Source organism: Stenotrophomonas sp. YJH_SMC_135, assembly GCF_059372355.1.
Genome location: NZ_JCAFVN010000002.1, coordinates 1 through 57,671 on the forward strand (window position 1 = coordinate 1; position 57,671 = coordinate 57,671).

The following is a 57,671-nucleotide window of genomic DNA, read 5'->3' on the forward strand; positions in this document are numbered from 1 at the left end:
GCCAACCAAGGTTGGCACCTACCAGGGCGATGCATCGGTTGTTGCAGAGGTAGTGCCGGCCGCTGGCCGGCAACCGGTTTCGGTAGATGCCGACCCTGGTCGGCGCTGTGGATTTCGTGCCAACCAAGGTTGGCACCTACCAGGGCGATGCATCGGTTGTTGCAGGGGGTAGTGCCGGCCGCTGGCCGGTGACTGTGTTTGGTAGATGCCGACCATGGTCGGCGCTGTGGGTTCGTGTTAACCAAGGTTGGCACCTACCAGGGCGATGCATCGGTTGCCGCAGGGGTAGTGCCGGCCGCTGGCCGGTAACCGCCGTTGGTAGATGCCGACCTTGGTCGGCGCTGTGGGCGGGCCAACCAAGGTTGGCACCTACCAGGGCGATGCGGCGGTTGTTGCAGGGGGTAGTGCCGGCCGCTGGCCGGTAACCGGTTTTGGTAGATGCCGACCTTGGTCGGCGCTGTGGATTTCGTGCCAACCAAGGTTGGCACCTACCAAGGCGATGCGGCGGTTGTTGCAGGGGGTAGCGCCGGCCGCTGGCCGGCAACCGGTTTTGGTAGATGCCGACCCTGGTCGGCGCTGTGGATTCCGTGCCAACCAAGGTTGGCACCTACCAGAGCGATCGCGGGTATCAGAGCAGCCCTTCGCGCTTCACCGCCAGATAGCGTTCCACCAGCGCGCCGGGCAGGGCATCGGCGGTCACGTCCAGCACCATCACCTTTTCGCTGCGCAGGGCCTCATGCGCCTTCGCGCGTTGCTGCAGGTACAGCGCGGCGGCACCGGCCTGGGTGGCGTCTTCCAGTGTCTGCACCTCGCCCTCCAGTGCGCCGTCCAGCTCGCGTTCGCGCAGGCTGGCCACGCACACCAGGTGGCGCCGCTGCAGCAGGCGCACTGCCGCCAGCAGGTCTTCGATGTCCTCATCACGCACGTTGCTGACCAGCATCACCAGCGCACGCCGGCGCTGGCGCAGCGACACCTCGGTGGCGGCGGCCAGGTAATCGGTGGCCACCGCGCGTGGCTGCAGGTCGTAGCTGGCGCGCAGCAGGTGCTCGACCGTACCCATGCCGCGCTGCGGTGCCACCCAGCGGCGTTCGCCACCGGCAGCGTACAGGCCGGCAGCGTCGCCCTGGCGCAGCGCCAGGTAAGCCACCACCAGCGAGGCGTTCAAGGCATGGTCGAAGTGCGAGAGCCCGCCTTCGCTGGCCAGCATGCGCCGGCCACTGTCCAGCATCAGCAGCAGCTGCTGGTTCTTCTCGTCCTGGTATTCGCGCGAGATCAGCTTGCGCGCACGGGCGGTGGCCTTCCAGTCGAGCTGGCGCAGGCTGTCGCCGATGCGGTACTCGCGCATCTGGTGGAAATCGGTGCCTTCGCCACGGCGGCGCTTCACGTGCGCACCGACCAGCCGCGAGGCCTGGTCGGCACTGAACAATGCGAAGCGGGTGAGCGGCACGAAGTTCGGATAGACCCGCACCTCCAGCGCCGGCGGCAGCGTGCGTTGCTGCCACCACAGGCGCCACGGCGAACGCATGCGCAGGTGCACCCCCTCGAAGCGGAAGTGCCCACGCTGCAGCGGCTGCAGGTGGTAGTGCAGGGTGGACGCCGTACCGGCCTGCAGGCGCACGCGCTGCGGCAGCGCTTCCAGCGGCCAGCCGCCGGGCACCAGGTCGAACACCTGCACCGTCATCGATTGCTCGGCCTGCAGGCGCAGCGCCGCCTCGCGGCGCACGCCCAGCGCCAGCGCTTCGGGCAGCTCGCGCTGTACCTGCGGCGACGGACGCCGCGACTGCCGCCACAGATCCCACAAGGCGGGCAGCGCGATGACGACGGCTGCCAGCGCCCAGCTCCAGCGCGGCAGCCACCCGCCCAGCACCAGGCCGCCCAGGGCAGCCCAGGCCAGCAACAGCGCCAGCAGCAGCGGGGCCGGTCTCATCGGCGCGGTGCTTCCACCTTGGCCAGCAGCGCGCCCAGCACGTCGTCGGCGTCCTGGCCTTCGATCTGCAGCTCCGGGGCCAGTGCAATGCGGTGGCGCAGCGCCGGGCGCGCAATGTCGCGCACGTCGTCCGGCGTGACGAAGTCACGGCCGGCCAGCACCGCCTGCGCGCGCGAGGCACGCACCAGCGCGATGCTGCCGCGGGGGCCAGCGCCGACCGCGATGCCCGGCCACTGCCTCGTGGCCGCCACAATCCGTACCGCGTAGTCGATCACTTCGTCATCGACGGTGATCGCCGCGGTCGCGCGCTGCAGTTCCAGCAGCTCGCCGGCCCCCAATACACGCGGCACCTGGCTCAGGTCGAAATCGCTGGCGGCACGGCCACTGGTGATCGCGGTCACCATGCGCCTCTCGTCCTCCAGCTGCGGGTAGTCGATCAGCACCTTCAGCAGGAAGCGGTCCAGCTGTGCTTCCGGCAACGGGTAGGTGCCTTCCTGTTCCAGCGGGTTCTGCGTGGCCAGCGCCATGAACGGCGGCGCCAGGGTGAAGGCCTTGCCTTCGATGGTCACCTGGCCTTCCTGCATCACTTCCAGCAGGGCCGACTGGGTCTTGGCCGGGGCACGGTTGATCTCGTCGGCCAGCAGCAGGTTGGTGAACACCGGGCCGCGACGGATCTTGAAGCTCTCGCTCTTCGGGTCGTACACCGCGTGGCCACTGACGTCGCTGGGCATCAGGTCGGGGGTGAACTGCACGCGCCCGTAGTCCAGCTCCAGGGCCTGTGCCAGTGCACGCACCAGCAGGGTCTTGCCCAGACCGGGCACGCCTTCGATCAGCACGTGGCCACCGGCCAGCAGCGCCACCAGGATCTGGTCCAGTACATCGGCCTGGCCGATGAAGGCGTGTCCAACGGCGGTGCGGATGGCATCGACGCGTTCGATCAGGCGGGCGTTGGCGGCCGCCGGCAGCTCGGGGACTTCGGTCATAGCAGGGATCTCATCTGGAGCAGCAAGCGGATGCGCTCGCGCAGGGCGGAGGAATCGTGCGGTGGCGGGGGCGTGAGCGCGCTGGCAACACGGCCTTGCGGCCATTTCAGCAGCTCGGCGATGGCCTGATCGCGCGGCGCACCGTCCAGTGCAGCGGCTACCGGTGCGCGCAGGCGCAGGCGATGCAGGAACAGGGCGAACACGGCGTCGTACAGGCGCGTGCCGTGGCCGAAGCGCAGCAGCAGCTCGCCACTGGCACGCACGTGCTCCAGCAGCGAGCGGCGTTCCAGCACCGGCGACGGCAGCAGGCTGCCGAAGCGCTGCGAGCGGGCCCACAACCAGCCCAGCAGGGCCAGCAGCAGCGGCGCCCACAGCGGCCAGCCCTGGTAGAACAGGCGCGCCCACAGTGACGGCGGGCGGCTGGCATAGACCAGCCAGAACGCTCCCTTGCCGTAATTCGGGTCGAGCAGGTAACGGGTCAGGTCGCGGTGCGAGAGATCGTGCAGGCCATCACTGGCCTTGCCTGCGGCCGACGCCAGGCGTGCCGCCGGCGAATCCACCTCGCCGCGCATGAATTCCATGTCGGCCAGCACGCTCACCTTGCCCTGGCCATGGTGCAGGCGTGCGAACACCAGGCTGTGCTCGTTGCCCCAGCGCCGTTCGGCCCGCGCATTGGCGGCAAAGCCCAGCGTGAAGCGACGGCCACCGCAGAACTCGACGTGGCTGGGATCATCGATGACGTGGAATGGCTGGCAGTCGCTCTGCTGATACAGGCTGTCCACGCCCAGCTGGTCCAGCAGGGGCCCCTGCGTGCTGCTGGCGTCGTCCTCGGCGGGCGGCGGCGTACGCACCAGCAGATGGCCACCACCATCAACCCAGGCCAGCAGGGCCCTGGCCGCCGGTGCCGGCAGTTCGCTGCTGTCCTGCAGCAGCACCACCGTATCGTGCGGGCCCAGCGCCATCTGCTGCAGGTCCAGCCGCGGCCGCGAGTGCACCTCGATGCCATCGGCACGCAGGGCCTGGCCCAGCACGTACAGCGGGTTGTAGCCAGCTTCGCCCTGCGGCGGCAGCTGCACGGTCTCGGTCACGCGTTCGTGCGTGCGCAGGTAAAGGATCGTCAGCGGCACGCCGAACAGCACCAGCGCGCCCAGCAGCAGCGACCAGAACAGGCGCGGACTCATGCCAGCCACCTGTACTGCCGGCGCAGGGTATCGGCCAATGCATCGAAATCGGCGCGGCTGGGCAGGCGGCCACCGTAGGCGGCGTACTGCCACATGCGCACGATGCGCGCGAACAGGTCACGGTCGGTGGCATCGGGCATTCGCCGCGACGCGCGCAGGCATTGCGCTTCGGTAGCACCGGGCGGAAGCGCGATGCCGCTGCGCTCGCCCACCGTGCGCACGCTGGCGCGGTACAGCAGGGCCAGCGCCTGCCGCGGCCGCCCCTGGTCCCACAGCAGGCCGGCCTGGGTGGCCACGTCCGGCGGCAGCACGACCGGCAGTTCCACCGGTTCTTCCACTACCTGCGGTGCGGCCTCGGCCTTGCGCCGGCCACTGCCGCGCAGCCACGGCAGCCACAGCCGTGCGGTCAACAGCAGCACCAGCAGCAGGACGCCCAGCAGGCCCCACAGGCCCCACTCGGCCAGGCGTGCCAGCCAGGCGATGCCGTCCTTGCGCGCTTTGCGTTCACCCTTGCTGTTGGTGTCACGCTGCAGCTGCTTGTCTTCCTTCTTTTTTTCCTCGGCCTGCTCGATCGGCTTCCAGCGCGTGACCTGGCGGGTCGGGCGCTGCAGCGGGTCCTCATAGGCGCGGTTCACCGCCTGGCGGAAGCCGGCGGTGTCCACTGGCGCTGCACCGAAGATCATGGCCGGTGCATTGGCCGGATCGTTCGCCGCAGTGGCCGGTTCCTCCGCGCTGTCCTCGTCCTCTCCGGCATCGTCCGCCTGTTCTGCGGCCGTCTGCGCGTCCTGCGCATGTACTGGCGCGGAGGCCAGCGGCAGGGCAAGGCACAGCAGCAGCGCCAGCGTCGATGCCGCCGGCAGCAGCCGCTCGCGCAGGCGGCGCAGGGCGATCTCCACGTCCCACGCTTCCATCTGCGTGCGCCGGTTCAAGTACAGGCCGAAGCCGGCGCCGACGTAGAACGGACCGATCAGCACCGAGGCCAGCCAGCACGCCAGGTTGAAGCCCGCCCGCGCCCAGGCGGGTGTGTCCTGGCCGATCATGTCCCACGCGGCACGCCATGATTCGGACATCAGCTCCAGCGGCATGAACATGAACACCGCGCCGATCGCACCGGACACCAGCACCGCTTCAAACGCCATGCAGGCCACGGTCAGCACGGCGGCGGCACCCGCCGCACCAGCGGCCACGGCACGGCGGCGTGCACCGCGCTGGGCCGGCGCATTGCCCTCCAGCAGGTTCACCGGCAGGCACAGGCTGCGCAGCACGCTGAAACGGCGCCAGCCCAGGTAGCCCCAGAAACCTGCATTGCCCCAGCTGCGTTGCGCGCGCAGGGCCGCCAGCGTACCGACCGGCTCGCCGAAGATGCCACGCGACAGCACGTACAGCGGCGCCCGTTCGAACAGCGGCTTGCACCACCACATCGCCAGCCACGCCCAGCCGAATGCATCCAGCCACCAGCCCAGCGCGTTGAAGACCACGAACAGCGGCGCACTGGCCAGCAGCCAGCTGCCCCATACCGCGCGTGCGTGGCGGCGCGACAGGGCGCTGCCCAGCTCCATTGCTTCCCAGCCGCTGCGCGCGCGCAGCACCACGTCCAGGTGATCAATGCGCATGGCCGCCTCCGCGTCCGCCGCGCCACAGCCACAGCAGCACGCCGGCCCACAGCATGCCGGCCACGCTGAACTTGCCCCACGCCGGCACGTCGGCAATCGACGACCAGAAGGCTTCGATGAACGCGGCCACCAGTAGCATGAACGCCACGCCCAGGCACAGGCGCGCACCGATGCGGCCGCCCTCGACCAGTGCATCCAGGCGGCTGCGCCGGCCGGGTGCCAGCAGTTTCATGCCCAGCTGCAGGCCGGCACCGCCGGCGATCACGATCGCGGTCAGCTCGAAGGCACCATGGCCTGCGACGAAGCGCCAGAACGGATCACCATGGCCGATGTGCTGCAGGTGGCCCGCCACCGAACCGATGATCACGCCGTTGAACAGCAGCACCAGCAGCGTGCCCAGGCCGGCCAGCAGGCCGCTGGCGAAGGTACGCAGGGCGATGCTGATGTTGTTGAGGATGTAGTGGCCGAACATCATCCAGTCGGTGCCGCTGTCGCGTCCCAGGCGCTCGGCGGCCGGATCGTACATGCGCTCCATCTCGGCGATCTGGCGGTTGTCCATCACCATGTGGATCAGGTCCGGATAGACCTGCACCAGCACGAAGCAGGCCAGCGCCGGCAGCGCGAACATCGCCAGCGCCACCCACATGCTGCGCGCCTGGCTGCGCACCAGCAACGGGAAGTCGGCCACCAGGAATTCCAGCGCACCGCGCCAGCGCGTCGGCGGCGTGCGGTACAGCACGCTGTGGCCCTGCTGCATCAACTGCTGCAGGCGCTGCACCAGCTGCGGGCTGTAGCCACGCTCGCGGGCCAGCGCCAGCTGCTGGCACAGGCGCCGGTAGCGCTGCGGGAAGGCGGTATCGTCCAGCGCGAGCGCGCTGGCCTTGCGCCGCGTGCGGCGCGAAGCACCGGCGCGCAGCAGCAGCCAGTGTTCCAGGTCCTGCCATTCCTGCTGGTAGCGGGCGACGAACTGTTCCTGCTTCATCGCCGCCCCAGCAGCCAGTTGGCCATGGCATACAGGCGCAGCACGCCGACCTGGCCGTGGGTGCCGGTCAGTGGCTCGGCAATGCCGGCCAGTTCCTGCTGGCGTGCCGCCGACAGCCGCGGCGCGCGCTCGGCGAAGGCCATCAGCGCCGCCTGTTCTTCCGGTCGCAGCGGCTGCGGCGGGGCCAGCACGCTGTCGATGGTGGGCGGAGGCGGCAGGTACAGCACCGGTGCATGCACCACCACGGTACCGGCCACCAGGTCGCCGAGGCGGCGGCCGTGGGAATCGAACAGGCTGCTGATCAGGCCCAGTGCATAGCCGAACGGCAGCATGTCCACGGTGCGCAGCAGGTTGCGGGTGATGGCGGCCATCCAGCCCACCGGCGCGCCATCGCGCGCGAGCACGCGCAGGCCCAGTGCGCGCTTGCCCAGGGTGCGGCCCCACCGCGCTTCGCAGACGATCGGGTAGGCCCAGTAGACCAGGAACATCAGCACCAGGCCGAGCCCGGAGCCGAACGAATCCAGCAGTGCCAGCGGAATCGACATCAGCACCAGCACCGCGATGCGCACGCCCAGATCGATCAGCCAGGCCATCGCCCGGGGCACCGGTCCGGCCGCCGGCAACTGCAGCGGCACACCCTCCGGCGTCACCACCTCGCGGTAGGTATCGAGCATCGGTGCGGCCATCAGTGCGATGGCCTTCGTTGTGGGCGGCGGAGTCCTCTCCGGCAGGCAGCCACAGGCATGGGGGTCTCGACAGGTCCTGGTCGGGCCCAGACTTTAGCAGAGCCGCATGGCGGCGTTGGCCGTTCAGCCCAGGTATTCGTCCTTCAGCCGCACGTAGTGGTCGGCCGAATAGTGCAGCGACTCGATCTCCTTGTCGCTCAGCGTGCGCGCCGGGCGGGCCGGGTTGCCCACCCAGAGCTCACCTTCACCGACCACCTTGCCCGGGCCGACCACCGCTCCGGCACCGACGAAGCCATGGCGTTCCACACGGGCGCCATCGAGGATGCAGGCGCCCATGCCGATCAGGCTGTAATCACCGATGGTGCAGGCGTGGATGATGCAGCCATGGCCGACGGTCACGCCTTCGCCGATCAGGGTCGGGTAGCCGGCCTTGTTGTACGGGCTGTGGTGGCTGACGTGGATGATGGTGCCGTCCTGCACATTGGTGCGCGCACCGATGCGGACGTAATTGACGTCGCCGCGGATGATCGTACCCGGCCACACTGATACGTCCTCGGCCAGTTCCACGTCACCGATGAGGGTGCAGGCCGGATCGATGTACACGCGCTCGCCGAGGACGGGCATCTTGTCGCGGAAGGGGCGCAGCGGGTTCATCGGTGTCTCCAGAAATCAGGGCGTTCACCGCGATGATACCTGCGTGGTAGTGCCGGCCGCTGGCCGGCAACCTCAATGGGCGCACCTGGAATTCTGCGGTTGCCGGCCAGCGGCCGGCACTACCCGAGTCAGGTGCAGCCGCTCAGATCGGCGCGTGCTCGGCCAGCATCTGCCGGAACAGCTCATCCAGCCACGCCGCATCACCGTGTCCAGCGGGCAGCTGCGGCGCCTGCGCAGTCCGGATGGCCAGTTCACGATCGATGAAATCGCTGATCGCCGCGATGCGTGGTCCGGCACTGACCTCGGCACTGGCGCGTTTAACGGCCAGCAGGGCATCGATGGCTTCACGCACCGGGCCGTGCGTCAGCAGCCGGTCCAGCAGGTCCTCGAAGGCCATCGGCGGGGGGGTCTGTTCGTGCTCGATCCACTGGCAGGCCAGCAGTGGGCGCAGCACGTACAGGTACTTCTTCGTGCGTACCGTTTCGCCACGCAGGTAACCGCGATGGTTCGAGCGCGCCATGTTGAAGTAGTGCCACCACGTGCCCAGTGGTGAATAGAACGACTCAGCTGCCTTCCAAAGCTGCGACACTGCGGTGTGATCCTGCTGGTAGATGATCGGCGAGCGCAGCCATTCAATCAGTGTCGGATTGGATTTTGAAACCAGGCGCAATGCCTTGCGCAGGTCCCAGCCGCTGACATCGAGCTCATCGTCGATCGGCAATTCGATCACATCCCGCTGCGCATCGCCGGGGCCGGTGCTCTCGTTGACGGTGAGATACCACGGCTGGCGATGCACGTAGATGAAGCGTGCATCGTAATCGCTGTCCGGCGAAGAGAAGCCCCAGCCGCGACTGCCGGACTCGCACGCCAGCAGAACGCGCACGTCGTGTCGCTGTTCGATGTCGGCGAGGCTGGAAAGAATGGCGGCGCGCTTGTCCGGCGCGATCGGGTGGATGTCGTCCATGCAGTCGTGATCCGTTGATGTCGAGCGTGCTCGACTGTAGCGCAGTTGCGCACGGGTAGTGCCGGCCGCTGGCCGGCAACCTCAATGGGCGCACCTGGAATTCTGCGGTTGCCGGCCAGCGGCCGGCACTACCGGCTAGGGTTCGTAGCTGTAGCCCATGCCGTACACCGAACGGATCGGTTCGCCTTCCATGCCGGCGTCGGCCAGCTTGCGGCGCAGGTTGCGCACATGGCTGTCGACGGTGCGGTCGACCACCACGCGGTGGTCCAGGTAGAGGCGGTCGAGCAGCTCATCGCGCGCCCAGATCCGGCCGGGCGTGGCCAGCAGGGTGCGCAGCAGGCGGTATTCCACCGGCGTCAGGTCCAGGCCCTTGCCGTTCCAGGTGGCGCGTGCCGCCGGTTCGTCGATATGCAGCCCGCTGTTGGCGCGTGCAGCGGGGTCCGGGCGGTAACGGCGCAGCACTGCCACCACCCGCGCCACCACCTCGCGCGGACTGAACGGCTTGCAGATGTAGTCGTCGGCACCGATGTCCAGGCCCAGCAGGCGGTCGATCTCTTCCACCCGCGCGGTGACCATGATCACCGGTACATCGCTGCCGGCGCGCAGTTCGCGGCACAGGTCCACGCCATCGCGTTGCGGCAGCATCAGGTCCAGCAGCACCAGGTCGGGCTGGTAGCGGGCGAATGCGTCGATCACCTGGCCGCCATCGTCCACCCATTCGCTGGTCATGCCGGCGGCGGCCAGGTAGTCACGCAGCACCGAGGCCAGGCGTGGCTCATCCTCGACGATCAGGATCTTCGCGGACGCGGCGGGGGACAGGCTCATGCGGACTCCGGCAGGGTGACGACCACGCGCAGCCCGCCCAGCGGCGAGGGCTCGGCGTGGATATGGCCGTGGTGGGCGAGGATGATGTTGTGGCTGATGGCCAGGCCCAGCCCGCTGCCGCCGCTGGCGCGGTTGCGCGAACTCTCCACCCGGTAGAAGCGCTCGAACAGCAGCGCGCACTTGTCGGCCGGTACGCCCGGCGCGGTGTCTTCCACGATCAGCTGCACGCCGGCGGGCACGCGCGCAGCCTGCACGCGCACGCGGCCGCCGCCATGGGTATAGCGCAATGCGTTGTCCAGCAGGTTGGCCAGCACCTGCTGCAGGCGGCGCTCGTCACCGGACACCTGCAGCGGTGTGGCGGGCAGCGCTTCTTCCAGTGCCAGCCCCGCCGTGGAGAAGCGCACGCGCATGCCATTGAGCTCGCTACGCAGCAGCGCCAGCAGGTCCAGCGGGGCGAAGCGGTAGGCCAGACCGCCGGACTGGGTCATCGACAGGTCGTGCAGGTCGTCGATCAACTTGCCCAGCTGGCGGATCTCGCCCTGCAGGGCACCCAGGTTGGCGCGGTCCAGCGGGCGGATGCCGTCCTCGATCGCCTCCAGTTCGGCGCGCACCACCGCCAGCGGCGTGCGCAGTTCGTGCGAGATGTCGGCGATGAAGGCGCGGCGGTTGCGCTCGGTGTCGTCCAGCGCCTGCGCCATCCGGTTGAAGTCGTTGACCAGTGCATCCAGCTCGTCATCGCTGGTGCGCTCGATGCGGGTGGCGTAGTCGCCGGCGGCGAGCCGGTGGGTGGCGGCGGCCAGCTTGGCCAGGCGCTGGCGCAGCGCGCGCGACACCAGCCAGGCCAGCACTACGGTCACCAGCAGCAGCGAGATGCCGATCACCCACCATGCGCGCACCTGGGTGTTGTAGAAATTCAGGTCGTTGGTGGCGATGACGGTCTGGAACGGCACCATGCCCAGCCAGCCGACGGCGTGCCCGTCCAGCTGCACCGGATGCGGCTCGTCGTCGCTGATCGCGTCCGGGTTGCCGGCCACGAACCGATGCTGCGCATCGAACAGGCCCAGCCGCGAGGGAACGCCGGTCTGGTCGGACAGCGGCGGCACGGGCCCCTCGTGCCCATGGCCCAGGTCCGGGCGCAGCAGCCGCGCCCAGCGGTCACTGTCGCCGCGCAGATGCTCCCAGCCGCCGTGCGTGCGGTACTCGCGCTGCAGGTGTGGCATCACGCGCTGCATGCGCAGGTCGCCCTGGTCGTTGAGGTAGTCCAGGAAGCCGGTCTGGAACGCCACGCGGCTGGCAATGCCGTTCACTGCCAGCACCAGCAGGCAGGCGGTGAAGATCGCGAGGAAGGTCTTCGCGGTCAGGCCGAATTTGAATCGAATCTTCGCCATCGCCGGGCCATTAGCGGCGCATGCGGCGCCGAAAGCAAGCGCCCGCTGAGCCGGTCGCACAATCTCCATATTCTCTGCACACTTTCACGGCAGCGTGCACGGGTCAACGAAAGGCCCCCACGCCCCCCATGTCACTCCTGCGTCCGCTGTTCCGCTCCCCCCGTGCGTTGTTGTTGCCCCTGCTGCTGGCCTTGGCGGCCTGCTCGGCGGGCAGGACCGAGGCCCCGGCCACCCCCGAAGTCGGCGTCATCACCGCCCGCGCGCAACCGCTGGCACTGCAGCAGACCCTGCCCGGCCGGGCGGTGCCGTTCGAGGTGTCCGAGGTGCGGCCGCAGATCGGTGGGCTGATCCGCCAGCGGTTGTTCACCGAAGGCCAGCAGGTCAAGGCCGGGCAGCTGCTGTACCAGGTCGATCCGGCGCCGTACCAGGCCGCCTTCGATACCGCGCGTGGCCAGCTGGCGCAGGCCGAGGCCGCTGTGCTGTCGGCGCAGCCAAAGGCCGAGCGCACCCGCACGCTGCTGGGCATGGACGCGGCCAGCAAGCAGGACGCCGACGATGCCACCTCGGCACTGAAGCAGGCCCAGGCCAACGTGATTGCCGCGCGCGCGGCATTGCAGGCCGCCCGCATCAACCTCGACTACACCCGGGTGACCGCACCGATCGACGGCCGCATCGGTACCTCCAGCGTCACCGCCGGCGCGCTGGTCGCCGCCGGCCAGGACGCGGCGCTGGCGACCATTCAACGGCTGGACCCGGTCTATCTGGATGTGACCCAGTCCAGCACGCAGATGCTGGCGCTGCGCAAGCAGCTCGACGCCGGCCTGGTGAAGGCCATCGACGGCAAGGCCCAGGTGAAGGTGCTGCTGGAGGACGGCAGCACCTATGCCCATGAGGGCACGCTGGAGTTCGTCGGCAGCGCAGTCGATCCAGGCACCGGCAACGTGGTGCTGCGCGCGGTCATTCCGAACCCGGAGGGCCTGCTTCTGCCGGGCATGTACCTGAAGGCGGTGTTGCCGATGGCCACCGATGCGCGTGCCCTGCTGGTGCCGCAGAAGGCGGTGCTGCGCAATGAACGTGGCGAGCCGCTGCTGCGCCTGCTCGACGCAAAGGATCGCGTGGTCGAGCGGCGGGTCAGCACCGGCCAGGTGGTGGGCAACCAGTGGCAGATCACGCAGGGCCTGAAGGCTGGCGAGCGGGTGATCGTCAGCAACGGCAGTGCGGTAGCGCTGGGCCAGCAGGTGAAGGCGGTGGCGGCCACCACGGCGCAGCTGGCGGCGATGCCGGCGGTCGACCCGAACGGCAACACCGACGAAAAGTCGCACTGAGGCCTGCCGCGCATGGTTCGTTTCTTCATCGACCGGCCGATCTTTGCCTGGGTGATCGCCATCGCGGTCAGCCTGCTTGGCCTGCTCGCGATCCTGATCCTGCCGGTGGACCGCTACCCGCAGATCGCCCCGCCCACCATCACCATCCGCGCCACCTACACCGGCGCCTCGTCGCAGACCGTGGAAAACGCGGTCACCCAGGTCATCGAGCAGTCCCAGCAGAGCCTGGACCACCTGATGTACATGACCTCGACCAGTGCTTCCGATGGCTCGGCGCAGGTCAACCTGGTGTTCGCCACCGGCACCAACCCGGACACCGCGCAGGTGCAGGTGCAGAACCAGCTGCAGGCCGCGATGGCCACGCTGCCGCAGGCGGTGCAGCAGAACGGCCTGACCATCACCAAGTCCAGCGGTTCGATCTTCGAGGTGCTGTCGTTCACCAGCGAAGACGGCAGCATGGACAACTTCGATGTCGCCAACTTCATGGAAGCGCGCATCGACGACCAGATCAGCCGCGTCAGCGGTGTCGGCAACATCCAGCCGATCGGCCAGGAATACGCCATGCGTATCTGGCTGGACCCGGAAAAGATGCGCCAGTACGCGCTGATGCCGTCGGACATCGAGACCGCACTGCAGGCGCAGAACACCGACGTGTCGGCCGGTGAACTCGGTGGCCAGCCGGCGCTGAAGGGCCAGCAGCTGGACGCGACCGTGACCGCGCGCAGCCGCCTGCACACGCCCGAGCAGTTCGCGCAGGTGGTGCTCAAGGCCGATGCCAATGGCAGCGTGGTGCACCTGGGCGACGTGGCGACGATCGGCCTGGGCCCGGAAAGCTATGACAGCATCAGCACGTTCAACGGCAAGCCGTCGGCCTCGCTGGGCATCGAGCTCAACGCCGGTGCCAACGCCATCGCCGTCTCCAAGGCCGTCGAGGCACGGCTGCAGCAGCTGCAGAAGTACTGGCCGCATGGCTACACCTACCACGTGGCGTTCACCACCACGCCGTTCGTGACCATCTCGCTGAAGGAAGTGGTGATCACCCTGATCGAGGCGATCGCGCTGGTCGTGCTGGTGATGTACCTGTTCCTGCAGAACTGGCGGGCCACGTTGATCCCGACCATCGCGGTGCCGGTGGTGCTGCTGGGCACCTTCGGCGTGTTGGCCGCGTTCGGGTACTCGATCAACACCCTGACCATGTTCGCGCTGGTGCTGGCCATCGGCCTGCTGGTGGACGACGCCATCGTGGTGGTGGAGAACGTGGAGCGGGTGATGACCTTCGAAGGGCTGGCACCCAGGCCAGCCACGCTGAAGGCGATGGGCCAGATCACCGGCGCGCTGGTCGGCATCGTGCTGGTGCTGACCGCGGTGTTCCTGCCGATGGCGTTCTTCAGCGGTGTCACCGGCGTGATCTATCGCCAGTTCTCGGTGACGATCGCCGCTGCGATGATCCTGTCGGTGCTGGTGGCGATGACCATCACCCCGGCGCTGTGCGGCAGCATCCTGCACCAGATTCCCAAGGGCGGCCATCCGCATGGCGACCCCGCAGGCGAGCCCAGCCTGCTGGGCAAGTTCTTCATCTGGTTCAACCATCGCTTCGAGCGCACCTCCAACCGACTGCGCCATCGCGTCGACCGCTTCCTCGGCCGGCGCACGCTGGGCGTACTGTTCTACCTGGTGCTGAGCGTGGCCACCGGCCTGTTGTTGTGGCACCTGCCGGGCGCGTTCCTGCCCGATGAAGACCAGGGCATGCTCAACGCGCTGGTGAAGCTGCCCGCCGGGTCCACCCTGGAGCAGACCCGTGCCGTGATGGATCGCCTGAGCGCCGCCGCGGTGAAGGACGACAGCGTACTGTCAATCCAGGCCACCGCAGGTTTCAGTGTCAGCGGCAGTGGCCAGAACGTCGGCCAGGCCTTCATCCGGCTCAAGGATTGGGACGACCGCAGGGACGATGCCGATACCATCGCCGCGCGCTTGACCGCGGCCATGGCCAGCGTGCCCGATGCGCAGGTGTTCATCACCTCGCCACCGGCCATCCTCGGCCTCGGCGATGCCGGTGGCTTCACCCTGGAACTGCAGGACGAAGGCGGTGCCGGCCATGCCGCCGCCGTGGCCGCGCGCAACACGCTGCTGAAGGAGGCTGCCAAGGATCCGAAGCTGGTCAACGTGCGCTACGCCAGCCTGGAAGACGCGCCGGTGTACGCGGTGAAGGTGGACGACGCCAAGGCGCAGGCGATGGGCGTGAATCCGCAGGACATCAATGACACCTTGAACGCCGCGCTGGGTGGCGACTTCGTCAACAACTTCATCTACAAGGGCCGCATCAAGAAGGTGTTCATCCAGGGCACGGCCGAAGCCCGCATGCAGCCGCAGGACATCGAGCGCTGGAGCGTGCGCAACCAGGCCGGGCAGATGGTACCGCTGTCGTCGCTGGTCAGCGCGCACTGGACCAGTGCGCCGGCCGCGCTGCAGCGCTACAACGGCGTCTCGGCGATGGAGATCACCGGCCAGCCGGCACCGGGCGTCAGTTCCGGCGAGGCGATGGCCGAGATCGCACGCCTGGCCGACACGCTGCCGGAAGGCTTCAGCCATGCCTGGTCGGACATGGCCTACCAGGAACAGCTGTCGGGGAACCAGGCGCCGATGCTGTATGCCATCTCGCTGCTGTTCGTGTTCCTGTGCCTGGCCGCGCTGTATGAAAGCTGGGCGGTACCGTTCGCGGTGATGCTGGCAGTGCCGGTGGGCGTGTTCGGCGCCGTGCTGATGATGAACCTGCGTGGCCTCAACAACGACGTGTACTTCCAGGTCGGCCTGCTGACCACGATTGGCTTGGCAGCGAAGAACGGCATCCTGATCGTCGAGTTCGCGCGCATCCTCGAGCAGCAGGGCAGGAGCACCCGCGACGCGATCCTGCAGGCGGTCTACCTGCGGCTGCGCCCGATCGTGATGACCTCGCTGGCATTCCTGATGGGTGTGCTGCCGCTGGTGTTCGCCACCGGCGCCGGTTCGGCCGCGCGCCGTTCGCTGGGTACCGGCGTGGCCGGCGGTACGGTCGCCTCGATGGTGCTGGGCATGTTCTTCGTGCCGTTGTTCTACCTGCTGGTGCGCCGCCTGTTCCCGGGCCGCGCGCCGGCCGACGCCACTGCCCCGGAGGCACGCCCATGAAGCCGATGCTGCTGTGCGCCCTGGCGGCCGCAACGATGACCACCGTGCTGGGCGGCTGCGTGAGCATGGCCCCGCACTACCAGCGCCCCGAGGCGCCGGTGCCGGCACAGTTCGCCAATGCCGCCACCGGCGAGACCGGGCCAGCACTGGCGATGCCGGCCTGGCGCGAGGTGTTCCTGGAGCCGCGCCTGCAGCAGGTCATCGCGCTGGCACTGCAGAACAACCGCGACCTGCGCGTGGCGGTGCTGCAGGTGGAGAAGGAACGCGCGCAGTACCGCATCCAGCGCGCGGCGCTGCTGCCGTCGGTGGATGCCAGCGGCAGCATCACCCGCTCGCGGGTGAGTGATGCCAACAGCGAGATCGGCGTCAGCCAGGTGACCGAATCCGATAACGTGCAGGTCGGCATCAGCAGCTGGGAACTGGACCTGTTCGGGCGCATCCGCAGCCTGAAGAACGAGGCGCTGCAGAACTGGCTGGCCAGTGCCGAGAACCAGCGTGCGGCGCGCACCAGCCTGGTGGCAGAAGTGGCCACGGCCTGGCTGGCGCTGGCGGCCGACGAGCAGTCGCTGGCGTTCACCCGGCAGACGCTGGACAGTCAGCAGCAGACCCTGCAGCGCACCGAGGCCCGCCATGCACAAGGCCTGGCCTCGGGCCTGGACCTGTCGCAGGTGCAGACCAGTGTGGACGCCGCGCGCGCTGCGCTGGCCAGGCTGCAGACCCAGCAGGCGCAGGATCGTGATGCGCTGCAGTTACTGGTGGGTGCTCCGCTGGACGCGGCATTGCTGCCCAGCGCGCAGGCACTGGACGGCACCGTGGCGCTGGCGCCGTTGCCTTCCAACCTGCCCTCGAGCGTGCTGCTGCAGCGTCCGGACGTGCTGTCCGCCGAACACGCGTTGCAGGCGGCCAACGCCGATATCGGCGCCGCGCGCGCCGCGTTCTTCCCGACGCTGACGCTGACTGCCAACTACGGCCACAGCTCCACCGCGTTGTCGACGCTGTTCTCGGCCGGCACCCGCGGCTGGTCGTTCGCGCCCAGCATCACGGCGCCGATCTTCCACGCCGGCGCGTTGAAGGCCTCACTGGATGCCTCGAAGATTGGCAAGGACATCGGCATCGCTCAGTACGAGAAGGCGATCCAGCAGGCCTTCAGTGAAGTGGCCGATGCCCTGGCCACGCGCGATCACCTGGGCGCGCAGATGGAGGCACAACGGGCACTGGTCGCCGCCAGCCAGCGCAGCTACACGCTGGCCGAGGCGCGCTATCGCACCGGGCTGGACGGCTATCTGCAGGCGCTGGATGCGCAGCGCAGCCTGTTTGCCGCGCAGCAGGACCTGATCGCGCTGCAGCAGCAGGAAGCGGGAAACCGGGTGACGCTGTTCAAGGTGCTGGGCGGTGGCGCAGACGCACGGTAACGCGCCCTGCTCTGGTAGGTGCCGACCTTGGTCGGCACGGAAGCATGGAGTGTCGCGATCTGATGATTCGTGCCGACCAAGGTCGGCACCCACCAAGGCAGACACATGTGCCGACCAAGGTCGGCACCCACCAAGGCAGACCCATGTGCCGACCAAGGTCGGCACCCACCAAGGCAGATTCATGTGCCGACCAAGGTCGGCACCCACCAGAAGCGGACGGTGCTGCCTACGCCACGCGGCCGCGGCGTGCACGCTCCAGGTGCACCAGCAGCAGCGAGATTGCCGCCGGGGTCATGCCCGGGATGCGCTGCGCCTGGCCGATGGTCTGCGGACGCACGCGTTCCAGCTTCTGCAGGGCTTCGGCCGACAGCCCGCGCACCGTGGCGTAGTCGAAGGCTTCAGCGATCGGCGTGGCTTCATGCCGCTGCTGGCGCTCGATCTCCTCGCGCTGGCGGTCCAGGTAGCCGGCGTACTTCACGCCGATCTCCACCTGCTCGGCCACCTTGGCGTCGGCCACGGCCGGGCCCAGCGACGGCACCTGCATCAGCTGCGCGTAATCCAGCTCGGGGCGCTTGATCAGGTCCAGCACGTTGGTTTCGCGGCTGACCGCCACGCCCAGCGTGTCCTGCACTTCGCGGCCCAGCGCATTGGCCGGGGTCGCCCACAGCGCGCCCAGGCGCGCGCGCTCGGCGGCGACGGCGGCCTGCTTGGTCTCGAACGCGCTCCAGCGCTGGTCATCCACCAGGCCCATCTCGCGGCCGGCCGGGGTCAGGCGCTGGTCGGCATTGTCCTCGCGCAGCTGCAGGCGGTACTCGGCGCGGCTGGTGAACATGCGGTACGGCTCGTTGGTACCGTGGGTGATCAGGTCATCCACCAGCACGCCCAGGTAGGCCTCGTCGCGACGCGGGCACCAGCCGTCCAGCCCACGCACCTGGCGTGCGGCGTTGAGGCCGGCCAGCAGGCCCTGCGCGGCGGCTTCTTCATAGCCGGTGGTGCCGTTGATCTGGCCGGCGAAGAACAGGCCGTTGACCAGCTTGGTTTCCAGCGAAGCCTTCAACCCGCGTGGATCGAAGAAGTCGTACTCGATCGCGTAGCCGGGGCGGGTGATGTGCGCGTTGCCGAAGCCGCGGATGCTGCGCACCATCTCCAGCTGCACGTCGAACGGCAGCGAGGTGGAGATGCCGTTGGGGTAGATCTCGACGATGCCCAGGCCTTCGGGTTCGACGAAGATCTGGTGGCTGGCCTTCTCGGCGAAGCGCACCACCTTGTCCTCGATGGACGGGCAGTAGCGCGGGCCGATGCCTTCGATCTGGCCGCTGTACAGCGGCGAGCGGTGCAGCGCGTCGCGGATGATCTGGTGGGTCTGTTCGGTGGTGTGGGTGATCCAGCAGCTGACCTGCTGCGGATGCTCGTCCACCGAACCCAGGAAGGACATCACCGGGCGCGGCGAGTCGCCGGGCTGCTCATCCATCACGCTGTAGTCCAGCGAGCGGCCGTCGATGCGCGGCGGCGTGCCGGTCTTCAGGCGGTCCACCTGGAACGGGCGCTCGCGCAGGCGCGCGGCCAGCGTGGTGGCCGGCGGGTCGCCCATGCGGCCGGCGGCGTACTGAGTCGGGCCGACATGGATCTTGCCGGCCAGGAAGGTGCCGGCGGTCAGCACCACGGCCTCGGCATCGAAGCGCAGGCCGGTCTGGGTGATGACCCCGCGCACGGCGTCGCCGTTGATGACCAGGTCATCGACGGCCGCCTGGAACACGGTCAGGTTGGCCTGGCCTTCAACGATGGCGCGGATCGCCATGCGGTACAGGTTGCGGTCGGCCTGGCAGCGGGTGGCGCGCACGGCCGGGCCCTTGGAGGCGTTGAGGGTGCGCCACTGGATGCCGGCACGGTCGGCGGCATGCGCCATCGCACCACCCAGGGCGTCGATTTCCTTGACCAGGTGGCCCTTGCCGATGCCTCCGATGGCCGGGTTGCAGCTCATCGCGCCCACCGTTTCGATGTTGTGGGTCAGCAGCAGGGTGCGCACGCCGGTACGGGCCGCGGCCAGCGCGGCTTCGGTGCCGGCGTGGCCACCGCCGATGACGATGACGTCGTAACGATGGAAGGACGGGTTCATGGGGCTGTTCAGCTGGGGGCGGGCGCGGCCGGGGCGGCGCCGGGGTGGCGATTTTAGCGCCATTCGGGGCCGCGGCGTCGGTGCCGGCCGGCCGGCGTCGAAATCAGCCCTAAAGTTGGCAGGATTTTTGCAGATAACCCAATAGCACCCACCGTGGCTGGCGCCGCAGGCGCCCGTGACCGGAATTGGAACAGGGGCCGGTACAGGCGCACGGTGGGGGAGCAGAGGGCCGGCAGTCGGGGGACTGTCCGGCCCTGTTTTTTTGGGATTGCCGGGAAAGGCCCGACCACGCATGGCGTGGATCTACCGACGCTGGGGCTCTCTCCGGTTGGCGACCCGGCAAAACAGACGGCCCCGCAGTGCGGGGCCGTCTGTCTTCAGAGGTGCCGACATCCGACAGGGCCGGAACAGGGGGGATCCAGATGTTCCTGTCGGATATCGACGTAGAGATTTTTGCGGCGGCCCGTCTCGTTTTTGTCACTTTGTGACGCGGGCCGTCACCGGTTCCGTAGAGTGCAACCTGGACCGGGTGAAATGCAAGACGGTTCAGCGCTCAACTGTGCGCTGCGTCCCACGATCCATGTTGCGCCACGGGGAACCGTTCATCCTCGGCGCGCTCGGCGCCGGGGCCGGACGGGCCGGCGGTGGCGGCGCCGACGGCTGGATGTTCGACTGCGGCGGGCGACGCATCGAGTCCATGTTCCGCCACGGCGAACCGCCGTTGTACGACGGCCGCGGCGGCGGCGGCGGACGGTTCTCGCCACCGTTGCCGGGCGGGCGCGGTGGCGGACGGTGGTTGTGCGGCGGGCGGTAGATCGGGCGCGAGTAGTACGGATTGCCATAGCCGCCGTAGTAGCCGCCATAGCCGCCGTAGTAAGGGTAGCCGTAGTTGTAGGGATAGCCGGCCGGGTAGCGGTACTCCACCGACGGCGCACCGTGGTAGTAGCTGCCGCTGCGGCCACCGCCGACATAGTCGTAGGTGGTGCAGCCGGTCAGGGCCAGCAACAGGCCACCGGCAAGCATCAGGCGCGTTTTCATGGTGGGTCCCCCCAGAGGACGGGTTGTGCAGTCAGCTTCGTGCGCAGGCGTTGAATCGGCCCTTAACTTCACTGCCCAGGATGAATGGAGGTGAAGGCCCTCATGCTGGCATGACCTGTGCCGGGGTCGCCAGCGTGGGGCCATACGTTAATCTTGCGTCATGAGCGATTCACTGTTGCCCCGTGCCGACGATGTCCTGGCTGCCGCTGCGCGGATCGCGCCGCACGCCAGCGTGACCCCGGTGCTGCGCTCGCGCACGCTTGATGCGCTGGCCGGCGCGCAGCTGGCGTTCAAGGCCGAGCACCTGCAGCGCGGCGGCGCATTCAAGTTCCGCGGGGCCTGCAACGCGGTGTGGTCGCTGGATGCCGATCGCGCCCGTGCCGGCGTGGTCACCCATTCGTCCGGCAACCACGGCGCTGCCCTGGCCCTGGCCGCGCGCACCCGTGGCATTCCCTGCCACGTGGTGGTGCCCGAAGGTGCGGTGGCGGCCAAGCTGGCCAACATCGCCCGCCACGGTGCCACGCTCTGGCGCTGCCCGCCGACCATCGCCGACCGCGAGGCCGCCTGCGCCAAAGTACAGGCTGATACCGGCGCGACCCTGGTCCATCCCTATGCGGACCCGGCGGTGATGGCCGGGCAGGGCACCGCGGCCCTGGAGCTGCTGCACAGCGACGGTCCGTTCGACGTGCTGGTAGTCCCAGTCGGAGGGGGCGGCTTGGCCAGCGGTACCGCCCGGGCCCTGCAGTTCGCCAGTCCCCAGACCCGGCTGGTGCTGGCCGAACCGGCCGGTGCCGACGACACCGCGCGCTCGCTGGCCGCAGGCGAGCGCCAGGGCGCGTTCACCCCTGACACCATCTGCGACGGCCTGCGTACCCTGATCGGCGCCCCCAACTTCGCGCTGCTGCGCGCGGCCGGCGTCGAGGTGATCGTGGTCGACGACGCCGCCACCATGGCCGCGATGCGCCTGCTGTGGGAGGTGCTCAAGCAGGTGGTCGAGCCGTCCTCGGCCACCGTGCTGGCCGCGGTGCTGGCACAGCCGCAGCGGTTCGCCGGCCTGCGGGTGGGCCTGGTGCTGTCCGGTGGCAATGTCGACCTGCCCGCGCTGCGTTGGGGGGCGCCTTGAGCCGCGACCGGCACCGGCCCCGCACCGGCCTGCTGGGCTGGCTGTGGCGGCTGTTCGTGCTGCTGGTGGTCTGGCTGCTGGGCGTGACCGCCTGGATCGTCTGGGTGGGGGAGCGCGACCAGGCAGCCAAGGCCGACGCCATCATCGTGCTCGGTGCGGCGGCCTATGACGCCAAGCCGTCGCCGGTATTCGAAGAACGCATCCGTCATGGCCTGGATCTCTATGAAGCCCAGTACGCGCCACTGCTGATCTTCACCGGCGGCTACGGTGGCACCGGCGCGCGCTTTTCCGAATCGCAGGTGGCGCGGCGCTATGCGCTCAAGCATGGCGTGCCGGACGATGCGATCCTGATCGAGACCGCCTCGCGCAACACCGTGCAGAACCTGGTCGAGGCCAAGCGGCTGATGGACCAGCGCGACCTGCACCGGGTGATCATCGTCAGCGACCCGTTGCACATGGCGCGCGCGCTGCGCCTGAGCAAGGCGCTGGGCATCGATGCGCTGGCCTCGTCCACGCCCAGCACGCGCTTCCGCAGCTTCCACACCAGCTGGCGCTTCCTGGTGCAGGAAATCTATTTCTTCCACCGCGACCTGGTGCGGCCGCCGCTGAGTTCGCCGGCCAACACCTGAGGGCGGAAGCCTGATCTGGGCAGATGCCCATCGTGGAATCGTGAGGTTGCCGGCCAGCGGCCGGCACTACCGGGCGATCAGGTCTGCCTGCGCCGGATCGGGATCGCCGACACCGCCCGGATTGGGTGGATGCCGACCAAGGTCGGCACCTACCCGGGCGATTCGCGCACGATGTGGCATACGGTAGTGCCGGCCGCTGGCCGGCAGACGCCCATCGTGGAATCGTGAGGTTGCCGGCCAGCGGCCGGCACTACCAGACGATCAGGTCTGCCTGCGTCGGATCGGGATCGCCGACACCGCCCGGATTGGGTGGGTGCCGACCAAGGTCGGCACCTACCCGGGCGATTCGCGCACGATGTGGCATGCGGTAGTGCCGGCCGCTGGCCGGCAGATGTCCATCGTGGAATCGTGAGGTTGCCGGCCAGCGGCCGGCACTACCAGCCGGTCAGGTCTGCCTGCGCCGGATCGGGATCGCCGACACCGCCCGGATTGGGTGGGTGCCGACCAAGGTCGGCACCTACCCGGGCGATTCGCGCACGGTGTGGCATGCGGTAGTGCCGGCCGCTGGCCGGCAGACGCGCATCATGGAAACGTGAGGTTGCCGGCCAGCGGCCGGCACCACCGGGCGATCAGGTCTGCTTGCGCCGGATCGGGATGGCCGACACCGGCACCGAGGCCACGTCATGCCCGCCTTCGCGGATCGGTGCGCCCGGGTCCGGTGCCCAGGCGTGGGCGTAGATCACTTCCCAGCTGCTGGGCAGCTTGCCGTCGGCGCGTCGCATCGGTTCATACGCCGCTGCCGCCGCGGCGAAGCGGCCACGCCCGGTCAGCGTGTGGCGGCGGTCCACCCGCGCATTGGTCGCGCCCATCGCGCGCAGCTCCCGCATCAGCGAGGGCAGGTCGTCGTAGGTCAGGGTGAACAGGTCGCGGTCCAGCACCGGGTCGCGGAAACCGGCCATCATCAGCGCATCGCCGAACTGGGCGATCTGCGCGAAGCGGCTCACGTGCGGGCGGTCATCGGCGGCCGCGAACGCTTCGTTGAGTTCGACCAGCGTGTCCGGGCCGAAGGTGGAGCACAGCAGCAGGCCGCCGGGCTTGAGCACGCGACGGAACCCGGCGAACACCGCCGGCAGGTCGTCCACCCACTGCAGGCACAGGTTGCTGAAGATCACGTCCACGCTGTTGTCGGCCAGTGGCAGCGCGGCGGCGTCGCCGCACAGGCGCTGGAACGGCTTCCACCAGCCGGCCTGGCGCTTGGCCTGGTCCAGCATCGGCAGCGCCACGTCCAGCGCGATCACCTGCGCCTTCGGCCAGCGCTTCTTCATCAGCGCACTGGCGTGGCCGGTACCCGCGCCGATGTCCAGCACTACCTCGGGTTTACGTGCCTCCAGGTAGTCCAGCGATTCCACCAGCCGCGCCTGCACCTCGCGCTGCAGGGCGGCGGCGGCGTCGTAGCTGTTGGCGGCGCGGGCGAACGCGCGGCGGACATGGCGGGCATCGAAGTGGGACGGCATTGCGAAAGTCTCTTAGAACGTACCGGGGTAGGCGCCGCCGTCGATCAGCAGGTTCTGCCCGGTGAGGTAACCGGCCTGTGCGCTGCACAGGAAGGCGCAGGCCGCGCCGAATTCATCCGCCGTGCCGAAGCGGCCGGCCGGGATCTGCTGGCGGCGGCGTTCGGCCACTTCGGCAGCATTGCCGTCCTTGCCCGCACTGTGGGCGAAGTTGGCGCGCAGGCGGTCGGTGTCGAACTGGCCGGGCAGCAGGTTGTTGATGGTGACATTGTGTGCCACGGTGCGGCGCGACAGCCCGGCGACGAAGCCGGTCAGGCCGCTGCGCGCGCCGTTGGACAGCGCCAGGATGTCGATCGGGGCCTTCACCGCCGACGAGGTGATGTTGACGATGCGGCCGAAGCCACGCGCGATCATCGCGTCCACGGTCGCGCGGATCAGCGCGATCGGCGCCAGCATGTTGGCGTCCAGCGCGGCGATCCAGTCGTCGCGCTCGAAACTGCGGAAGTCGCCCGGCGGCGGGCCACCGGCATTGGTGACCAGGATGTCCACCTGCGGGCACGCGGCGAGCGCTGCGGAGCGACCGGCCTCGGTGGTCACGTCGGCGGCGACCACGCGGACTTCGGCGGCGCCGGGCAGGGCGCGCAGCGCTTCGGCGGCGGCCTGCAGCGCAGCCTCACCACGGGCCACGATCACTACGTTGACGCCCTCGCGCACCAGCGCACGCGCGCAGCCCAGGCCCAGCCCCTTGCTTGCGCCGCAGACCAGTGCCCAGCGGCCGTTGATACCCAGATCCATGCATCAATCCTGCGGAATGAGGAAGGCGCTCATTGTCCGCCATCGGCCGGTGACAGGCCGGCAACGAAGTGTTGCAGGGCGGCGGCCACCTCGTCGGCATGGCCGAGGAAGGGCGCATGGCCGCCGTGGGCGATGGTCAGCGCCTGCGCACCGGGGGCCAGTGCCGCGGCGGCCTGCATTGCCGCCGGAGACACCAGCCGGTCACGCTGGCCGGCGATCCACAGGCTGGGCTTGGCCAGCGTCGGCAGTGCGCCACGCAGGTCGGTGCTTTCCAGCAGGCGCAGGCCTTCCAGCAGGGCGCGTTCGGTGGGTGCACCGCGCTCGACCAGGCGCTGGCGCAGCGTGCGCAGCTCCTCGCGGGCGTGTGCCGAGCCCATGACATCCAGCGCCAGGAAGCGTTCCAGGGTGCCACCGAAGTCGGTGGCCAGCTCGCGCCCGAACTGCTCGAACACCGCCGGCTCCACCGCATGCGGCCAGTCGTCGCCACGCACGAAGCGCGGCGTGGCCGCGATCATCGCCAGCCCGCGCACCTTCGGCAGTGTCGCGGCGGCGTGCAGCGCGAACAGGCCGCCCAGCGACCAGCCGCACCACACCGCAGGCGGCGTGGCCGCGGCAATGGCATTGACCACGAACGGCAGGCGCAGCGGCGTGGTGTCCTCGCGGCTGTGGCCATGGCCCGGCAGATCAACCAGATGCAGGGTGAAGTGATCGGCCAGGCGTTGCACCAACGGCGCGAACACGCCGCCCTGCAGGGCCCAGCCATGGATCAGTACCAGGTCCGGCCCCTGGCCGGTGACGTCGATATGCATGGGGAAACGGCAACAGGCTCAGGCGAAGACAGGCAGCGGCGGTGGCGCGGCCTCACGCGCGGCCAGGTTGACGCGATCGCGCGCGCTGGCAATGGCTTCGACCAGGCCACGCACCTGCTCGGGGGTGTGCAGCGCGGACAGCGTGACGCGCAGGCGCGCCTTGCCTTCGGGAACCGTGGGCGGGCGGATCGCGCCGACCAGCCAACCGGCCTGTTCCAACGCCTGGGACATCGCCACGGCGCGATGGTCGTCGCCACACAGCAGCGGCTGGATCGGCGTTTCCGAGGCCATCAGGTCCAGGCCATGGCGGCGGGCTTCGCCGCGGAACAGCGCGATCAGATCGGTCAGTTTCGAGCGCCGCCAGTTGTCACGGCGCGCCAGGCGCACCGCTTCCAGTGCTGCGGCGGCCAGCGCCGGCGGCATCGCAGTGGTGTAGATGTACGGGCGTGCGGTTTCGGCCAGGTGCTCGACCAGGTCGTCGCGGCCCAGCACCAGCGCGCCGGAACCGCCCAGTGCCTTGCCCAGCGTGACCAGCTGCAGCGGCACATCGTCCACGCCCAGCCCGGCGGCGGCCACGGCACCACGCCCATCACCGACCACGCCCACGCCGTGCGCATCGTCCACATAGAACAGCGCCTGCTGCAGGCGTGCCACCAGCGACAATGCACGCAGCGGTGCGATGTCGCCATCCATGCTGAACACACCGTCGGTGGCCAGCATCGCCGCGCCATCGGGCGCGTGCTTGAGCTGGCGCATCGCGCCTTCGGCGTCGAGGTGCGGATAACGGCGCAGGCGCGCACCCGCCAGCCGCGTCGCATCGAGCAGGCTGGCGTGGTTGAGCTTGTCCTGCACGCACACATCGTTCTCTTCGCTCAGCAGCGCCTGCTGCACGGCCAGGTTGGCGGCGAAACCACTGCCGAACAGCAGCGCGCGCGGGTAGCCCAGCCACTCCGCCACTTCGCGCTCCAGTGCCTCATGCAGAGCGTGGTGGCCGCAGACCAGATGCGAGGCGCCCGCGCCGGAGCCTTCGCGTGCGGCCGCATCCTGCAATGCGTTGACCACGCTGAACTGCTGGGCCAGGCCCAGGTAATCGTTGCTGCAGAAGCCGGTCAGCCACTGGCCGTCCACCTCCAGGCGGACGCCATCACGACGGCTGACCGTGCGCCGCGTGCGGCGACGGCCTTGGGCATCGCGCAGGGCGCGTTGGGCGTGGAGGCGGGCGGTCAGGTCGGGGCGGGCCATGGCGGCTGAATGCGGCGACGGGGCGGCTAGGGTAGCGCGTTGCCGCGGCGCCTGCTTGCGGCCCGTCTCAGGCCGCGTGAGCGCAGCCACAGGCGGGCGCATCGGCGCTGATATCAGCGTGCACGGTGCCGCCGTGGTCGTGGCCCTCGGCATCCACCTGCACCGCCATCGGCTGCAACCCCAGCCGCGCGAACAGGGCCAGGTCGCGCTCGCTCTCCGGGTTGCCGGTGGTCAGCAGCTTGTCGCCGTAGAAGATCGAGTTGGCACCGGCCACGAAGCACAGCGCCTGCAGTTCGTCGCTCATCGCCTCGCGACCGGCCGACAGCCGCACCATCGAACGCGGCATGGCGATGCGTGCCACCGCGATCATGCGCACGAACTCGAACGGATCCAGTTCGGCACTGCCATGCAGTGGCGTGCCCGCCACCTGCACCAGCTTGTTGATCGGCACCGAATCGGGATGCGCCGGCAGCGTGGCCAGCGCCAGCAGCAGGCCCACGCGCTGCGCGCGCGTCTCGCCCATGCCGACAATGCCGCCGCAGCAGGTTTTCAGACCGGCATCGCGCACGTGCGCCAGCGTGTCCAGGCGGTCCTGGTACTGGCGCGTGTGGATGATCGAATCGTAGTAGTCCGGCGCGGTGTCGAGATTGTGGTTGTAGTAGTCCAGGCCGGCGTCCTTCAGCGCACGCGCCTGCTCGCCACTGAGCATGCCCAGCGTGGCGCAGGTTTCCAGGCCCAGTGCCTTCACCCCGGCGATCATCGCCGCCACCTTCGGGATGTCGCGGTCCTTCGGCGATCGCCACGCGGCACCCATGCAGAAGCGCGATGCGCCGGCAGCCTTGGCCTGGCGTGCCTTGGCCAGCACCGCGTCGGTGTCCATCAGCTTCTGCGCGTTCACCCCGGTGCTGTAGCGCTGTGCCTGCGGGCAGTACGCGCAGTCTTCCGGGCAGCCGCCGGTCTTCACCGACAACAGCGTGGACACCTGCACCTGCGCTGGGTCGAAGTGCTCGCGATGGACTGCGGCGGCGCGGAACAGCAGCTCGGGGAACGGCAGATCGAACAGCGCCTGCAGTTCGTCGTGTTGCCAGTCGTGGCGGATGGCAGCAGCCATGGCGGGACCTTGGGTACGAGTGGAGCGAGGGCGGCAGTGTGGGTGGGTTGGTGAGCCCTGTCAACTTGATTGATTCCCATGTGGTTTACATAGACTGACCGCCATGAATGGGCGCTACGGTGTAAGTTCATTGCTGCATACGGACGCGCGAGCACGTGCCATGAACAGCTACCAGCCCTACCCGATCCGCCGCGACGCGGTGCTGTGCAGCCTTGCCGAACTGCCCGACGGCGGCCTGCGCGTGGTGCTGGATGATCTTCGCCAGTCCGACACGCCAGGGCAGTGGAAGAACCACGTCTTCGTGACCTTCAAGGACTACCCGGCAGGGCAGCTCGATCCGGCGACGTTGCCGAAGGAGGAGCTCGAGGCTTTCGGCCACTATGTGCTGGTTCGCCTGTTGGCCATCAATGGCTGCCTGCGCGATACGGACGAGCGCTCCGACAACGATGCCCATCTCACTGACCAGGCGCGGCAGAACATCGCCGCGCTGACCAGCGAGGACATCGCCTCGATCGATGAGCAGCTGTTCTCCCTCTGCGACGGGCAGTTCCGAAAGATCGCCTACATTGTGGGCATGGTCATGTCGCTGCAGCCGAAGTGCCGATCGGGAATTCCCGATGTGTTCTATGCACGGCGTGTACGCATGCTGGTGGAACGGGGCATGTTGCAGGCGCAGGGCGACCTCACGCGGATGGGCTGTTGCGAAGTGCGCGTCCGGCAGTAGGCTTGCGCCCACCAGGACCTGGCTGGAACTGTGCTTACATCTACCTGCTGGAAGGACACATGCTGAAGTCCATCCAGAAGATGGCGGCAGCCGAGGCAATGAAAGAAGGATGCGCATGGAACCGGACACGATGCCGCAGGGCGGAAAGCTGCTGATACTCGATCTGGATGAGACGCTGGTGCATGCCAGCGAGCGTGAACTGGAGCGAGCCGCGGATTTCCGCCTCGTCGGCTACCACGTCTACCTGCGGCCCCATCTGCAGGCATTCCTCGACTATGCCTTTGCCCATTTCACGGTGGGTGTGTGGACGTCGTCCGGGCAACTGTACGCCGAACCGCTGGTGGACCGGCTGATGCCGGGGCGTCCGCTGGCGTTCCTGTGGTCCGCGCCGCGGTGCAGCACGGCCCGTGATTGGGAAACCGGCGGTTACACCTCGCAGAAGCGGCTGGGCACGCTGAAGCGCCACGGCTTCCGTTTGGAGCAGATGATCGGTATCGATGACACGCCCGGCAAGTACGCCAGAAACTACGGAAATCTGGTCGCGGTGCGTGAGTTCACCGGTGATCCGGCTGATGACGAGCTGGCCCATCTGCAGCTGTATCTGGAGTGGCTGCGGCAGCAGCCCAACGTGCGAGCGGTGGAGAAGCGCCGGTGGCGGGAGCGCCTGCACGCATAGGTAGCTGCACAGGGCAGGTGCTATCGGCGAGCACCCGCACTCGCGCGTTTCACCGCATCCTGCAAGGCCTGCAGCCACAATAACCGCTGCCCAACGCAAGCGCTGGCGCGCAGACTGTGCCCCATGACCGATCTCCATCGCCTCCGCGGCCGCATCACCGCGCTGGTTCTCAGCGAGGCCTGGCGCCGCCGCGCCGCGCTCTGGGGCGGCGCTGTGGCCGTAGCGCTGGTGGCCATCCTGTTCGCCAAGGCCAGCGACGCGGCCTTCCATCTGTTCCAGCGCATCACCGCGCACTCGCCGTGGTGGGCCCTGCTGCTCACGCCGGGCATCTTCGCGCTGCTGGCCTGGTTGACCAGTGGCGTGCTGAAGCCCACGCGGGGCAGCGGCATTCCGCAGGTCATCGCTGCGTTGGACAAGCCCGATGAGCCATTCCGGAAGACCAATCTTTCGCCTGCGGTCTCAGCCGGCAAGCTGCTGCTGACCTCGTTGTCGCTGCTCGGCGGCGCGTCCGTCGGACGCGAAGGTCCCACGGTGCATGTGGGTGCCAGCCTGATGTACCTGTTCGGCCGCTGGTTCGGCTTCAGGGATCCTCGCGAGCTCTCGCACTTTCTGCTGGCCGGCGGTGCAGCGGGCATTGCCGCGGCGTTCAACACGCCGCTGGCCGGCATCGTATTCGCCATCGAGGAGCTCAGCGGCCGTTTCGAGCATCGCTTCTCCGGCACCCTGCTGACGGCGGTGATCGTCGGTGGCGTGGTGTCGCTGGGCCTGCTTGGCAACTACACCTACTTCGGCCATGTGAGCGCGCGGCTGCCGCTGGGGCAGGGCTGGCTGGCGATCCTGCTGTGCGGCGTGGTGGCCGGGTTGCTGGGCGGCCTGTTCGCGCGCGCGGTGCTGGCCAGTGCGGCGGGCCGCCCGCGTTGGCTGGGCCAGCTGCGCCAGCGGCATCCGGTGCTGCTGGCCGCAGGCTGCGGCCTGGCGGTGGTGGCACTGGCTTTGACGTTCGGCGACGGCGCGTTCGGCACCGGCTACGAACAGGCGCGCAGCCTGGTGCAGGGGCAGGCGTTGGTCGGCCACGAGTTCGGGTTGATGAAGCTGCTGGCCAACCTGGCATCGTACGTGGCCGGCATACCCGGCGGCCTGTTCTCGCCCGCGTTGGCGGTCGGCGCGGGGCTGGGCCACAACCTGGCGGTGCTGATGCCGGGCGTGGATCCGCGCGCGTTCGTGCTGCTGGGCATGTGCGCGTACCTGACCGGCGTCACCCAGGCACCGCTGACCTCGGCGGTGATCTCGCTGGAGCTGACCGACAGCGGCGATCTGCTCCTGCCGATCCTGGCCACGGTGCTGATCGCGCGGGGCGTGTCCGGTCTGGTATGCCGGGTGCCGATCTATCGTGGGTTGGCGGAGGTGTTGACGGCGTCGGCCGTTGCATCAACCGGGCCTGGGCAGGGCGGACGCCTTTCCTGATCGGCAGCACCCTCTGCAGTTGCGGGCAGTCCCGACACTGCGATCGGTGCTTCGCCGATGGCCGCACATGGGCAGCGCGATGAAGCATGGGCAATGCGCATTGATCTCCTGCGTTCGGCAACCCGTGTCTCCCGCGCACTGCTGGGTCTCCTGCTGCCACTGCGCTGCCTGGTCTGCGGCGATCCGGGCCATGATGATCTCGATCTGTGCCGCGCCTGCCTCGCCGGACTGCCCTGGGCCGGTCGCGCCTGCCTGCGGTGTGCACTGCCGTTGCCGGATGAGGGCCTGATCGTCTGCGGCAGCTGCCGCGAGGAAGCACCACCGCAGACGGCCACGCACGCCAGCCTGCTGTACCTGCCGCCGGTGGACCAGCTGCTGCTGCGCTACAAGTTCCATCAGGACCTGGCGGCCGGTCGCCTGCTGGCGCAGTTGATGCAGCGCGCACCACCGCCCTGGTCCTGCCCGCCGCTGGTGCCGGTGCCGCTGCACCGCCGGCGCCTGCGCCAGCGCGGCTACAACCAGGCTGCCGAGCTCTGCCGGCTGCTGCCGTTGCCGGTCTGGCAGGGGCTGTACCGGCGGCGGCACACCGCACCTCAGTCCGAACGCACGGCCGAACAGCGCAGGGAAAACCTGTTCGATGCGTTCGATGTCCACGGGCCGGTGCCCACGCATCTGACCGTGGTCGACGACGTGATGACCACCGGCAGCACGGTGATGGAAATCGCCGAAACCCTGCGCTGCGTGGGCGCCAGAGAGGTGCGGGTATGGGTGTGCGCGCGGGTGCCGTGATCGCTCCCTTCATCGCAACGGGCTAGGATGAACCCGGTTCCGGATCGAAGGAGTGACCATGAATTCCCCCTTGTCTCCCTTGTTGTCAGCGGTTGGCCGCAGCTGGTGGATCCTGCTCCTGTATGGCCTGGTCGCGCTCGGCTTCGGCATCATCGCCATCGGTTGGCCGCTGTCCGCAGCCATGGCATTGGCCTGGACGCTGGGCGTGATGGCCATCATCGAAGGGGTCATCAGCCTGTTCGCACTGATCAGTGGTGGCAGCGGCGCCTCGCGCGGCTGGCTGGCGCTGTATGCCATCGCTTCGCTGGGCTTCGGCATCCTGGCGGTGATCAACCCGCTGGCCACCGCCAGCGTGCTGGTGCTGTTCCTGGCGGCGTGGCTGCTGGTAGCCGGCATCTATCGCATCGTCTTCGCGATCCGCGTGCGCAAGCAGATCCAGGGCGAGTGGCTGCTGATCCTCAGTGGCGTGCTGGCGGTGGTGCTGGGGCTGCTGTTCGCGGCCAATCCATACGCAGGCGTGGCGGTGACCACGCTGTGGATCGGCATTGGCAGCCTGCTGTACGGGCTGCTGCAGGTGCTGGTGGCGTTCAAGCTGCGGAAGCTGAAATGAGGGGCGCGCTTCCGCTCCTGCTGGGCGCGGCGCTGGTGCTGGCCGGATGCATGCCGGGTGCCACGCCCGGTGCGCTGGCAGGCAAGGATCATGCGCCGCGCGCCGGCGTGGACGTGCGCCTGAGCGCGGTCGATGCGGCTGGCAACGGCACTCCGGCGCACTGGCAAGGTGAAACCCTGGCCCTGCGCGAGCCGCCGATTGCCGGCAGTGCGGACATCGCCGATGTGCGCTACGTGCTGGACGATGCCAAGCAGCCAGGCCTGCAGATCCGCTATCGGCCAGAAGCGCATCAGCGCATCCACGATGGCACCTCGGCCCTGGTGGGCCAGCGCGCGGCGATCAGCGTGGACGGCCGCGTGCTGATGGTGGCGACGGTGAAAGGCCCCTTCGGGGAATCGATGATGCTGAGCGGGCTGCCGAGCATTGCCGAGGCGCAGGCGCTGGCCAGGCACATCACCGGTCAGTGACGGGCGCGCCAACACCACCACGCTACGCGCGGAGGTCGACCAAGGTCGACCGCTACCGTGCGAACCGTGCCTCGATCTCCTCCAGTGACTTGCCCTTGGTCTCCGGCAGCCAGAACGCGGCTACCAGGAAGAACACGAACGTGCACGCCGCCCAGAACAGGAACATGCTGGCGTAGCCGTAGTGGCCCACCGTGGGCAGGAAGATGGCGGCGATGGTCGTGGACACGAACTGGTTGATCAGCAGGGCGATGCTCATGCCGTTGGAGCGGATGCGATTGGGCATCAGTTCCGACAGTGCCAGCCACACGCAGACGCCGGGGCCGACCGCGAAGAACGCGACGAACACCAGGATGCAGGCGGCTACCGCCCAGCCATGCGCCGGCGGCGGCACCGGGCCGATGCGGGCCTGCTCGATGCGCAGCGGTGCCTGTGCGGCCTTGGCCGGGTCGGCGAACGGGTTCAGATGCAGCTTGCGGAAGAACGCGCCGATCACACTGTCCGGCTGCACGGTCCCGGCACGCTCGATGCGCAGCTCGCGGTCGGTCAGGCTGTCGCTGCGCAGGGCGCGCACATTGGTGAAGTCACCGTAGGCGTACGACACGGTCAGCTGCATCGGCCGGCCTTCGCTGATTATGCCACCGCCCAGGCGCTGCCACTGTGCGTCGTCCAGCACCAGCCGCAGGCCGTCGCCGCTGACCGCCGCCTGCAGCCGTGGCTGCACGTCGGCGCGGCCACGCTCGGCCTGGAAGAACAGCGTGGCGGCAGCCAGCAGGGCCACGCAGATGCCGCCGCTGCCGAGCATCAGCAGGAACTTGCGGCCCTTGCGGTCGACCAGCAGCAGCGCGACCACGGTCATCACCGCGTTGAGCAGCTTGATCGCCACGTCGGCGCCGTTGGCCACCGAGCCGGACAGGCCGGCCTGGTTGAGGATGTTCACCGCGTAGGCCAGCACCGAATTGATGCCGGTGGCCTGGGTGCAGGCCAGCACCACGCAGGCCAGCACGAACGGCACCACGTAGCGTCGGCTCAGCAGTGGGTCGCGCTTGCCGTCGCTGCTGCTCGATTCCGGCGCCTGGATCTGTGCAAGGGTGGGTTCCACGTCGGCAGCAGGCAGCACCCGCTGCAGGCTGCGGCGGGCATCATCGACGCGGCCGCGGCGCACCAGCCAGCGCGGCGATTCGGACAGCCAGAAGATGCCGGCACAGAACAGCAGGCCGGGCGCCAGACAACTCCAGAAGATGGTGCGCCACGCATGATCCTTCACCGTGAACAGTTCCTGCGCCTGCTGCGCCAGCGGCAGCGAGCGCGCGGCTTCGGCGGCGGCATCCACCGCATGTGCGTGGTACAGCCCGATCAGTGCCGCCAACACCAGGCCGATGGTCAGCAGCAGCTGGAACATCGCCGCACCGCGCCCACGCCGCTCGGGGCTGAGCACTTCGGCCAGGTACAGCGGGATCACCACGCCGATCAGGCCGCCACTGATGCCCTGCAGCAGCCGCCCGAGCAGCAGCGGCGTGTAGCCCGAGGCCAGCGCCATGATCGGAATCGACGCGGTGAACAGCAGGCCGGCCAGCAGCATCGCGCCGCGGCGACCGATCAGGTCGGCGACCATGCCGGCGAACAGCGAGGACAGCACGCTGCCCAGCAGCACCGCCGCCACCACGAAGCCGAGTTGCTGGCTGCTGAGCTGCCAGGCGTGGCTGGCCGTTGCCTCCAGGTAGGGCAGGGCGCCGGCGATGATGCCGATGTCGATGCCGTACAGCAGGCCGCCGAGGCCGCCGATGAAGAGCAGGTAGCGTACGGGCCAGCGCGGGGCGGTGCTTGCAGTCATCGGCAGTTCCTGTGGTAGCGCCGGGCCAGGCCCGGCGGCGGTTCGTCGCAGAGTGCATTCTGTAGAGCCGAGCCATGCTCGGCTGCTTTCCGTTCCGATATCGAGCTTCCCCATGCCGCGCTTCGCGCGGTGAGCCGAGCATGGCTCGGCTCTACAGGGAGCCCGCGCGGCATCCGGGCCGCATCGCTTGCGTCAGGTCAGATCGACCACGCGCCCACCAATGACCACCTGCTGCAGGCGCAGTTCGGCGTCCAGCACCACCAGGTCGGCGCGGGCGTCGGGCGCGATGCGGCCGCGATCACCCAGGCCCAGATAGTCGGCCGGGAAGGTGGAAACCCGCTGCGAGGCGTCGGCCAGGTCCAGGCCGACGCGCACCAGGTTGCGCAGCGCCTGGTCCATGGTCAGTGCGCTGCCGGCCAGCGAACCCGTCGCCAGGCGCACGCAGCCGCCGCACTTGTGCACGCGCTGCTCGCCCAGCGCGTACTCGCCGTCGGGCATGCCGGTGGCGGCAGTCGCGTCGGTCACCGCGTACAGGCGCGGGATCGCGCGCGCGGCCAGCCGGATAACGCCGGGGTGGATGTGCTGCAGGTCGGGGATGATCTCGGCGTACTGCGCATGCGCCAGCGCCGCCGCCGCAATGCCCGGGCGATAGTGGTCGACGCCGGTCATGCCGTTGAACAGATGGGTGAAACCGGAGGCACCGGCCTGCAGCGCCGCCACGCCCTCCTCGTAGGTGCCGGCGCTGTGGCCCAGCTGCACGCGGATGCCCATCGCCGAAAGCGCGGGTATCAACGCGGTGTGCTCGCCGATCTCCGGCGCCAGCGTCATCACCCGGATCGGCGCCAGCGCGTGCAGCTGCTGCACCAGTGCCACCGTCGCCTCGATCGTACGATTGGGCTGTGCGCCCAGCCGCTGGGGGCTGATGAACGGTCCTTCCAGATGCACGCCGACGATGCTGGCGGCGTCGGCATCGGGCGCCGCCATTGCCGCAGCGACGCCGTGCAGCGCGTGCTCGATCTCGTCCAGCCCGGCGGTCATGGTGGTCGCCAGCAGCGTGGTGGTGCCGAAGCGCAGATGGGTGCGGGCGATGGTGCGTGCCACGTCGCCGCCCTGCATCAGGTCCACGCCGGCCGCGCCATGCACATGCAGGTCGACGAAGCCGGGCAGGATCACCGGCAGCTGCAGGTCGTCGGCGCCGCTGTGGTCGTCCACCTGCAGCTGGCGCACGCGTGAATCGAAGTGGACGTGCCCGCGCCGCCAGCCCAGCGGGGTGAGGATGCGGCCATGCAGGGTGCGGGTCTCGGTCATGCGGTGGGCTCGGCGATGATCACTTCGATGCCCAGCCGCTGCAGCCCTTCGCGGGTTGCATCGTCGATGCCGGCGTCGGTGATGATGGCGTGGATCTGATCCAGCAGGGCGATGCGGTGCAGGCTGACGCGGCCGAACTTGGAGGCATCGGTCAGCACCACGATGCGGCGCGCACGCTCGACCATGCGGTGATTGAGGCGGGCTTCGGCCTCGTCGTGGGTAGTCAGGCCGAACTGCAGGTCCAGGCCGTCCACGCCCAGGAACAGGGTGTCGAAGCTGTACGAGTTGAGGCTGGCTTCGGCCTGGCTGCCCTGCAGCGACAGCGACTGCTGGCGCAGCAGGCCACCGGTCAGCAGCACGGTGATGCCCGCGGCATTGGCCAGTTCCCAGGCGATGTTCAGGCCGTTGGTCATCACCGTCACGTCGCGATGCGCGCGCAGGTGGCGGGCCAGCGTCATCGTTGTCGAGCCGGAATCGATGATGATGTTGTCACCCGGCTGCACCAGGCGCGCAGCACGCGCACCGATCGATTCCTTCAGTGGCAGGTTCAGCGCGTCCTTCTCATGGATGTCCTGTTCCTGCGGCGGCGTGCGCACCAGGGTCGCGCCGCCGTGGGTGCGGTTGGCCAGGCCCTGCGATTCGAAGTGGGTCAGGTCGGCACGGATCGTCACCGCCGACACGCCGAAGCGCTCGACCAGATCGGCCACCTGCACCGAGCTGTGCTCGATCAGCAGCTGCAGGATCTGTTGCCGGCGGGAGCGGGTGTTGCGCATGGCCATTCTCGGTTTCGCGGGAGAAGGTAGAGATTAGCCGTTCGCAGGAACGCCGGCAGCCGAACCTGCGTTCTGCGTGCGGGGTCCGGCCTGGTTGGCGCTGCAGGCACGGGCGTACTCACCCAGGCACAGGCCGATGCGGTGCTGCACCAGCGCGGTGGGGGTGTTGGCCAGGCTGCCTTCGCGCACGGCGCGGTACTGCTCCGGCAGGTACTGGCTGAGCAGCACCAGCGGCGGCGCATGCTGCTCCAGGTTGGCGAACAGGGTCTGCACCGCCTGTACCAGCGCCGGCTCGCCCCAGTAGTAGCGGCAGCGGTCGCTGAAGGAATAACGGCGCAGCAGGCGCAGCGCGGCGGCATCGCCCTGGTAGTAGGACTGCCAGTACTTCGGCTGCGCCACCATCACCTCGTCCAGCACCTGCGGCAGGCGCGAGCACTGTGCGGCCGGCAGCAGTTCGGCCTCGATCGCGGCCAGCGCGAACAGTGCCTCGCGGTAGGCGAAGGTGGCCGCCGGGCCGACCTTGAGGATGGCGAAGTGGTCGCGTACCAGCGCATGCAGGCCGCTTTCGCGCTGGTAGTCGGTGGAATGTGCTTCGAACACGATGCGCGGCTGCCGCTCGAGGAAGTCGGCCAGCGCATGGGCGGCGTCCGGGTTGTACTCATGCACGCTGCTGTGGTCGAAGTCCACGCCAGGCTGCACCACCATCGCGATCACGCGCTGCCACGCATCGCGCAGCTGTGGCGTGTCGAACGCCTGCTGGTGGATGGCCAGGGTCTGCGCGGCGGCAGCCGGCGTGGTCACCTGCAGGCCTTCGGCCAGCGAGGCTTCGCCGCCGGGAATCGGCACCTCGGTACCGATCACGTAGACCGGCGGCGGCAGGCCGTGTTCGGCGGCGGTGCGTTCGGCGATCTCGGCAAGCTCGGCCGAACGTGCAGCGACGATGGCATCGGGCAGCGGCACCGGGTCATCGGCGCAGGACATGCTGCAGTCGAGGTGGATCTTGTGGAAACCGGCGGCGACGTAGGCTTCGATCAGCACGCGCGCGTGGGTCATCGCTTCGGCCGCCGGGCGCTTCTGCCAGGCATTCGGGCCGAGATGGTCGCCGCCCAGGATCAGCCGTTCGCGTGGGAAGCCTTCCTCATCGGCCAGGGTGCCGACGTAATCGCGGTACTGCGGCGGGGTCATGCCGGTGTAGCCGCCGAACTGGTCGACCTGGTTGGAGGTGGCCTCGACCAGCAGCACGGTGCCATGTGCCTGTGCCACGTGCATGGCCGCGCGCAGCACCTGCTCGTTGCTGCAGCAGACGCTGTACAGGCCGACATTGGCACCGGCGCGGTGGGAAGCAAGCAGGGTCTGCAACGGGGACATGGTCAGGCTCCGGACATCAGGAAAACGAGGGTTGGCAGGCGAGCAGGGCGGCACCACGTGCGCCACCGGCATCGCCGAAGCGTGGCGGCACGATCGGTGGCACCTGCACACCCTTGAACAGGTGGGCGGCGATGGCGGCGGGCAGGTGCTGGTACAGCGGCGCGTACTGCGAAAGGCCGCCGCCGAGCACGATCACGTGCGGGTCCAGCGCCAGCACCAGCGCGGCCAGGCTGTGGCCGAGCAGGTCGCGATGGATGTCCAGCGCCTTGCGCGCGCGGGCATCACCGGCTTCGGCCAAGGCGATCACCGCGCTGGCGTCGGCGGCGCTGCCACCAAGGTGGCGCTCGATCATCGCCACGCCACTGCCGGACACATAACGCTCCACGCAGCCCTGCAGGCCGCAGGCGCAGTCGATCAGCGGCAGGCCGTGGCGCTGCAGCAGATGACCGGGCACGCTCCAGTGGCCCCATTCGCCGGCCAGCCCGTTGAAACCGGTCAGCAGGCGGCCCTGCACGCAGAAACCACCGCCAGCACCGGTGCCGAGGATGGCGCCGAACATGCTGGGGTAGCCGTCGGCGGCACCGCCGTGTGCTTCAGACAGGGCAAAACACTGCAGGTCGTTGCCGAAATGCAGCGGGCGTTGCAGCCGCGCCTGCAGATCCGCGGCCACGCTGTGGCCGGTCAACGCAGGCACGTTCGCGCTGAGCTGGCGGCCGCTGCGTCGGTCGCGCACGCCGGGCAGGGCGATGCCGATCGCCGCATCACTACGGCCCAGTGCGGCATCGGCCTCGGCGACCAGCGCCACGACTGCCTGCAGGAAACCGTCGTAGTCACCCTGTGGGGTGGCCACGCGGCGGCGCCAGGTAACCTGCATCGCCGCATCGCACGCCACCAGCTCGATCTTGGTGCCGCCGATGTCGATGCCGTAGCAGGCGTGGGCGATCAGCTCAGCCATGGTGGATGGTGACGCCCTTGACGACGCGGTTGACGGTGCCGTCCGGGAACGGGTTGTCCGGGGTCAGGCCCAGCGCGGCCGAGCGCTGCAGTGCGAACAGCTGCGCAAAGCCCAGCCACACCGGTGCCAGCCACGGATCGTCCAGTGCCGGCACGGTGAGGGTGTATTCGTCGTCGGCGCCGATGTCCGAATGCGGACCGATCGCCAGCACCTGGCCGGCCACGCCGTCGCGGCGCAGTTCTTCCAGCAGGTCCTGTTCGTAGCGGCGCGCCAGCGGCTGCACGCTGCGCAGCACCACCACCAGGGTGTTGCCATCCAGCGTCGACTTCGGGCCATGACGGAAGCCCAGGGGTGTGTTGGCCAGCGCCAGCACGCGGCCAGCGGTGAGCTCCAGCACCTTCAGCGCGCACTCGCGTGCCAGTGCTTCCAGCGGGCCGCTGCCGAGGTAGATGATGCGGTTGAACGGGCGCTGCGCCAGTGTCGCCACCGGTGCATCCCACTGCGCCAGGCCTTCGCGGGCCAGTGCGGCGATCTGCTTCAGGCGCGTCACGCGCGCATCCCACGGCGAACGATCGAACACGGTCAGCGCGGCCAGCAGCATGCAGGTCAGGCTGCTGGTCATGGCGAAGGCGCGGTCGCAGCTGGCCGACGGCATCAGCAGAGTGCAGGTATCGGCACGGCCGGCCCCACGGCGGGCCAGTTCGCCATCGGCGTTGCAGGTGATGTCGAGGAAGCGCGCGTCATCCACGTCGCTGCGCACGCGGTCAACCGCCGCCACGCTCTCCGGGCTGGAGCCACTGCGGCCGAACGAGACCAGCAGGGTCGGACGGTCGCGCTGCAGGTACAGCGCCGGGTGGGTCAGCAGGCTGGTGGTGTGCACCACGCGCACCTCGGCAGGCCATTGCGCGTTGATCGCGTCGGCCACCATTTCGGCGATGAAGCCGGAGCTGCCGGCGCCGGTGAACAGCACGCGCTGGTTGGGATCGTTGAGGCTGTCGCCGAGGAAGGCCTGCAGGCGGTCGCGGGCACGCGACAGGTCCTGTGCCAGGGCTTCCCACAGCGCAGGCTGCTGGGCGATTTCGGTAGCGGTATCGGCTCCGCCAAGGCGCTGCCAGGCGGACACATCGGAAAGCAGGGTGACGTCCATTCGGAGGTTCCAGTTGGGCCAGCGCACCATCTGCGTTTTCTTTCGAAATGTCAAACATCGAAAGTAAAAAGAAAGAAAAAAGGTGGGTGGCTTTGCCTTGCGCGCGATGCCGGGAAAAACGAAAGGACCGACTGAATGCCGTATCGCACAATGCTTAACAGGCACCTGCAAGCGTTTACACAAAGTATTGCGGCGCAGCAACTTTCGTTTCAATGGAATATATCTTCCTTTTTCCTTTCAATTTGTTGACATCTTTCGAATCGCTGCCCTAGAGTCGGCCCAACCGCTTTCGAAACGCCCGGTGAACGGGTTGGGAGTCCGCGTGGAAAACTGCGTTCGTCGCTCGCCGCTGAGGCTGGCCCTGGTGCCGGCCTTGATGCTGGCGTCCATGACGGCCCGCGCCGAGCCGGTCGGCAACCTGCGTACGGTCAGCGCCAGCGCCAGCCGCGACGGCGTGCAGGGCTGGGACCTGCAGACCGACAAGGGCGCGCGCATCCGCATTGAACTGCCGGCGACCGACATCATCCGCGTGCAGGCCGGCCGCAACGGCACGTTGACCGGCGCCGGCGACAAGGCCGCACCGATCGTGCTGCCGCAGCCCAAGGCGAGCGTGCAGGCACAGCTGGAAGAAGACGCACAGGAAATCCGCGTGCGTACCGAGGCACTGGTACTTCATGTACAGCGGCAGCCGCTGCGCCTGCGCCTGGAACGGCTGGACAACGGCCAGCCCACCGCGCTGTGGCAGGAACTGCAACCGCTGGACCTGGATGCCACGCAGAGCGTGCAGGTGCTGTCCTCGCAGGCCGATGAGGGCTACTTCGGTGGTGGCCAGCAGAACGGCCGTTACCAGTTCAAGGGCCGCGAGCTGGAGGTGTCCTATTCCGGTGGCTGGGAAGAAGGTGATCGGCCGAGCCCGGCGCCGATGCTGCTGAGCAGCCGTGGCTGGGGCATGCTGCGCAATACATGGAGCGATGGCAGCTACGACCTGCGCCAGAGCGACCAGGCCACGCTGCTGCATCGCGAAGACCGCTTCGATGCGTACTACTTCGTGGGCGCCGACCTGCCCAAGCTGATCGAACGCTACACCCAGCTGACCGGCCGCCCCAACATGGTCGCGCGCTGGGCGCTGTCCTACGGCGATGCCGATTGCTACAACGACGGCGACAACAGCAGGAAGCCCGGCACCGTGCCCGAAGGCTGGAGCGACGGCCCGACCGGCACCACGCCCGATGTGATCGACAGCGTGGCCAAGCAGTACCGCGCCCACGACATGCCCGGTGGCTGGATCCTGCCCAACGATGGCTACGGCTGCGGCTACAAGCAGCTGCCGGAAACGGTGAAGGGGCTGGCCGGCTACGGCTTCCGCACCGGCCTGTGGACCGAGAACGGCGTCGACAAGATCGCGTGGGAAGTGGGCAAGGCCGGCAGCCGCGTGCAGAAGCTGGACGTGGCCTGGACCGGCAAGGGCTACCAGTTCGCGATGGACGCCAACCGCCAGGCATTCAACGGCATCCTCGACAATTCCGATTCGCGCCCGTTCCTGTGGACGGTGATGGGCTGGGCCGGCATCCAGCGCTACGCGGTGGCATGGACCGGCGACCAGAGCAGCAGCTGGGATTACATCCGCTGGCACGTGCCGACCCTGGTCGGTTCGGGCCTGTCCGGCATGGCCTACGCCAGCGGCGATGTGGATGCGATCTTCGGCGGAAGCGCCGAGACCTTCACCCGCGACCTGCAGTGGAAGGCGTTCACGCCGGTGCTGATGGGCATGAGCGGCTGGTCGTCGAACGCGCGCAAGCACCCGTGGTGGTACGACGAGCCCTACCGCAGCATCAACCGCGACTACCTGAAGTTGAAGATGCGCCTGACGCCATACATGTATGGGCTGGTGCACGAGGCCGCGCAGACCGGTGCACCGCCGGTGCGTGGCCTGATGTGGGACAACCCGCGCGACCCGCATGCGCAGGATGAAACCTACAAGTACCAGTTCCTGCTCGGCCGCGACCTGCTGGTGGCGCCGGTGCACCGCAGCCAGGCCGCCAGCCGTGGCTGGCGCCGCGACATCCACCTGCCGGCCGGCGGCTGGATCGACTACTGGGATGGCCGTCGCGTGCAGGCCGCCGCCGATGGCCGCCAGCTCGACCGCCAGGTGGACCTGGCCACGCTGCCGGTGTTCGTGCGTGCCGGTGCGATCCTGCCGATGTACCCGTCGATGCTGTTCGATGGCGAAAAACCGCTCGATGAAGTGACCTTCGACCTGTACCCGCAGGGCGACTCGCAGTACACGTTGTACGAAGACGATGGCAACACGCGCCGCTATCAGCAGGGCGAGTCGAGCACGCAGGTAATCCGCGTGCAGGCGCCGGCGCAGGGCAGTGGCCCGGTGCAGGTGCAGATCGACGCCGTGCAGGGCCAGTACAACGGCCAGCTGGCGCAGCGCCGCTACGGCCTGCGCGTACTCAGCCGGCAGGCACCACGTGCGGTGCAGGCCGGTGGCCGCGCGCTGCCGGCGCTGGCCGATGCTGCCGCCTTCAACAGCGCCAACGAGGGCTGGTACTTCGATGCCAAGGACCGCCGCGGCACCGTGCATGTGCGTACCGCCACCCAGGACATCCGCCAGCCACTGCAGCTGCAGCTGGACTTCGCAGTCGCTGCCGCAGCCGCCGATGATGCCTATCCGGCCGCGCCGGTGCTGGGCCGCGAACTGCCGGCCGACAGCCTGCTGGTGGTCAACCGCCCGGCCGAAGAGCCTGGCCATGCGTTGGAGAACGCCTTCGACGACGATCCGGCCACCTGGTTCCGCAGCGTGCGCAACCAGGCCGTGCGCACCGGCGCCCACGAGTGGGTGATCGGCTTCGGCGAGCGGAAGATGATCGATGGCATCGACATCGCGCCACGCAATGACAAGAACTGGAAGCACGGGCAGGTACGTGACTATGAGGTCTACCTGGGCGACAGCAACGGTGAGTGGGGCGAGCCGATCGCCCGCGGCCGCCTGCAGTTGAAGGAAGGCGTGCAGCGCATCGACTTCCCGGCCCACGCCGGCCGCCTGCTGCGCTTCCGCGTGATGAGCGTGCAGAACCCCGAAGGCGACGGCGCCAGCAGCACCGACCCGATGGTCACCGCCGCACAGGGCAGCGCCCGCGCGTTCGATGCACTGCAGCCGCGCGATGTCGGCCCGATCGCCCTGTCCACCTTCCACATTCTTGAACACCAGGAACCGGAGCGACCGGCCCGGCAGCGCTATCTCTCCGAGTTGCCGGTGCCGGCCGCGCTGGCCAGCCAGGTGCGCACCGACCAGTCCTTCCGTGGCGACGCCGGAATGCGCATGAACGGCCTGCAGTTCCGCCGTGGCCTGGGCGTCGGCGCCAGCAGCCGCATCGACCTGCGCCTGCAGGGCGGCTGGCACCTGCTGCGCGCCGACCTCGGCATCGACGACGCCTGCCGCAGCGCCGGCGGCCTGCAGTTCCAGGTCTGGGGTGACAACCGCCTGCTGTACGACAGCGGCCTGGTCAAGGCGCCCGGCGTGGTCAAGCCGGAGCTGGACATCCGTGGCCTTTCCACCCTGAGCCTGCGCACGCTGGGTGCGCAGGGCAGCCAACCCGCCCAGGTCTGCGCCAACTGGGCCAACGCCGTACTGATCGGCCAGGAGGGCGACTCCGCCAGCATCGTCGCCCCATGACCCCTACGTAACACCGCTCCTCCCCCCGCCCAATCCGACTACGGCCCTCATGGCCGTGGCCCGGGAGCGTTTTGCCCGCCGAACGCCCACGCGCTCACTTTTTGCGCCGCACCCCTGCCAGGAGAGAACCCCGATGTTGCCCGCCCGCCACCACCGCCCCCCCTGTCGCTCGATCGCTCCGCTGACGCTGGCCATCGCCGGCGTGCTGCTGTCGGTCGCCGTTCCCGCCTTCGCCCAAGAGAGCAAGGACAAGGCCACCGACCTGGCCCGCATCGAGGTCACCGGTTCCAACATCCGCCGCACCGACGTTGAAACCGCCTCGCCGGTGCAGGTGATCAGCAAGCAGGACATCCAGAACATGGGTGCGCGCACGCTGCTGCAGGTGCTCGACAACCTGCCGGCCGCCCGCCCGGCGCAGCAGGACGCGCGCTCGCTGTTCACCGGTTCCGACGGTGCCTCGCAGGCCAATCTGCGTGGCCTCGGTGCCCAGGGCACGCTGGTGCTGCTGAACGGTCGCCGCCTGTCGTACTACGGTGCACCGGCCGGGTTCCAGACCCAGTTCGTCAACATCGATGCGATTCCGGCCGCGGCCATCGAGCGCATGGAAGTGCTGACCGACGGTGCCTCGGCGGTGTACGGCACCGACGCGGTGGCCGGCGTGATCAACGTGATCACCAAGCGCAACTTCCAGGGTGCCGAGGTCAGCTTCACCAACGACACCTCCTCGCGCATCGACTCCTACGGCGAACGCCAGGCCAGCATCACCGCCGGCTTCGGCGACCTGGCCGAGAACCGCTTCAACATCTACGGCGCGGTGAACATGTACCGCCGCGACGCGATCCCGCTGAGCGATTTCTACGACAAGCGGCCCGACCAGTACTACGTCAACAATCCGAACTACCTCAACAACCTGCGCCTGGGCGTGGGCAGCAAGCCGGGTGAATTCAATCCGGGCACCTACTTCGCCTTCGATCCGGTCACCGGCCGCCGCGTGCAGGAAGCTGCGCCGGGCTGCAGGAACGTGCTGACCAGTGAAGCGGCCGGCCCGCGTTGCGTCTGGGAAACCTGGATGAACAACGAGATCGATGCCGGCGCCAAGTCCGAGCGCAACACCGCCTACCTCAACGGCACCTTCCTGGTCGGTGACAACACCGAGATCTTCGCCGAGGCGACCTATACCGACATCGACCTGCGCGCCAACGGCGGCACGCCGCGCACCTATGGCACCACCACCGGCAACCCGACCAGCTGGTTCTCGCGCAATACCGGCAACACCGTCAACCAGTTCCTGTACCCGTTCCTGGGCCCGAACAACGAGTACAACCACGCCAGCCCGCAGTTGAGGGCCATGATGGGCGGCGTGGTCGGCCTGAACTACCTGCTGCAGGATGCCGGCCCGAACTACTTCGGCCAGCGCAATACCGACAAGAGCTACCGCGTGCTGGCCGGTGCGCGTGGCAACCGGGGCGACTGGAACTGGGAAACCGCATTCGCCAGCGCGGGTACCCACTCCACCACCTACCAGACGATCAACGTCAACACCAAGGGCTTCGAGAAGGCCTTCGGCCCATACACGATCGATCCGGGCACCGGTCGGGTGATCATCTCCGACCACCCGGCTTACAAGTTCGGCGAGATCAGCGAAGCCAACGCCGCGTTGATCCGTGAAGCGTTCCCGACCTTCGACATCCAGTCGTGGACCCGCCTGCATACCCTGGACGGCAAGATCGAAGGACCGCTGTTCCAGCTGCCGGCCGGCGAGATGCGCGCCGCGTTCGGTTTCAACGCCAGCCGTGAGACCTTCTACACCCCGGGCAACGCCGATGCGGCCAATGGCCTGATCACCCAGCAGGGCGGCTCGTGGTTCGACGGCAAGCGCAACACCTACGCGCTGTTCGCCGAGACCGTGGCGCCGATCACCGACAAGCTGGAACTGGATGCGGCGGTGCGCGTGGACAAGTACCCGAACTTCAGCGCCAACATCGCGCCGAAGATCGGCTTCAAGTACCAGGCGTTCGATCAGCTGATGCTGCGCGGCACCTATTCCACCGGCTTCCGCGCACCGAGCCTGGCCGAGTCCGGCAACGGCGGCGTGTTCGCCCAGCTCGGTGGCTTCCGTGACGAACTGCGCTGCGGCGAGACCAACGCCATCGCCAACCTGCTGCTGAAGTCGCAGCGGCCGGGTGACGTCGACCTCGGCAAGACCCTGCTGAACGTCGACTGCAGCCGCACCGTGGCGCGCATGACCCAGCCGAACAAGGACCTGAAGCCGGAGAAGGCGAAGATCGCCACCCTCGGCTTCGTCTACGAGCCGGCCAGCTGGCTGTCGGTGTCGGCCGACTACTGGTTCATCTACCGCAACAATGAAATCGTCGCGCCGGACTATCGCCGCATGGAAGACATCATCTCGATGTCGCGCTCGCCGATCACCGACAGCGACCGTGCCAACCTGGCCCAGCTGGCGGCAATGTGCGCCGATCCGGCCAGCGGCGTGAGCTGCCCGGCCACTCTGCCGGGCTACTCCGCCGGCAACGTGGCCAGCGTGGTCGGCCAGTACAAGAACCGCGGCAAGACCCTGATCGACGGCTTCGACATCGATGCGCGCAGCCGCTTCTCGCTGGGCGACTGGGGCAACCTGAACATCGGCCTGGCCGCCACCATCGCCAACCGCAACCGCTTCTACATGGACGCGGAGAACGGCTGGTACTACGGCGACGTTGTGGGTTATTACAACAATCCGCGCCTGCGCGCCACGCTCAATGCCGACTGGACCTACAAGCAGGTGACCACCAGCATGTTCGTCAATTACGTGGGCGGCACCAAGTGGGCCACCGACCAGATCGACGAAGAGAGCAACAACAGGGAAACCTGCACCGGCGGCTACCTGGCCCTGCAGAAGAGCAAGTGCGATGGTGCACCGTCGTGGTGGACCGCCAACATGAGCGTCACCTGGCGCCCGGACGATGCGTGGAACCTGAGCTTCACCGTCAAGAACCTGTTCAACCGCCTGCCGTTCTACGATCCGAACAGCTTCCTGGGTGACTCCAGTGACTACGCAACCATCTTCGGTCGTGGTTACAGTGTGACCATCGGCTACCGGTTCAAGTAATTCCGTTTGCGTGACCTGGCGTGCCGGCTGCGGCCGGCACGCTGCCAAGAGGAGAGATGTTTGCCATGAAGCGTAGGGAATTCATCGCGGCCAGTGCCGCTGTTGCCGCCAGCAGCCTGCTGCCGCAGACCCCCGCCTGGGCACGCGGACGCAAGGTGCGCCTGGCCATGATCGGCACCGGCATGCGCGGGCTGGTGCTGCTGAAGGAGCTGGTGCGTCGCGACGACGTCGAAGTGGTTGCCCTGTGCGACATCGAGCCGATCATGCTGGGCCGTGCCACAGAGATGGTGGCGAAGGCCGGCAAGCCCGCGCCGAAGACCTATGGCCAGGACCGCGACACCAACGCATGGAAGCGCCTGCTGGAACAGAAGGGCATCGATGGCGTGATCATCGCCACGCCGTGGGAATACCACGCACCGATGTCGATAGCCGCGATGCAGGCCGGCGTGGCCGTCGGCTGCGAAGTGGTGGCCGGCATCACCCTGCAGGACCACTGGGACGTGCTGAAGACCCAGCTGAGCACCGGCACCCCGTACATGCTGCTGGAGAACGTCTGCTACCGTCGCGACGTGATGGCGGCGTTGCAGATGGTGCGCCAGGGGCTGTTCGGCGAACTGGTGCATCTGCAGGCCGGCTACCAGCACGACCTGCGCGGCGTGAAGTTCAATTCCGGCGATCCCAACCAGCCCTACGACAGCGGCGTGGAGTTCGGTCCCAAGGGCTGGAGCGAAGCACGCTGGCGCACCGAGCATTCGGTGGAGCGCAACGGCGAGCTGTATCCCAGCCACGGCATCGGCCCGTGCGCGATGTACACCGGCATCAACCGTGGCAACCGCTTCACCCACATCAACGCCTTCGCGACCAAGGCGCGTGGCCTGCACGAATACACCGTGGCCAAGAGTGGCGGCACCACCCACCCCAGCACCAAGGTGAAGTTCAAGCTCGGCGACATCGTGACCACCACGCTGGCCTGCGAGAACGGCGAGACCATCCTGCTGCAGCACGACACCTCGCTGCCGCGCCCGTACTCGATGGGCTTCCGCGTGCAGGGCACCAAGGGCCTGTGGATGGACGTCAACCATTCGATCCACATCGAAGGCCGCAGCCCGCCGCACCAGTGGGAGGAGTTCAAGAAGTACCAGGATGAGTACGAACACCCGCTGTGGAAGCAGAATGCCGACACCGCCGCCAGCGCCGGCCACGGTGGCATGGACTGGTTCGTCATCCATGCATTTGTTGAAGCGCTGAAGGCCAAGGCACCGATGCCGATCGACATCTACGACGCGGTGACCTGGAGTGCGATTACCCCGTTGAGCGAGCAGTCGATCGCCAACGGCTTCCAGACGCTGGAGTTCCCGGACTTTACTGCTGGTGCGTGGAAGACGCGCAAGCCGATCTTCGCGTTCGACGGTAAGTATTGAGGTTTACACCCTTCCACGCTGTGACGGAGACGCCGGGCACTGCCCGGTGTTTCCGTTTCTGGAGGCATTCGCCTTGTAGAGCCGAGCCCACGCTCGGCTGCTTGTTCGGTCGGCCGCTCGCTTTATCAGAAAACTCTGAAATCCGACCCGCTCCACACTTTCTGACTTGAATGTTTAAACCACATCGGAGATAACGTTCACCGTGCGGTCAGGCCGCATTCCGGACCAGGGACGATCCGAAGCATGACGTGGCGAGGCATTAGCCCCACGTTCTCGTTCCTGCCGGTGCTGCGTTCGTCCAGGAAGGAGAACAGGGATGTTGGAACGACTGAAGACCATTTCGTGTGCCGCACTGGCGATGATCGCGCTAGGGAGCTTGGCTCCTTGGGCTGCGCAGGCGCAGGAGGTGCAGAAGAAGTGGGAGAGCTACCTGTCGATGGGCCAGCCGCGAGCCACCGAAGCGGCGGTGCAGAAGGACATCAAGTCGCTCTTTTCCCAGTACGAAAAGGACAAACCCTTCGATTGGCATGTCAAACGCCAACGCGTCCTTGGAAAGAAGGTCATCTACGATTACCGGGTGAGACCCGAGAAGATCGTTGCTACCGACTGGGTCTACATCCACTCAGGGCAGGAGTACTCATCCGAAGATCAGATTCGTAGCGTGATCCTCGCTACCCGCGTCAGCGACCCGCAGTGCCCGGCGACTTCACTCACGGAGGATCCTTGGGTGGAGCTCCTTGGACTTGGCAGGGGCGACGACGGTAGCGTGACCAACGAGGAGAAGGATTTCCATTACACCTTGAACTTCTATCATCAGAGCACTCAAGAATGCTCGTCGATAGTGGGGTGGGAGCATGTGCGCCGGGCCAGAACGGCGCTTTGTCCGAATCGACCATCCCTGACGTGGAATGAGGCCCTGCAGATGTGCTCACTGGTCCAGCAGGACGAGCCGCACATGTCGCCCATGCTCTCCTACACAAGCGCGCCGCTGCCGCCGCAGCAGTGTCCTGTTGGTAACCCGTGTGATCCGACCACTGGCGATAAATCCCAGCCTGAGCCGGATTTCAACCTTGGATGGGTGAGCTTCCAACGCCACTATCACTCCCTGACGAGCACGGCGGGCGGCGCGTTGGGTACGGGCTGGACCCATTCCCACAATCTGCGGCTTACCACAGGCGTAGACGATTCCACCTTCCCTCCCAGCTCCGCACTGAAAGTTGGGCTGATCGGCGCCGATGGCGGGCAGACCGCATTCCAGAAAGTGGGGGCAAGCTACGAAGCCATGGACGGAAGCGGCGATCGCGCGGTCCAGCAGGGCACCAACTGGCAACTTTCACGTGCCGGAGAGCGCATTTATTTTGATGCTGATGGCTTGATGCAGCGCCGTGATTTCGAAGACGGTACTTCGCTGACCTATGCACACGACAGCCGCGGCCGCCTGCTCAGCATCACCCATTCAACCGGTCGGCGCGTGGATGTCCAGTACCTCGCGCCGGGCGACGATTCACTGATCTCGGCCCTGGTGATCGCCGGCCAGCCTGTGGTGAGCTACGCCTATTCTCCGGCCGGGGAACTGATCACCGCGACCTATGCCGACGGTGCCAGCCGTACGTATCACTATGAGGACACCCGCTTCCCGGGCTACCTGACCGGCGTGACCGCCGAAGACAACCAGCGCTACAGCTGGTACGGCTATGACACGCAAGGGCGAGTCACCTGCAGCCGCCATTCCGGCGATTGCAGCCAAGCCAACGTGGGCATTGATGGCGTGCGCCTGGAGTACACCCCGGCAGGCACCACCATCGTCACCGACGCACTGGGCAAGCAGAGTACGTACGCATTGACTGCCAGCGGCACCAGTGGCCTTCCGCGCAAGGTCAATGGCATCACCGAAAGCAACGGCAGCATCACTCGCGCCTATCTGCCCGAGGGCACCGATTTCCGGCGTCGGCTGCAGTCGGTGACCGATCGCCGTGGCGTTGTTACCAACTACGCCTATGCGGAGGCCAGCGACGCTGCCGCAGGTGCTGTCAGTGTGACCACCACCACCGAAGCGGCCGGTACTCCGGATCAGCGCGTCAGCGAAACGCGCGTGGCCATGGACAGCAATCGGCTGGTGCAGCAGGCCATCGGTAACCGTGAGGTGCGCATCGCACGCAATGCGCGCCTCCAGCCAACCACCGTCACCGTGCGCGACAGGGTGACCGGTGATACCCGCATCACCACGCAGACCTACTGTGAGGCCGAAGGGCCGGAGTGCCCGCTGGTGGGACTGCTGCGTAGCGTGGATGGCCCACGCAGTGATGTGGCGGATGTGTCCACCTATGCCTACTACACTGCGGACGACGCGGGATGCGCGGCCAATGGTGCTTGCAGTTATCGCAAGGGTGACCTGCGCAGTGTGACCAATGCGCTGGGCCAGACGGTCGAGACCTTGGCCTACGACGCACTCGGGCGGCCGTTGTCGGCGAAGGATGCCAATGGCGTGATCACCGCCTACACCTACCATGCCCGTGGCTGGCCGACCTCGGTCACCGTGCGCGGTGCCACCACAGCCGAGGACCGGGTGACCCAGATCAGCTACTGGCCGACCGGCCAGGTGCAGCAGGTCACCGAGCCGGACGGCAGCAGTGTCACCTATGTCTATGACGCCGCCCAGCGCTTGACCGATATTGCGGACAACAGCGGCAACACCATTCACTATGCGCTGGACAACGCCGGCAACCGGCTCAAGGAGGACACGCTGGACACTGGCGGCACCCTGCGCCGGACCCTGGCACGGACCTTCAACACGCTTGGCCAGCTGACCGCATTGAAGGACGCAGGCAATCACGCCACCGGCTTCGCCTACGATGCCAACGGCAACCCGCAGACCGTGACCGACGCCCTGCAGCGCGTGACCAGCCAGCAGTACGACCCGCTCAACCGACTGGCCCAGTCCCTGCAGGATGTGGGTGGCGTCGCGGCGGAGATCCGCAGTCAGTACAACGCGCTGGACCAGGTCACCCAGGTCACTGACCCGAAGGGCCTGCATACCACCTATGCCTACAACGGTTTCGGTGACCTGACCGGCCAGGTCAGCCCGGACAGTGGCGCCAGCAGCTTCACCGTGGATGCGGCAGGCAATCGCAAGACGGCCACCGATGCGCGCGCCGTCACCGCTACCTATCACTACGATGCACTCAACCGCCTGATCGGCATTGCCTACCCGGACCCCAATCTGGACGTGGGCTACAGCTATGACGTGGCGCCAGCGGTCTGTGCCGCCGACGAACGCTTTGCCAAGGGACGCCTGGGGCAGGTGCTGCATGCCAATGGCAGCACCCAGTACTGCCACGACCGCTTCGGCCAGGTCACCCGCAAGGTGCAGACCGTCAATGGTGTCGCCAGCACGCTGCGCTATGCCTACAGCAAGTCGGGTCGCCTGGCCGCGCTGACCTACCCGGATGGCAGCGTGGCTGACTACGTGCGTGATGCCCAGGGCCGCATCAGCCAGATCGGCCTGACCCGGCCTGGCCAGGCGCGCCAGATCGTGGTGAACAACGTGACCTATGCGGCCTTCGGCCCGGCGACCGGCTGGACCTACGGCAACGGCCGCCAGCTGCAGCGTCCGCTGGATCTGGATTACCGCCCGCACGCGGTGCATGACCCGGCCGCCGGTGGCCTGTCGCTGGGCTATGGCTATGATCCGGTCGGCTCGATCACCGAGCTGAAGAACGGCACAGGCTCGACGGTGCTGGCCAAGTACGCCTACGACACGCTGGGCCGCCTGACCCAGACCCAGGACGGTACGACCGGCACGCCGATCGAAACCTATGCCTACGACACCACGGGTAATCGCACTTCGCTGACCACTTCGGCGGGCACTGCCAGCTACACCTATCCCGCAACCAGCCATCGCCTGACTGCGGTGGATGGCGAAGCACGCAACCATGACGCAGCGGGCAACACCACCAGCATCGGCAGCAAGACGTTCATCTACAACGATGCCAACCGCATGAACGCGGTGAAGCAGGGCAATGCCGTACTGGAAAGCTACGGTTACAACCATCGCGGTGAACGCGTACTGCGTACCCCGGCCGGTGGCGCAGCGCAGATCACCCTGTATGACGAGGCGGGGCAGTGGCTGGGCAACTACTCGGCCACGGGCCAGGCGCAGCAGCAGGCGATCTGGCTGGACAACTACCCGGTGGCGCTGATCAGCGTGCCGGGTACCGGTGTGCCAGAGCTGGCCTATGTGCAGCCGGATCATCTGGGCACGCCGCGCGTGGTGATCGACCCGGTGCGCGATGTCGCGATCTGGGAGTGGAGCAACAAGAGCGAGGTGTTCGGCAACCAGATTCCGAGCGCTGATCCGGATGGAGATGGTGTGGCGTTCGAGCTGGCGCTGCGCTTCCCGGGGCAGCAGGCGACGGATGCGAGTGGGTTGTTCTACAACTACCAGCGGGAATACGACCCGGCGGTGGGGCGGTATTCGCAGAGTGATCCGATTGGGTTGACGGGAGGGATTGGTACGTACCTGTATGCTTCCGGGAAGCCTCTTTCGAAGGTCGATGAAAAGGGGCTGGTCGACGTCTGGGTATGGATGCCGCTCCCCTATGAGGGAGGGCTGCCGAGCTATGGAAAGCTGCATTCCTCTTTCGGGCACATATCGACAACTTCAAATGGTGTCGATTACTCATTTGGCCCTGCGGGCAACTCAATAAGTACAAACTACGTTTCATCTCAGCTTAATTTGCGCACTGGAATTAAGCATACAATAGAACTTACACCGCAGCAGGAGTCAAAACTATCGGCATGTCTCGCGAGGCCGCAGGGGGAGTACAGTGCAATAAATAATAACTGCGGGACGCCGTTGCAGAACTGCATGCGGGAGATTGGTAAGGAGCTTCAGCCTGTGAACATGATTCTTCCGGAATCAATAAACCACCTACTTTGGTGGATGTCTGATGACTCAACCATTCATCGCGGGAAAAGATGATGAAATTCATTCTTGGCATTTTTTTTATCTGCTCAGTCTTCACTGCCACCTCCTGCGAACACAAGGGCAGGGAAGTTGTGCCGGAGGGAGTGATCGAAGTCTATGATTCGGCAGAGGGAGGGGCCGTAATTGGTACAAGTACTACTCCGGTTCCGGTTGTTGGATATGTTTATCCGGACAAGACTCGTTACGTGCTGAAGGTTTGCCATCTGGGTCACATAGGATATGTGCGGGATGGAATACGAGAGCTAAGGGCAACAGTGAACCGGAGGCCATCCTGCCCTGAAACCGCGCGGAGCGCGGACTAGAATTAACAAACGAGGCGAAACTGAGATCATCAAGCTGGAGACTGTGGCGAAACAGGAGCTGCCACTGCGTGAATCACCTAGTTGGATATGGGCCAGGGCGTACCCTAGCCAGGTTGGGAAGACACAGTGATGGCAGGGCACGTCGGTGCGGTGACGCCTGCTGAGGAATGCACAGGGCCTCGGCGGCCCCGCCATTTAAACCTATCCCGCGACCAGCCATCGCCTGACTGCGGTGGATGGCGAGGCGCGCACCCATGACGCAGCGGGCAACACCACCGGCATCGGCAGCAAGACCTTCACCTACAACGATGCCAACCGCATGAATGCGGTGAAGCAGGGTAACGCCACACTGGAGAGCTACGGTTACAACCACCGCGGCGAGCGCGTGCTGCGCACCCCGGCTGGTGGCGATGCGCAGGTCACGATCTATGACGAAGCCGGGCAATGGGTTGGCAACTACTCGGCGACCGGGCAGGCGCAGCAGCAGGCCATCTGGCTGGACAACTACCCGGGGGCGCTGATTAACGCGCCAGGCGCTGGAGTGCCGGAGCTGGCCTACGTGCAGCCGGATCGTCTGGGTACGCCGCGCGTGGTGATTGATCCGGTGCGTGATGTGGCGATCTGGGAGTGGACCAACAAGAGCGAGGTGTTCGGTAACCAGATTGCGAGTGCCAATCCGGACGGCGATGGTGTGGCATTCGAGCTGGCACTGCGCCTCCCGGGGCAGCAGGCGACGGATGCGAGTGGGTTGTTCTACAACTACCAGCGCGAGTACGACCCGGCGGTGGGGCGGTATTCGCAGAGTGATCCGATTGGGTTGATGGGGGGGATCTCGACCTATGGGTACGCTAGCGCTTCCCCGGCAAGGCGGGTCGACCCACACGGGCTCACCGACCTAAACTATATTCCACCCCACGACAATCCTGATTCTTATCTGGGCAATAAAATGATTCCGTCGCCCCCGGATATGCTTACCATTAGCATTCACCACAACGGAAATAACTTCATAGGGCCGGATGGTAGAAGCATGTCTGTTGAATCGCTGGCGCAGTCAATTCGACGCGATGCAGATCTTTCAAAGTATCTGTATATCAGGCTCTATTCCTGTCGAACAGGTAAGTCGGTAAATGGTGGGCCGATCCCAGCTCGGCAGCTATCTAAGGCGCTGAATATGACGATTCAGGCGCCTACCGAGTACACCTGGGCAAAGAACGATCCTTTGTATCCGGGTCAAGGAAACTATGGAAAAACACCTGAAGGGAAAAAAGACAAAAGCAATCCTGGAGAGTGGGTGAATTTCATGAAAGAGGGTGGGGTCAAATGAGCATGTTCAAGAAGACTGGTCTTCTCCTGTATCTGGTGGGTGCAGGGTATGTAAATGCGCAGGTGCCCCCTCAGCCGGAAAGGCCGGTGGTTGAGCTTGACGGCTCGATCGCGACGGATAGTGGCGCTGAGCTTGATGATAAGCAGCTACTTGCGTTGACTGGCCGCGCAGACGCGGGCGACGCTGAGGCAGCGTTTCGAATCTCACGCCACTTCGAGGGCAGAGGCACGGCTGGCAGCTCCCACATGTGGCTTGTCTATGCCGCAGCACTGGGGCACCCGATTGCACAGTACAACGTGTTCTTCATGTTGAAGGACAAGAAGGACTGCGCGTCATCAAGTGAGGCATACGCATGGCTCAAGAGTGCCGCGTTGAACGGGGTGAGAGCCGCGGACTCTGAACTTGAGCAAGCGGCCCGCATAGCAGCTCAACGATGCGGTAGTAAAAGATAGGGAGAGAGAGGTCACTTGCCGATTGAGGGCTAGCAACGTCCAGCTACCCACTAAGTCCCCAGGCTCACATAGTGCGCAGAGGATGGGCGTGGGCTTTCGGCTACCGGTCGTATGTCAATAGATGGGCATGTGCAGCAACTTCGGCACGAGGTACAGTTCCTGGATCGTTTTGCGGGACGGGTTGCAGATGGTAATTGACATTTGGCCGGCCCGTTCTGGGGCTCTCATGTCTATGCCGAAGGCTGCCATCTTGCGTGCAGCGGTGCTGCTCTTGCCAATGCTGGCGGGCTGCAGCATTCACCAGTCTCAACATACGGAATGGAAGTCGGACTGGGTAGATGTTTCGTCCGATGCGATTTTCCCTGGCAATTCAACGACTCTGCCGCTTGACCGCATTTCCACGCTTGATCCTGATAGTGAAGCAGCCATTGCGGAGTGGATGTTGGAGCATTCGCTGGCCGTGGTATCGGCATCAGAGGTTGAAGGGAAGATCGGTCCAATGACGTTGAGTGACCTGAAGCCAGCGCCCGGGGAGAGCGTCTACTTCGTCAGGGCCGCTTCGGATGAAAGTAGGGGCAAGTTCATCGGCTACGTCAACGACAAGGGACTTCTCATCATGTATGGGGTGATGGGGGGCTGCGGTGAGCAGAAGCAACGGGTGGTTGCCGTGAGCCTTCGGGAGAAGCCCGCCAACGTATTCGGTCGATGCTCGGCGGCGCTATAGTGCGCTGAAGCGCCGAGCTCCGCCTACTGCCTGGCGGATGACGCCAGGTGTGCGACCAATGGCGCGCTCGGCAACCGCAAGGGAGATCGGCGCAGCGCGACCAATGCGTTCGAGCAGATCGTTCTGGGGAGGTAATGGAAAACAGTCAAAGGAAATCGGGGTTGCTCAAGAGTTCTCTCGATGCCAAAGGCTTCTTCCTGCGCGCTTTGTCTGTCGCGTCCGTCTGTGTGCTCGCCCTGAGCGCATGCGAGAATGACCGCTTAGGGGAGCTGCAGCTGAAACCCATCTACGCGGAACTGAGTAGTGCGTATTACGGTGGGATGTGCGAGGGTGCAGCCGGTCCAGACGCCAGTATCGAGAAGGTTCGTGCGGTGCGCATTGGTACGATCGCTGGTGATTGCGCAGAGCTCTATTTGGACGGAGTAGATAGGAAGGGTGAGCCCGTGATCTATGGAGCGAAAACTGGGGATCGGCCTGAATGTGCTGGATTGATACGGAAGCTCGAAGTCGGACGGGCAAGCGCGGCAGTTCTCGGCAGGGCGCGGGAAATATGCAGATAGTGATTTTCAGATATTCTCCGTATGACCTCCACTGTTGGGGGGCGCAGATGCCCGCTGTGGGCCGGCAGTCGCAATCTTCTTCTCAGTGCCAGCCTGGCCTTAAGAAACTCGAATTCGGCGTCTGGTATGAAGATGAATTTGGATACCTTGGAAAAGGTCTCATCAATACTGTTCGACGCGCTCCGCTCCAGGGGCTTGCAAGAGAACTGGCCGCACTGTTCAGGAGGTATCGGATTCCACTGGCCCAGCTGCGAACGCTGGAGGCAGGCAGGTACTCTCGAGCGCTGCGCGATGCGTTGCGCGAGTAGGGCGCCAAGCGGGATGCAAGGTGCATGAGCTCCCGCGCTCCTCCACCAAAGAACGCGATCGGCCTGCACGCCCTCGGAGAGGTACAAGATGAAAGCCAGGCAGATTCTTCGGTACGGGCTGGCCTACGCGGTGTCGTGTGGAGCACTCTGGCTGTTCCTGCACTTTGTGGGCAGGGCGCTTTACGCCTTCGACTCACATCAGGTTTTCTTCTGGCTGTATGCCGTCAGCCTTCTGTTGCTGGGAATTGGCGCACGGGTTCCCGCCGCTGGCCGCCTGACGATCAGGCGGCTTGCCAAGGGGGCTGGCTTGGGGCTGCTCGCGGGCCTTCTGGCCCAGGTCGTGGTGCTTGTACTGGAAGCCTATAGATTCAGCGGATTCAGCCCATCGCTGCTCTGGCAGGTACCGGTTTCGCTGACGGTGATGAGCGTCGTGCTGCTCACGCCGCTCTGGGGCGCAGTGCTGGTTGCCCTCACTGCCGCTTGCCGCCGCGACAACAACCCACATCAGGCCTCGAACCCATGAAGCGCCTGACTGCCTTTTGCCTCGTGGTTGCACTGACATCCTGTGCGGCGCATCCGAACCGCACCACGAAGTGTCCGCCGGCCCATCTCACCTACGTCGGCACCGAGAGAGTCGACGGACTGACCTACGGGCGCTTCCAGATCACCCACAATGCTGATCAGCCGCTTCAGCTGTGGGTGGATGAGAGACGCAGGTTGAACTCAAGGACCGCTCGCGCAGAGATGAGGCGAACCGGCGGAGATGCCTGGCGGCCTTACAACGTGATCCTTGAGGAAATCACGCCGGGAGCGATCGGGCTGTCGATCGGGCAGGGTGAACAGCAGAGCGTTTTGTTCGATGGTGATGGCCTGTTCCTGCCCGGCGCATCCAGCGCGGGCGCGAATTACTCCATCGTGGTACAGGACGCTGCCGATTGCGAACATCGCTCGGCAACGTTCATTCCCTGACATTCCTGGCGGCGAGCCGGATTCCTTGCGACTTCGCAGCATCGCCCGGTTGGGACGCTGCGTACAGGCAATGAAGGAAAAATGGCGCGCCCGGAGGGATTCGAACCCCCGACCAATGGCTTCGGAAGCCACTACTCTATCCGGCTGAGCTACGGGCGCGTTGTAGAACCGCCGCGCCGTCGGCCAGTGCCGGGGCGGGCATCGCAGCGCCATGAAGCGGTGCGGGACCGGCATTCTATCCAGTT

42 protein-coding genes, 1 tRNA gene and 1 pseudogene are annotated in these 57,671 nt (G+C 67.1%); 20 read left to right on the forward strand and 24 right to left on the reverse strand.

Annotated features, from left to right (window positions below; genetic code table 11):
* Nucleotides 1–628: 628 nt before the first annotated feature.
* The 10 genes from AC5P98_RS06530 to baeS form a co-directional block, all read right to left on the reverse strand.
* A complete protein-coding gene (locus AC5P98_RS06530) occupies nucleotides 629–1,927 on the reverse strand; it encodes a DUF58 domain-containing protein (protein ID WP_014648783.1) in 1,299 nt (432 codons plus the stop codon).
* Entirely contained in the window at nucleotides 1,924–2,910 is a 987-nt protein-coding gene (locus tag AC5P98_RS06535) for an AAA family ATPase (protein WP_099475633.1), read from the reverse strand. The genes AC5P98_RS06530 and AC5P98_RS06535 overlap by 4 nt, the downstream gene beginning before the upstream one ends.
* Entirely contained in the window at nucleotides 2,907–4,091 is a 1,185-nt protein-coding gene (locus AC5P98_RS06540; RefSeq protein ID WP_032957038.1) for a DUF4350 domain-containing protein, read from the reverse strand. Before AC5P98_RS06540 ends, AC5P98_RS06535 begins: the two co-directional genes overlap by 4 nt.
* Nucleotides 4,088–5,704 carry a DUF4129 domain-containing protein gene (locus tag AC5P98_RS06545; RefSeq protein ID WP_049404932.1) on the reverse strand — a complete coding sequence of 539 codons (1,617 nt, stop codon included), beginning with the start codon at nucleotides 5,702–5,704 and terminating at the stop codon, nucleotides 4,088–4,090. Before AC5P98_RS06545 ends, AC5P98_RS06540 begins: the two co-directional genes overlap by 4 nt.
* Entirely contained in the window at nucleotides 5,694–6,686 is a 993-nt protein-coding gene (locus tag AC5P98_RS06550) for a stage II sporulation protein M (RefSeq protein WP_014648779.1), read from the reverse strand. Before AC5P98_RS06550 ends, AC5P98_RS06545 begins: the two co-directional genes overlap by 11 nt.
* Nucleotides 6,683–7,372: an RDD family protein gene (locus tag AC5P98_RS06555; RefSeq protein ID WP_049404933.1), complete on the reverse strand. Its 690-nt coding sequence runs from the start codon at nucleotides 7,370–7,372 to the stop codon at nucleotides 6,683–6,685. The genes AC5P98_RS06550 and AC5P98_RS06555 overlap by 4 nt, the downstream gene beginning before the upstream one ends.
* Nucleotides 7,373–7,495: 123 nt before the next feature.
* Entirely contained in the window at nucleotides 7,496–8,026 is a 531-nt protein-coding gene (locus AC5P98_RS06560) for a gamma carbonic anhydrase family protein (protein ID WP_014038860.1), read from the reverse strand.
* Between the two features lie 142 nt (nucleotides 8,027–8,168).
* Nucleotides 8,169–8,990, reverse strand: a complete 822-nt coding sequence (locus AC5P98_RS06565) for a nucleotidyltransferase domain-containing protein (protein WP_049407460.1) — start codon at nucleotides 8,988–8,990, stop codon at nucleotides 8,169–8,171.
* Between the two features lie 135 nt (nucleotides 8,991–9,125).
* Entirely contained in the window at nucleotides 9,126–9,815 is a 690-nt protein-coding gene (locus AC5P98_RS06570) for a response regulator (RefSeq protein WP_014648775.1), read from the reverse strand.
* Complete coding sequence (baeS, locus tag AC5P98_RS06575) at nucleotides 9,812–11,203, reverse strand: sensor histidine kinase efflux regulator BaeS (protein WP_049403959.1); 1,392 nt, start codon at nucleotides 11,201–11,203, stop codon at nucleotides 9,812–9,814. Before baeS ends, AC5P98_RS06570 begins: the two co-directional genes overlap by 4 nt.
* A gap of 128 nt (nucleotides 11,204–11,331) precedes the next feature.
* On the opposite strand from baeS, the gene smeA reads away from it, so the two are divergent.
* The 3 genes from smeA to smeC are packed head-to-tail and all read left to right on the forward strand — an operon-like array spanning nucleotide 11,332 to nucleotide 17,102.
* The gene (smeA, locus tag AC5P98_RS06580; protein WP_049403957.1) at nucleotides 11,332–12,528 is read left to right on the forward strand and encodes a multidrug efflux RND transporter periplasmic adaptor subunit SmeA; all 1,197 of its coding nucleotides are present in this window, start codon (nucleotides 11,332–11,334) and stop codon (nucleotides 12,526–12,528) included.
* 12 nt (nucleotides 12,529–12,540) lie between these two features.
* Nucleotides 12,541–15,690, forward strand: coding sequence for a multidrug efflux RND transporter permease subunit SmeB (gene smeB / locus AC5P98_RS06585; protein ID WP_495229917.1), 3,150 nt, complete (start codon nucleotides 12,541–12,543; stop codon nucleotides 15,688–15,690).
* A complete protein-coding gene (smeC, locus tag AC5P98_RS06590; protein ID WP_049403953.1) occupies nucleotides 15,687–17,102 on the forward strand; it encodes a multidrug efflux transporter outer membrane subunit SmeC in 1,416 nt (471 codons plus the stop codon). The genes smeB and smeC overlap by 4 nt, the downstream gene beginning before the upstream one ends.
* A 226-nt stretch (nucleotides 17,103–17,328) precedes the next feature.
* Here the strand turns inward: smeC and mnmG are convergent, their stop codons facing one another.
* Both mnmG and AC5P98_RS06600 read right to left on the reverse strand, forming a co-directional pair.
* On the reverse strand, nucleotides 17,329–19,218 hold the full coding sequence (mnmG, locus tag AC5P98_RS06595; protein WP_100450757.1) for a tRNA uridine-5-carboxymethylaminomethyl(34) synthesis enzyme MnmG: 1,890 nt from the start codon (nucleotides 19,216–19,218) through the stop codon (nucleotides 17,329–17,331).
* Between the two features lie 546 nt (nucleotides 19,219–19,764).
* Nucleotides 19,765–20,256 carry a hypothetical protein gene (locus AC5P98_RS06600; protein WP_049403950.1) on the reverse strand — a complete coding sequence of 164 codons (492 nt, stop codon included), beginning with the start codon at nucleotides 20,254–20,256 and terminating at the stop codon, nucleotides 19,765–19,767.
* Between the two features lie 160 nt (nucleotides 20,257–20,416).
* On the opposite strand from AC5P98_RS06600, the gene AC5P98_RS06605 reads away from it, so the two are divergent.
* A complete protein-coding gene (locus AC5P98_RS06605; RefSeq protein WP_014648768.1) occupies nucleotides 20,417–21,379 on the forward strand; it encodes a pyridoxal-phosphate dependent enzyme in 963 nt (320 codons plus the stop codon).
* Entirely contained in the window at nucleotides 21,364–22,008 is a 645-nt protein-coding gene (locus AC5P98_RS06610) for a YdcF family protein (protein WP_049403949.1), read from the forward strand. Before AC5P98_RS06605 ends, AC5P98_RS06610 begins: the two co-directional genes overlap by 16 nt.
* A gap of 629 nt (nucleotides 22,009–22,637) precedes the next feature.
* Here the strand turns inward: AC5P98_RS06610 and bioC are convergent.
* From bioC to bioB, 5 genes are all read right to left on the reverse strand, one after another.
* On the reverse strand, nucleotides 22,638–23,522 hold the full coding sequence (gene bioC / locus AC5P98_RS06615; protein ID WP_014648766.1) for a malonyl-ACP O-methyltransferase BioC: 885 nt from the start codon (nucleotides 23,520–23,522) through the stop codon (nucleotides 22,638–22,640).
* A 12-nt stretch (nucleotides 23,523–23,534) separates the two neighbouring features.
* Entirely contained in the window at nucleotides 23,535–24,314 is a 780-nt protein-coding gene (locus AC5P98_RS06620) for an SDR family oxidoreductase (protein WP_014648765.1), read from the reverse strand.
* 29 nt (nucleotides 24,315–24,343) lie between these two features.
* A complete protein-coding gene (gene bioH / locus AC5P98_RS06625) occupies nucleotides 24,344–25,123 on the reverse strand; it encodes a pimeloyl-ACP methyl ester esterase BioH (protein ID WP_032957531.1) in 780 nt (259 codons plus the stop codon).
* An 18-nt stretch (nucleotides 25,124–25,141) separates the two neighbouring features.
* Nucleotides 25,142–26,365 carry an 8-amino-7-oxononanoate synthase gene (gene bioF, locus AC5P98_RS06630; protein WP_049405411.1) on the reverse strand — a complete coding sequence of 408 codons (1,224 nt, stop codon included), beginning with the start codon at nucleotides 26,363–26,365 and terminating at the stop codon, nucleotides 25,142–25,144.
* Between the two features lie 67 nt (nucleotides 26,366–26,432).
* Nucleotides 26,433–27,476: a biotin synthase BioB gene (gene bioB, locus AC5P98_RS06635; protein ID WP_014648762.1), complete on the reverse strand. Its 1,044-nt coding sequence runs from the start codon at nucleotides 27,474–27,476 to the stop codon at nucleotides 26,433–26,435.
* Between the two features lie 160 nt (nucleotides 27,477–27,636).
* Here bioB and AC5P98_RS06640 point away from each other — a divergent pair, with 160 nt between their 5' ends.
* The 6 genes from AC5P98_RS06640 to AC5P98_RS06665 all read left to right on the forward strand — a co-directional run bounded on the left by AC5P98_RS06640 (nucleotide 27,637) and on the right by AC5P98_RS06665 (nucleotide 32,206).
* Entirely contained in the window at nucleotides 27,637–28,200 is a 564-nt protein-coding gene (locus tag AC5P98_RS06640; RefSeq protein WP_049405410.1) for a DUF3658 domain-containing protein, read from the forward strand.
* A 115-nt stretch (nucleotides 28,201–28,315) separates the two neighbouring features.
* A complete protein-coding gene (locus AC5P98_RS06645) occupies nucleotides 28,316–28,876 on the forward strand; it encodes an HAD family hydrolase (protein WP_197561745.1) in 561 nt (186 codons plus the stop codon).
* 123 nt (nucleotides 28,877–28,999) lie between these two features.
* On the forward strand, nucleotides 29,000–30,340 hold the full coding sequence (locus AC5P98_RS06650; RefSeq protein ID WP_032957527.1) for a chloride channel protein: 1,341 nt from the start codon (nucleotides 29,000–29,002) through the stop codon (nucleotides 30,338–30,340).
* 93 nt (nucleotides 30,341–30,433) lie between these two features.
* Entirely contained in the window at nucleotides 30,434–31,129 is a 696-nt protein-coding gene (locus AC5P98_RS06655; protein ID WP_049405408.1) for a ComFC family protein, read from the forward strand.
* 58 nt (nucleotides 31,130–31,187) lie between these two features.
* Nucleotides 31,188–31,739: an HdeD family acid-resistance protein gene (locus tag AC5P98_RS06660; RefSeq protein ID WP_014648758.1), complete on the forward strand. Its 552-nt coding sequence runs from the start codon at nucleotides 31,188–31,190 to the stop codon at nucleotides 31,737–31,739.
* Entirely contained in the window at nucleotides 31,736–32,206 is a 471-nt protein-coding gene (locus AC5P98_RS06665) for a SecDF P1 head subdomain-containing protein (protein WP_046433045.1), read from the forward strand. The genes AC5P98_RS06660 and AC5P98_RS06665 overlap by 4 nt, the downstream gene beginning before the upstream one ends.
* A gap of 52 nt (nucleotides 32,207–32,258) precedes the next feature.
* On the opposite strand, the gene AC5P98_RS06670 is transcribed toward AC5P98_RS06665, so the two are convergent.
* From AC5P98_RS06670 to AC5P98_RS06695, 6 genes are all read right to left on the reverse strand, one after another.
* Nucleotides 32,259–34,037, reverse strand: a complete 1,779-nt coding sequence (locus AC5P98_RS06670) for an MFS transporter (RefSeq protein ID WP_049405405.1) — start codon at nucleotides 34,035–34,037, stop codon at nucleotides 32,259–32,261.
* A 192-nt stretch (nucleotides 34,038–34,229) separates the two neighbouring features.
* Nucleotides 34,230–35,345 (reverse strand): N-acetylglucosamine-6-phosphate deacetylase, encoded by a 1,116-nt coding sequence (gene nagA / locus AC5P98_RS06675; protein ID WP_032957517.1) that lies wholly within the window; start codon nucleotides 35,343–35,345, stop codon nucleotides 34,230–34,232.
* Nucleotides 35,342–36,118 (reverse strand): DeoR family transcriptional regulator, encoded by a 777-nt coding sequence (locus AC5P98_RS06680; protein ID WP_032957542.1) that lies wholly within the window; start codon nucleotides 36,116–36,118, stop codon nucleotides 35,342–35,344. Before AC5P98_RS06680 ends, nagA begins: the two co-directional genes overlap by 4 nt.
* A 33-nt stretch (nucleotides 36,119–36,151) precedes the next feature.
* Nucleotides 36,152–37,486, reverse strand: a complete 1,335-nt coding sequence (locus AC5P98_RS06685) for a D-tagatose-bisphosphate aldolase, class II, non-catalytic subunit (protein WP_032957515.1) — start codon at nucleotides 37,484–37,486, stop codon at nucleotides 36,152–36,154.
* Between the two features lie 16 nt (nucleotides 37,487–37,502).
* Nucleotides 37,503–38,441 carry an ROK family protein gene (locus AC5P98_RS06690; RefSeq protein ID WP_049405402.1) on the reverse strand — a complete coding sequence of 313 codons (939 nt, stop codon included), beginning with the start codon at nucleotides 38,439–38,441 and terminating at the stop codon, nucleotides 37,503–37,505.
* Nucleotides 38,434–39,588: an SIS domain-containing protein gene (locus AC5P98_RS06695; RefSeq protein ID WP_049405400.1), complete on the reverse strand. Its 1,155-nt coding sequence runs from the start codon at nucleotides 39,586–39,588 to the stop codon at nucleotides 38,434–38,436. Before AC5P98_RS06695 ends, AC5P98_RS06690 begins: the two co-directional genes overlap by 8 nt.
* Nucleotides 39,589–39,910: 322 nt before the next feature.
* Here AC5P98_RS06695 and AC5P98_RS06700 point away from each other — a divergent pair, with 322 nt between their 5' ends.
* The 9 genes and pseudogenes from AC5P98_RS06700 (at nucleotide 39,911) to AC5P98_RS06740 (ending at nucleotide 57,426) form a co-directional block, all read left to right on the forward strand.
* Entirely contained in the window at nucleotides 39,911–43,270 is a 3,360-nt protein-coding gene (locus tag AC5P98_RS06700) for a TIM-barrel domain-containing protein (RefSeq protein ID WP_262085516.1), read from the forward strand.
* A 133-nt stretch (nucleotides 43,271–43,403) separates the two neighbouring features.
* Nucleotides 43,404–46,379, forward strand: a complete 2,976-nt coding sequence (locus AC5P98_RS06705; protein ID WP_049405396.1) for a TonB-dependent receptor — start codon at nucleotides 43,404–43,406, stop codon at nucleotides 46,377–46,379.
* A 65-nt stretch (nucleotides 46,380–46,444) separates the two neighbouring features.
* A complete protein-coding gene (locus tag AC5P98_RS06710; protein ID WP_169411271.1) occupies nucleotides 46,445–47,800 on the forward strand; it encodes a Gfo/Idh/MocA family protein in 1,356 nt (451 codons plus the stop codon).
* A gap of 316 nt (nucleotides 47,801–48,116) precedes the next feature.
* Nucleotides 48,117–52,781 (forward strand): RHS repeat-associated core domain-containing protein, encoded by a 4,665-nt coding sequence (locus AC5P98_RS06715; RefSeq protein WP_234413104.1) that lies wholly within the window; start codon nucleotides 48,117–48,119, stop codon nucleotides 52,779–52,781.
* A gap of 507 nt (nucleotides 52,782–53,288) precedes the next feature.
* A pseudogene (locus AC5P98_RS06720) lies at nucleotides 53,289–54,413 on the forward strand (RHS repeat-associated core domain-containing protein); the annotation flags it as partial.
* Nucleotides 54,410–54,865 (forward strand): SEL1-like repeat protein, encoded by a 456-nt coding sequence (locus AC5P98_RS06725; protein WP_049408874.1) that lies wholly within the window; start codon nucleotides 54,410–54,412, stop codon nucleotides 54,863–54,865. The pseudogene AC5P98_RS06720 and the gene AC5P98_RS06725, both read left to right, overlap by 4 nt.
* A 226-nt stretch (nucleotides 54,866–55,091) precedes the next feature.
* Complete coding sequence (locus AC5P98_RS06730) at nucleotides 55,092–55,589, forward strand: hypothetical protein (RefSeq protein ID WP_495229918.1); 498 nt, start codon at nucleotides 55,092–55,094, stop codon at nucleotides 55,587–55,589.
* A gap of 956 nt (nucleotides 55,590–56,545) precedes the next feature.
* Nucleotides 56,546–56,980, forward strand: a complete 435-nt coding sequence (locus tag AC5P98_RS06735) for a hypothetical protein (protein WP_049408873.1) — start codon at nucleotides 56,546–56,548, stop codon at nucleotides 56,978–56,980.
* The gene (locus AC5P98_RS06740) at nucleotides 56,977–57,426 is read left to right on the forward strand and encodes an adhesin (RefSeq protein ID WP_495229919.1); all 450 of its coding nucleotides are present in this window, start codon (nucleotides 56,977–56,979) and stop codon (nucleotides 57,424–57,426) included. Before AC5P98_RS06735 ends, AC5P98_RS06740 begins: the two co-directional genes overlap by 4 nt.
* An 82-nt stretch (nucleotides 57,427–57,508) precedes the next feature.
* Here AC5P98_RS06740 and AC5P98_RS06745 read toward each other — a convergent pair.
* Nucleotides 57,509–57,585: transfer RNA gene (locus AC5P98_RS06745), tRNA-Arg, on the reverse strand.
* Nucleotides 57,586–57,671 lie beyond the last annotated feature (86 nt).

What these genes read in the sequence shown, in the direction of transcription:
- smeC (WP_049403953.1), top strand. Translation starts at nt 15,687, where the DNA reads ATGAAGCCGATGCTGCTGTGCGCCCTGGCGGCCGCAACGATGACCACC.
- AC5P98_RS06565 (WP_049407460.1), bottom strand. Translation starts at nt 8,990, where the DNA reads ATGGACGACATCCACCCGATCGCGCCGGACAAGCGCGCCGCCATTCTT.
- AC5P98_RS06555 (WP_049404933.1), bottom strand. Translation starts at nt 7,372, where the DNA reads ATGGCCGCACCGATGCTCGATACCTACCGCGAGGTGGTGACGCCGGAG.
- AC5P98_RS06535 (WP_099475633.1), bottom strand. Translation starts at nt 2,910, where the DNA reads ATGACCGAAGTCCCCGAGCTGCCGGCGGCCGCCAACGCCCGCCTGATC.
- AC5P98_RS06715 (WP_234413104.1), top strand. Translation starts at nt 48,117, where the DNA reads ATGTTGGAACGACTGAAGACCATTTCGTGTGCCGCACTGGCGATGATC.
- smeB (WP_495229917.1), top strand. Translation starts at nt 12,541, where the DNA reads ATGGTTCGTTTCTTCATCGACCGGCCGATCTTTGCCTGGGTGATCGCC.
- AC5P98_RS06730 (WP_495229918.1), top strand. Translation starts at nt 55,092, where the DNA reads ATGTCTATGCCGAAGGCTGCCATCTTGCGTGCAGCGGTGCTGCTCTTG.
- AC5P98_RS06605 (WP_014648768.1), top strand. Translation starts at nt 20,417, where the DNA reads ATGAGCGATTCACTGTTGCCCCGTGCCGACGATGTCCTGGCTGCCGCT.
- AC5P98_RS06735 (WP_049408873.1), top strand. Translation starts at nt 56,546, where the DNA reads ATGAAAGCCAGGCAGATTCTTCGGTACGGGCTGGCCTACGCGGTGTCG.
- AC5P98_RS06690 (WP_049405402.1), bottom strand. Translation starts at nt 38,441, where the DNA reads ATGGCTGAGCTGATCGCCCACGCCTGCTACGGCATCGACATCGGCGGC.
- AC5P98_RS06645 (WP_197561745.1), top strand. Translation starts at nt 28,316, where the DNA reads ATGGAACCGGACACGATGCCGCAGGGCGGAAAGCTGCTGATACTCGAT.
- bioC (WP_014648766.1), bottom strand. Translation starts at nt 23,522, where the DNA reads ATGCCGTCCCACTTCGATGCCCGCCATGTCCGCCGCGCGTTCGCCCGC.
- AC5P98_RS06725 (WP_049408874.1), top strand. Translation starts at nt 54,410, where the DNA reads ATGAGCATGTTCAAGAAGACTGGTCTTCTCCTGTATCTGGTGGGTGCA.
- AC5P98_RS06570 (WP_014648775.1), bottom strand. Translation starts at nt 9,815, where the DNA reads ATGAGCCTGTCCCCCGCCGCGTCCGCGAAGATCCTGATCGTCGAGGAT.
- AC5P98_RS06620 (WP_014648765.1), bottom strand. Translation starts at nt 24,314, where the DNA reads ATGGATCTGGGTATCAACGGCCGCTGGGCACTGGTCTGCGGCGCAAGC.
- baeS (WP_049403959.1), bottom strand. Translation starts at nt 11,203, where the DNA reads ATGGCGAAGATTCGATTCAAATTCGGCCTGACCGCGAAGACCTTCCTC.
- AC5P98_RS06685 (WP_032957515.1), bottom strand. Translation starts at nt 37,486, where the DNA reads ATGTCCCCGTTGCAGACCCTGCTTGCTTCCCACCGCGCCGGTGCCAAT.
- AC5P98_RS06705 (WP_049405396.1), top strand. Translation starts at nt 43,404, where the DNA reads ATGTTGCCCGCCCGCCACCACCGCCCCCCCTGTCGCTCGATCGCTCCG.
- AC5P98_RS06695 (WP_049405400.1), bottom strand. Translation starts at nt 39,588, where the DNA reads ATGGACGTCACCCTGCTTTCCGATGTGTCCGCCTGGCAGCGCCTTGGC.
- bioH (WP_032957531.1), bottom strand. Translation starts at nt 25,123, where the DNA reads ATGCATATCGACGTCACCGGCCAGGGGCCGGACCTGGTACTGATCCAT.
- AC5P98_RS06670 (WP_049405405.1), bottom strand. Translation starts at nt 34,037, where the DNA reads ATGACTGCAAGCACCGCCCCGCGCTGGCCCGTACGCTACCTGCTCTTC.
- AC5P98_RS06530 (WP_014648783.1), bottom strand. Translation starts at nt 1,927, where the DNA reads ATGAGACCGGCCCCGCTGCTGCTGGCGCTGTTGCTGGCCTGGGCTGCC.
- bioB (WP_014648762.1), bottom strand. Translation starts at nt 27,476, where the DNA reads ATGGCTGCTGCCATCCGCCACGACTGGCAACACGACGAACTGCAGGCG.
- AC5P98_RS06550 (WP_014648779.1), bottom strand. Translation starts at nt 6,686, where the DNA reads ATGAAGCAGGAACAGTTCGTCGCCCGCTACCAGCAGGAATGGCAGGAC.
- AC5P98_RS06710 (WP_169411271.1), top strand. Translation starts at nt 46,445, where the DNA reads ATGAAGCGTAGGGAATTCATCGCGGCCAGTGCCGCTGTTGCCGCCAGC.
- AC5P98_RS06660 (WP_014648758.1), top strand. Translation starts at nt 31,188, where the DNA reads ATGAATTCCCCCTTGTCTCCCTTGTTGTCAGCGGTTGGCCGCAGCTGG.
- AC5P98_RS06680 (WP_032957542.1), bottom strand. Translation starts at nt 36,118, where the DNA reads ATGCGCAACACCCGCTCCCGCCGGCAACAGATCCTGCAGCTGCTGATC.
- nagA (WP_032957517.1), bottom strand. Translation starts at nt 35,345, where the DNA reads ATGACCGAGACCCGCACCCTGCATGGCCGCATCCTCACCCCGCTGGGC.
- smeA (WP_049403957.1), top strand. Translation starts at nt 11,332, where the DNA reads ATGTCACTCCTGCGTCCGCTGTTCCGCTCCCCCCGTGCGTTGTTGTTG.
- AC5P98_RS06655 (WP_049405408.1), top strand. Translation starts at nt 30,434, where the DNA reads ATGCGCATTGATCTCCTGCGTTCGGCAACCCGTGTCTCCCGCGCACTG.
- AC5P98_RS06665 (WP_046433045.1), top strand. Translation starts at nt 31,736, where the DNA reads ATGAGGGGCGCGCTTCCGCTCCTGCTGGGCGCGGCGCTGGTGCTGGCC.
- mnmG (WP_100450757.1), bottom strand. Translation starts at nt 19,218, where the DNA reads ATGAACCCGTCCTTCCATCGTTACGACGTCATCGTCATCGGCGGTGGC.
- bioF (WP_049405411.1), bottom strand. Translation starts at nt 26,365, where the DNA reads ATGGCCCGCCCCGACCTGACCGCCCGCCTCCACGCCCAACGCGCCCTG.
- AC5P98_RS06545 (WP_049404932.1), bottom strand. Translation starts at nt 5,704, where the DNA reads ATGCGCATTGATCACCTGGACGTGGTGCTGCGCGCGCGCAGCGGCTGG.
- AC5P98_RS06600 (WP_049403950.1), bottom strand. Translation starts at nt 20,256, where the DNA reads ATGAAAACGCGCCTGATGCTTGCCGGTGGCCTGTTGCTGGCCCTGACC.
- AC5P98_RS06540 (WP_032957038.1), bottom strand. Translation starts at nt 4,091, where the DNA reads ATGAGTCCGCGCCTGTTCTGGTCGCTGCTGCTGGGCGCGCTGGTGCTG.
- AC5P98_RS06560 (WP_014038860.1), bottom strand. Translation starts at nt 8,026, where the DNA reads ATGAACCCGCTGCGCCCCTTCCGCGACAAGATGCCCGTCCTCGGCGAG.
- AC5P98_RS06740 (WP_495229919.1), top strand. Translation starts at nt 56,977, where the DNA reads ATGAAGCGCCTGACTGCCTTTTGCCTCGTGGTTGCACTGACATCCTGT.
- AC5P98_RS06640 (WP_049405410.1), top strand. Translation starts at nt 27,637, where the DNA reads ATGAACAGCTACCAGCCCTACCCGATCCGCCGCGACGCGGTGCTGTGC.
- AC5P98_RS06650 (WP_032957527.1), top strand. Translation starts at nt 29,000, where the DNA reads ATGACCGATCTCCATCGCCTCCGCGGCCGCATCACCGCGCTGGTTCTC.